43 protein-coding genes and 1 pseudogene are annotated in these 43202 nt (G+C 37.9%); 38 read left to right on the forward strand and 6 right to left on the reverse strand.

From position 1 onward, the window contains the following. Positions 1-241 precede the first annotated feature (241 nt). The 16 genes and pseudogenes from ACWOEC_RS09415 to ACWOEC_RS09490 all read left to right on the forward strand — a co-directional run bounded on the left by ACWOEC_RS09415 (position 242) and on the right by ACWOEC_RS09490 (position 15390). A complete protein-coding gene (locus ACWOEC_RS09415) occupies positions 242-433 on the forward strand; it encodes a helix-turn-helix domain-containing protein (protein ID WP_455307700.1) in 192 nt (63 codons plus the stop codon). Between the two features lie 34 nt (positions 434-467). Continuing rightward, positions 468-869, forward strand: coding sequence for a helix-turn-helix domain-containing protein (locus tag ACWOEC_RS09420; protein WP_455307702.1), 402 nt, complete (start codon positions 468-470; stop codon positions 867-869). A 90-nt stretch (positions 870-959) separates the two neighbouring features. Next, positions 960-1577, forward strand: coding sequence for a hypothetical protein (locus ACWOEC_RS09425; protein ID WP_455307704.1), 618 nt, complete (start codon positions 960-962; stop codon positions 1575-1577). Positions 1578-1760: 183 nt separating this feature from the next. Next, positions 1761-1994 (forward strand): helix-turn-helix domain-containing protein, encoded by a 234-nt coding sequence (locus ACWOEC_RS09430; protein WP_455307706.1) that lies wholly within the window; start codon positions 1761-1763, stop codon positions 1992-1994. A 12-nt stretch (positions 1995-2006) separates the two neighbouring features. Beyond that, positions 2007-2846: pseudogene (locus ACWOEC_RS09435) on the forward strand (helix-turn-helix domain-containing protein); the annotation flags it as partial. A 24-nt stretch (positions 2847-2870) separates the two neighbouring features. After that, a complete protein-coding gene (locus ACWOEC_RS09440) occupies positions 2871-3098 on the forward strand; it encodes a hypothetical protein (RefSeq protein ID WP_455307708.1) in 228 nt (75 codons plus the stop codon). Positions 3099-3490: 392 nt separating this feature from the next. Then, complete coding sequence (locus ACWOEC_RS09445) at positions 3491-6733, forward strand: VWA domain-containing protein (RefSeq protein ID WP_455307710.1); 3243 nt, start codon at positions 3491-3493, stop codon at positions 6731-6733. Further along, complete coding sequence (locus ACWOEC_RS09450; RefSeq protein ID WP_455307712.1) at positions 6730-7464, forward strand: pilin N-terminal domain-containing protein; 735 nt, start codon at positions 6730-6732, stop codon at positions 7462-7464. Before ACWOEC_RS09445 ends, ACWOEC_RS09450 begins: the two co-directional genes overlap by 4 nt. A gap of 22 nt (positions 7465-7486) precedes the next feature. Then, positions 7487-9139 (forward strand): LPXTG cell wall anchor domain-containing protein, encoded by a 1653-nt coding sequence (locus tag ACWOEC_RS09455; RefSeq protein ID WP_455307714.1) that lies wholly within the window; start codon positions 7487-7489, stop codon positions 9137-9139. 116 nt (positions 9140-9255) lie between these two features. Next, positions 9256-10458: a class C sortase gene (locus ACWOEC_RS09460; RefSeq protein WP_455307716.1), complete on the forward strand. Its 1203-nt coding sequence runs from the start codon at positions 9256-9258 to the stop codon at positions 10456-10458. A 14-nt stretch (positions 10459-10472) separates the two neighbouring features. Continuing rightward, positions 10473-11612 (forward strand): class C sortase, encoded by a 1140-nt coding sequence (locus ACWOEC_RS09465; protein WP_455307718.1) that lies wholly within the window; start codon positions 10473-10475, stop codon positions 11610-11612. Positions 11613-11747: 135 nt separating this feature from the next. After that, positions 11748-12224 carry a helix-turn-helix domain-containing protein gene (locus tag ACWOEC_RS09470; protein WP_455307720.1) on the forward strand — a complete coding sequence of 159 codons (477 nt, stop codon included), beginning with the start codon at positions 11748-11750 and terminating at the stop codon, positions 12222-12224. 102 nt (positions 12225-12326) lie between these two features. Beyond that, complete coding sequence (locus tag ACWOEC_RS09475) at positions 12327-13082, forward strand: hypothetical protein (RefSeq protein ID WP_455307722.1); 756 nt, start codon at positions 12327-12329, stop codon at positions 13080-13082. A gap of 484 nt (positions 13083-13566) precedes the next feature. Next, the gene (locus tag ACWOEC_RS09480) at positions 13567-13695 is read left to right on the forward strand and encodes a hypothetical protein (RefSeq protein ID WP_455307724.1); all 129 of its coding nucleotides are present in this window, start codon (positions 13567-13569) and stop codon (positions 13693-13695) included. Continuing rightward, a complete protein-coding gene (locus ACWOEC_RS09485; RefSeq protein WP_455307726.1) occupies positions 13676-15028 on the forward strand; it encodes a pilin N-terminal domain-containing protein in 1353 nt (450 codons plus the stop codon). Before ACWOEC_RS09480 ends, ACWOEC_RS09485 begins: the two co-directional genes overlap by 20 nt. Continuing rightward, positions 15013-15390 carry an LPXTG cell wall anchor domain-containing protein gene (locus ACWOEC_RS09490; RefSeq protein ID WP_455307728.1) on the forward strand — a complete coding sequence of 126 codons (378 nt, stop codon included), beginning with the start codon at positions 15013-15015 and terminating at the stop codon, positions 15388-15390. Before ACWOEC_RS09485 ends, ACWOEC_RS09490 begins: the two co-directional genes overlap by 16 nt. 48 nt (positions 15391-15438) lie before the next feature. Here the strand turns inward: ACWOEC_RS09490 and ACWOEC_RS09495 are convergent, their stop codons facing one another. Together ACWOEC_RS09495 and ACWOEC_RS09500 are read right to left on the reverse strand one after the other, a co-directional pair. Further along, positions 15439-16929: a LysM peptidoglycan-binding domain-containing protein gene (locus ACWOEC_RS09495; protein WP_455307730.1), complete on the reverse strand. Its 1491-nt coding sequence runs from the start codon at positions 16927-16929 to the stop codon at positions 15439-15441. A gap of 192 nt (positions 16930-17121) precedes the next feature. After that, positions 17122-17889, reverse strand: coding sequence for a competence protein ComK (locus tag ACWOEC_RS09500; RefSeq protein WP_455307732.1), 768 nt, complete (start codon positions 17887-17889; stop codon positions 17122-17124). 192 nt (positions 17890-18081) lie between these two features. Between ACWOEC_RS09500 and ACWOEC_RS09505 the strand changes: the two genes are divergently transcribed. From ACWOEC_RS09505 to ACWOEC_RS09550, 10 genes are all read left to right on the forward strand, one after another. After that, the gene (locus tag ACWOEC_RS09505; RefSeq protein WP_455307734.1) at positions 18082-18552 is read left to right on the forward strand and encodes a hypothetical protein; all 471 of its coding nucleotides are present in this window, start codon (positions 18082-18084) and stop codon (positions 18550-18552) included. Positions 18553-18634: 82 nt separating this feature from the next. After that, a complete protein-coding gene (locus tag ACWOEC_RS09510) occupies positions 18635-18853 on the forward strand; it encodes a hypothetical protein (protein ID WP_297077327.1) in 219 nt (72 codons plus the stop codon). A gap of 13 nt (positions 18854-18866) precedes the next feature. Beyond that, entirely contained in the window at positions 18867-19079 is a 213-nt protein-coding gene (locus ACWOEC_RS09515) for a DUF2922 domain-containing protein (protein WP_297077326.1), read from the forward strand. 52 nt (positions 19080-19131) lie between these two features. Then, positions 19132-19992: a glycoside hydrolase family 25 protein gene (locus ACWOEC_RS09520; protein WP_455307737.1), complete on the forward strand. Its 861-nt coding sequence runs from the start codon at positions 19132-19134 to the stop codon at positions 19990-19992. 154 nt (positions 19993-20146) lie between these two features. Then, positions 20147-21163 carry a lipoate--protein ligase gene (locus ACWOEC_RS09525; RefSeq protein WP_455307739.1) on the forward strand — a complete coding sequence of 339 codons (1017 nt, stop codon included), beginning with the start codon at positions 20147-20149 and terminating at the stop codon, positions 21161-21163. Positions 21164-21175: 12 nt separating this feature from the next. Next, positions 21176-21895: an ATP-binding cassette domain-containing protein gene (locus tag ACWOEC_RS09530; protein WP_455307741.1), complete on the forward strand. Its 720-nt coding sequence runs from the start codon at positions 21176-21178 to the stop codon at positions 21893-21895. Further along, positions 21895-22566, forward strand: a complete 672-nt coding sequence (locus ACWOEC_RS09535; RefSeq protein ID WP_455307743.1) for a methionine ABC transporter permease — start codon at positions 21895-21897, stop codon at positions 22564-22566. Before ACWOEC_RS09530 ends, ACWOEC_RS09535 begins: the two co-directional genes overlap by 1 nt. Before the next feature lie 12 nt (positions 22567-22578). After that, positions 22579-23397 (forward strand): MetQ/NlpA family ABC transporter substrate-binding protein, encoded by an 819-nt coding sequence (locus ACWOEC_RS09540; RefSeq protein WP_297077316.1) that lies wholly within the window; start codon positions 22579-22581, stop codon positions 23395-23397. Between the two features lie 110 nt (positions 23398-23507). Further along, a complete protein-coding gene (gene efp / locus ACWOEC_RS09545; protein ID WP_455307745.1) occupies positions 23508-24071 on the forward strand; it encodes an elongation factor P in 564 nt (187 codons plus the stop codon). Between the two features lie 65 nt (positions 24072-24136). Next, complete coding sequence (locus tag ACWOEC_RS09550; RefSeq protein WP_455307747.1) at positions 24137-25348, forward strand: chloride channel protein; 1212 nt, start codon at positions 24137-24139, stop codon at positions 25346-25348. A gap of 18 nt (positions 25349-25366) precedes the next feature. Here ACWOEC_RS09550 and ACWOEC_RS09555 read toward each other — a convergent pair whose 3' ends face one another. Then, positions 25367-25639 carry a GIY-YIG nuclease family protein gene (locus ACWOEC_RS09555; RefSeq protein WP_455307749.1) on the reverse strand — a complete coding sequence of 91 codons (273 nt, stop codon included), beginning with the start codon at positions 25637-25639 and terminating at the stop codon, positions 25367-25369. Beyond that, a complete protein-coding gene (locus tag ACWOEC_RS09560) occupies positions 25636-26382 on the reverse strand; it encodes a tRNA1(Val) (adenine(37)-N6)-methyltransferase (protein WP_455307751.1) in 747 nt (248 codons plus the stop codon). The genes ACWOEC_RS09555 and ACWOEC_RS09560 overlap by 4 nt, the downstream gene beginning before the upstream one ends. Before the next feature lie 128 nt (positions 26383-26510). Between ACWOEC_RS09560 and ACWOEC_RS09565 the strand changes: the two genes are divergently transcribed. The 7 genes from ACWOEC_RS09565 to pepF all read left to right on the forward strand — a co-directional run bounded on the left by ACWOEC_RS09565 (position 26511) and on the right by pepF (position 36819). Continuing rightward, positions 26511-27155 (forward strand): lysophospholipid acyltransferase family protein, encoded by a 645-nt coding sequence (locus tag ACWOEC_RS09565; RefSeq protein WP_455307753.1) that lies wholly within the window; start codon positions 26511-26513, stop codon positions 27153-27155. A gap of 95 nt (positions 27156-27250) precedes the next feature. Beyond that, complete coding sequence (locus tag ACWOEC_RS09570) at positions 27251-30412, forward strand: DEAD/DEAH box helicase (protein WP_455307755.1); 3162 nt, start codon at positions 27251-27253, stop codon at positions 30410-30412. Between the two features lie 49 nt (positions 30413-30461). Next, positions 30462-32183, forward strand: a complete 1722-nt coding sequence (locus ACWOEC_RS09575; protein WP_455307757.1) for an ABC transporter ATP-binding protein — start codon at positions 30462-30464, stop codon at positions 32181-32183. Positions 32184-32563: 380 nt separating this feature from the next. After that, on the forward strand, positions 32564-32962 hold the full coding sequence (spxA, locus tag ACWOEC_RS09580) for a transcriptional regulator SpxA (protein ID WP_455307759.1): 399 nt from the start codon (positions 32564-32566) through the stop codon (positions 32960-32962). 209 nt (positions 32963-33171) lie between these two features. Next, positions 33172-33903, forward strand: a complete 732-nt coding sequence (locus ACWOEC_RS09585) for an adaptor protein MecA (protein ID WP_455307761.1) — start codon at positions 33172-33174, stop codon at positions 33901-33903. A 69-nt stretch (positions 33904-33972) separates the two neighbouring features. Then, the gene (locus tag ACWOEC_RS09590) at positions 33973-34911 is read left to right on the forward strand and encodes a competence protein CoiA (RefSeq protein ID WP_455307763.1); all 939 of its coding nucleotides are present in this window, start codon (positions 33973-33975) and stop codon (positions 34909-34911) included. Positions 34912-35007: 96 nt separating this feature from the next. Then, on the forward strand, positions 35008-36819 hold the full coding sequence (gene pepF / locus ACWOEC_RS09595) for an oligoendopeptidase F (protein WP_455307765.1): 1812 nt from the start codon (positions 35008-35010) through the stop codon (positions 36817-36819). Positions 36820-36842: 23 nt separating this feature from the next. Here the strand turns inward: pepF and ACWOEC_RS09600 are convergent, their stop codons facing one another. Next, a complete protein-coding gene (locus ACWOEC_RS09600) occupies positions 36843-37424 on the reverse strand; it encodes a CYTH domain-containing protein (protein WP_455307766.1) in 582 nt (193 codons plus the stop codon). A gap of 149 nt (positions 37425-37573) precedes the next feature. Here ACWOEC_RS09600 and ACWOEC_RS09605 point away from each other — a divergent pair, with 149 nt between their 5' ends. From ACWOEC_RS09605 to mgtE, 4 genes are read left to right on the forward strand one after another with little or no spacing between them, the layout of a single operon-like run. After that, positions 37574-38275 carry a GTP pyrophosphokinase gene (locus ACWOEC_RS09605; RefSeq protein ID WP_455307768.1) on the forward strand — a complete coding sequence of 234 codons (702 nt, stop codon included), beginning with the start codon at positions 37574-37576 and terminating at the stop codon, positions 38273-38275. After that, entirely contained in the window at positions 38241-39047 is an 807-nt protein-coding gene (locus ACWOEC_RS09610) for an NAD kinase (protein WP_297076917.1), read from the forward strand. The genes ACWOEC_RS09605 and ACWOEC_RS09610 overlap by 35 nt, the downstream gene beginning before the upstream one ends. 2 nt (positions 39048-39049) lie before the next feature. Continuing rightward, a complete protein-coding gene (locus ACWOEC_RS09615; RefSeq protein WP_455307770.1) occupies positions 39050-39946 on the forward strand; it encodes an RluA family pseudouridine synthase in 897 nt (298 codons plus the stop codon). 15 nt (positions 39947-39961) lie between these two features. After that, positions 39962-41326, forward strand: a complete 1365-nt coding sequence (gene mgtE, locus ACWOEC_RS09620; RefSeq protein WP_455307772.1) for a magnesium transporter — start codon at positions 39962-39964, stop codon at positions 41324-41326. Between the two features lie 171 nt (positions 41327-41497). Here the strand turns inward: mgtE and ACWOEC_RS09625 are convergent, their stop codons facing one another. Beyond that, positions 41498-42127: a copper homeostasis protein CutC gene (locus ACWOEC_RS09625; RefSeq protein WP_455307774.1), complete on the reverse strand. Its 630-nt coding sequence runs from the start codon at positions 42125-42127 to the stop codon at positions 41498-41500. Between the two features lie 89 nt (positions 42128-42216). On the opposite strand from ACWOEC_RS09625, the gene ACWOEC_RS09630 reads away from it, so the two are divergent. Next, the gene (locus ACWOEC_RS09630; RefSeq protein WP_455307776.1) at positions 42217-43062 is read left to right on the forward strand and encodes a methyltransferase domain-containing protein; all 846 of its coding nucleotides are present in this window, start codon (positions 42217-42219) and stop codon (positions 43060-43062) included. Positions 43063-43202 lie beyond the last annotated feature (140 nt).

The following is a 43202-nucleotide window of genomic DNA, read 5'->3' on the forward strand; positions in this document are numbered from 1 at the left end:
ACTCCTTTCGTTTGTTTATTTTGTGGTGATTTAATCATACAGGAAGCGAGTATGTTTTTTAATACCTAAAATGACAAATGGACTGATGAATTGAATTCAATTCATCAGTCCATTAAATTATAGAGCCTAAAAAACGGGCTTTATTTTTAAAATAAATAAGCACTATACGATCACATAATAGTATAAAATAAACTATATTACATAATACCTGTTTCTGTTTTTGTTTATAGGAGGGATTCATATGCTACCATTTGTTGAACAATCCATTTCCAAAAAGATCCAAATCGCCGAATATTTTTACGTACACGAAGGAGAACTTGATCAAGAATTTTTACAACGTGATCTAAAGTTATCTACTTCGACTTTGAAACGGTATGTTGAAGAAATCGAAAAGATGTATACCGAGTATTATGTGCAGTGGCACACACTATAATGTGTATGCTTTAAATCAAATTATTCGTTTTTCAGTGAAGCAATCACTGAAATTAGCTTTACTAAAGGCATTAGTGTTATTTTCTGGTGAGTCTAGTGAATACTATCGTAAAAAAATATTAGCTGCACCCGCGACTTTTGCGCGAATCATAGGCCAAATAAAAGTCGATTTAAGAAAGTTTAATATGAAGATCATCCAAGAGAATGGATATTGGATTCGTGGGAAGAATGAAAAACAAGAAATCATGCTCTTTGCTTATCTAGCGAGTTCATTTGGGTTACCAATGACTGAAGTAAAAGAAATTTTAGTCAGCTCTGGTGTACAAGCGCAACTAGATGAATTTGCTAGATTTGATTTGATGTTTTACAAGTTTTCAAATTATCCGTTTGAAGAAAATTTCTTTGAGCATCTTTATCTATTCTCGCTATTACGCTAGTTTCAGTTTCAATGTAAGGAACACGTAGACAATACACCTAGTATAAAAGTTGTGACGGGTTTATTATGTACGGCATACGAGGAGAATGAGTTGGAAAACCACCAGCGCTTCTCACACGTTGTTCATACGATGTACCATGAGAGCGTTCCGTATGAAAAAAGAGAATTACTGGTCCAATTATTTATTAAAACGAGTTTTCACTTGAAATTATTTCCATACAAAATGAGAATCTTTGATTTGAAACAAGACTTTTTTGTCCGAAAAATGTATGATGCACATCCACATTGTCGGGCATTGATCGAACCGTTCATGAAACAAATGTCTCATTTATTAGGTATCGAAATCGGCCAACGTGAGATCACTATTGTATATTTCTTAGTTTCAGAGAATATTTTAACGTTTGAACAAGAACACTACTTCCATCTATATGTATACTCCACGCTAAGTGAAAAGCATACGACTTTCTTGATGGAAGAGCTTACGCCATTACGTCAATTTTTTGAAGAGCCATTTGTTATTCGTGAATTGACCGACCCAAGTATCTTAACAAAAAATGATGATATCATCTTGTTGACCAATGAAGTATTTGCTGATTATCTTGCTGATAAGCAGTATATGATCAGTGATTATCTAACGTTAAATGAGTTCTTACATTTTAGTAAATGGTTACGAGATCGAACAACTAAAATAATAAGTTATCCTGCTTAGATAAGTAAACGAATTTATTCTTTAATCACAATGTAAAGAATGAATTCGTTTTTTTCACATTCATTTTCCTAATAAAATAAGGTTTATTTATGAAGTGTAAATGAAAATTTCAGAAAATGAAATGTAAATCATTTGTAATAAAATAATGGTTGTTTTAAAATAAAGAGTCAGGAGGAAATCGGAATGCTGAAATTTATTGAACCATTTATTGAACAAAAGATCCAATTAGCAGAATATCTTTATATTAACCGAGGAGAAGTCGATACGACTTTTTTAACGAAAGAACTAGGATTATCTAATTCAACCTTGAAACGATATACCGAAGAAGTAAATGAACTCTATCAGGACTATTACTATAATGGAACGTATTTTAATGTCTATGCATTAAGCAAAATCATCCGTGTTTTCTTAAATTAATCTTCTAAATTAGCACTTCTTAAATTACTTGCCTTTTATCCCGGAAACCCTGCAGAATATTATAAAGACACGCTATTATTATCAGATGCAACGTTTGCACGATTGATTTCACAATTAAAAAAAGAATTGAAACCATTTCATATGTCGATCATTATCTCATCAGGATTTTGGATCGAAGGAGATGATGAGCGAGAAATCGTCTTTTTGTTTGCTTATCTAGCAAGTACTCCTAAAATCAACAAAGAAGATATCTATCAGGCGATCAGACACGTGGGTGGAGAGGAAACGATAGAGAAAGTTGGGATGATCGATTATTCACGATTTAAGTTTTCGAATTATCCTTTTGAACACGAACTGTTTGAAAATGTCCATTTGTTCGCGCTCCTTCGCCAATTTCAATGCCAGTATCGTGGAACTGGGCATCAAGTTGAGAAGATATCACCTAAAAAAATGATGGATTATCTAACCCGAGTGTATGAACAAAATGAGCAAGAAAATCGTGAACGTTTCGAACATGTCATCCATACGGTATTTTACGACCAAATACCAGAAGATCGACGAGTCGTTTTGATCGAATTGCTGATGAAGACTAACTTTCATTTTCAGCTATTTCCTTATGAAATGAAAATGCTCGATTTTAGACAAGACTTTTTTGTGCGGAAAATGTACTATGCGCATCCGCATCGCAAACCAGTTGTGGAAGCTTTCTTGGAACGAATGGCTTCATTGCTTAAAGTCGATTTATTTAAATGTTCGACTAGTATTATTTATTTTTTAGTTTCTGAAAATATTTTCGTGTTTGAAAAGCAAGAGTACTTTTACTTGATCGTTTATTCGACACTGGGAGCGTAACATACAAGTTTTTTAGTCGATCAGATGACACCATTACGTAAATTTTTCGATGATGGATTTATCGTACGGGCGTTAGAAGATAACGAAATTTTAGATAAAGATGAAAATATTATTTTATTGACGAATAAAGTTTTTGAGAAATTTCCAGCTGACAATCAATATATTATCAGTGATTTTTTGACATTAAATGAATTTTTGGCTTTTACCAAATGGTTGAAAGAACGAACGGTCACAAAACTCGACTATCAATAGAAAGAAGTACAAAAATGACGCTAGTTTTTTAAAGTTAGCGTCATTTTTTTGCGTTTTTTTTATGTGAGAAAACATTACAACTAACAATGTGATTAAAAACTATCAAAATTTCGTTTGATGATTGAAATTTTGATAGTTTTTAGAGAAACCGTTTTATTTTTAAATTTATTTATCTAAAAACCTTTATTTAACAATGTTTTTCATCGCTAACATATTTTTTCAAAATGTCAAAATAATTTGCTTTTTTGTACTGTGAATAATTAGGTTGTGGGCAATGTACTTTTCAAGTGACTATTTTCCTGGGTATACTAGCACTCGAGATATGAGAAATGAAACAGACACGATTATTCAGCTGCTCTTTTATTATTAACTCTTAGGTGAAAGGAGACGCTATGAAAAAGAAACAACAATTATTGGGGATCGTATTTTTGATTTATAGTATCGTATTTCCATTATTTCAAACGTATGAAGTTTTGGCCAATACGACCGACACTACAAAAACATCATTGCTTCAAACCGATAAAGTAGCTGTCGCTTATTCACTTAACGAAGTATCTAATCAGCAAAATTTAAATTTATCGATTTCTTATGATACGAAATCTGCAACAACGAAAGACAAAGTAAAATTCCGTTTTACGACAGCGGATAATCAAGTACTTTCATTTGAACAAAAATCAGGATGGACAAAGGACACAAGCAACAATACAGAATGGTATGTCGAAGATCAATTTAAACAGACGACCAATGAAACATTGACGCTACCTTTACCAACATCGATCAACCAACTTAAAATCGAGATTCAATTAGACGAAGAAACAACAGAAAAAACGCTAGCTACAGTGAAGAACAATATCTTAGAGGTCAAACAACAAGGACCCTATACGATTACGATCCCAACTGCAACGGCAACATCAAGTACAACAAGTAGCCAAGCGGCAATATCAAGTACGACTACAAGCACGACTAGTGATCCAGCTACGACATCAAGTACGCCAAATAGTCAAACAACTACGCCAAGTACGACTACAAGTAGTACAAGCACAACGAAGTCATCTGAAACAAGTAAAACAACAACAGCTTCTGAGTCGACAACAAGTACGACACAAGAAAGCACACCCGCGATGGCGGCTAGAACTTTTATGGCCGCTGAGACACAAAGTGCTAGCGATATAAATACAGATTATTATACTGAAGACGATCAAGGGATTTATCCTAAAAATGGAACAAACAAATATCTTGGTTCCAAACTTTCAGATTCTATCAAGAATGCTAACTATGGAAGTGATTTTGACACTGGATATCAAGAAGTAACCAATGCAAATGGGACGAAGACTTTGTTCAAGAAAACAATCGCCCCTACAGGAAATGATGGAGAGTTTTCAGTCCAACTGGATATGTTAGGACAGACACTTACGACAAAGCCCAAATTGGATGTAGTGATAGTTTTAGATAAATCAGGAAGTATGGCACGTACAAACGGTGTGTTGGACACTTCAAAATGGAACAATATTATAAGTTCGGTTACTAATTTTACCAATTCTTTTCTAGATGAGAGCAACTCAAATAATAGATTATCCATTTTATCATTTCAGTCAAGAAACGAATTACCAACTGTAGATATTGCGAAGTTTACTAATTCATATTTTACCAATAAAAAGTCTGATATTACGAATTCCAATATTTTACAAAAAATACCTGGTAATGATGGGACTCCAACATTTATCGGTGTGGATGCAGGATTAGAAATTTTAAAATCAGAGGGACGAACAGATGCAACGAAAATTATTATTACTGTGACAGATGGTTTCCCTACACAATTCCCGAATCCAAATAATTATAAAGCAACAACATATCAGAATAATCGTACATTAGTTGGTCCAAGGGAACTACAATCTAATTATAAAGTTGGTAATTATCAGTACTCTACTACGAATATTGAGAGTTATAAAATAAGCGATAGTTACTATTACAACGGTAATGGAAATGTAACTCAAAAATACAACACATACGACTTGAATACTGGTCTTCAAGAGACGATCAATTATCTCAATTCGAAACTAAAAGGAAGTCCTTATGCAGATTATTCTAGATTCGCCATTGACATAGGCAATCAAAATTCTGATACATTTATGAAGCTATTAGGAAAAGATGGCGTTTTTCGATCGGATGACAATAATATTTCTTCGCTTTTAGCTAAAATCAACAAAAAAGTAAATACGTATGATTCCTTGAATGATGGTAGTTTCGAAGATCCAATAAGTGATAGTTTCGAGTATGTCTCAAATAGTTTTGCGCAAAAAACTATTTCGAGAACTTCTGATTTAAAAGTGACTGAAGGAGCAAATAGTACTAATTTTAGTTTAGCGAACAATAAAATCACAGCAACGAATTTGACACTTTCTTCAACTGATCCAAATAAATTTATGGGATATCGCTTAACGTATAAACTGAGGATTAAGGATGGGTTTAAAGATGGTCGTTTCCAACAAGCAAACGGACAAACGACTTTGCGAGATTCAGCGGATACAGTAGCAGCTGATTATATCGTCCCTTCAGCGCGTTACCAAACGCGAACGATTACGGCTAGTTCCGTGGATGGCAATAAGGCTGCTGTCAATGGTGCCACGTATGTACTAGAGCGTAAGAAAGCTGATGGTACATGGGAAGTTGTTGAAACGAAAACTGCTTCTAATAGTACGAATACGGTAACTTTTACTACAGTTGCTGCTAGAGATATATCAGGAAATATATTCACTTATCGTGTGACGCAAAATAAGGTAGGCAATTATGCTATGCCAGAAAAGCAAACGGTGATTCAACCAAAAGATTGGCTTTCGGATAAACAAAATCTAACATTTGAAAATCCAGCACTCAAAGCAGATATTGCTTTTACTAAGGTAAACGAGCTAAAGACACCAATGGCTGGAGTAAGTTTTACACTTTCTGGTAACGGAATTACTGCAATCACCAAAGAGACTGATAAAGAAGGAAAGATTTCATTTGGTAGTTATCCAGTTGGAAAATATATATTAAAAGAAACGAAAACCAATGCTGGTTATCAACTACTAGCTGAAAAGACGATTGAAATCGTGGAAGAAAATGGTACTGCTAAAGCAAAACTAGAGGGACAGCCTTTAGATAAGATCCAAAATACTTTACTTGCGACTAATTTAGTTTTTGAAACGTTCGATTATAACGATAAAAAAACGCCGTTAGATGGCAAGTATACAGTTACAGTAAAAGATAGTGGTGGTGAGACAGTTACGGATCTAAGTAACTTGATGCCAGGACGCTATCAGTTCAATCAAACGCAAACAAGTACGGCGTATCAACTTCTAAAAGACACGATCTATTTTGAGATCACTAAAGATGGTCAGATAAGAGAAATCGATCAATCTAGTAATCCCGTTACTACTAAAAATTCTCAAGTAACATTTACGTATACATTAGCTACTGACGGCAAAAGTAAGAATCAGTTGAAAATTACGGTCTTGAACATCAAAAAAGGACAGTTACCTGAAACGGGTGGCTTCGGACATTTCTTTACAAATCGTCTAGCAGTGATTTTTGCTAGTCTAGGCTTACTGGTCGCATTACTTTATGTAGGCTTGCAAGTGAGGGGGCGTAAGCGATGAAAAAACGATATATCAGTTTACTTGTACCGTTATTCATGTTGACTATATATATGTCGCAGCCCGTTCAGGCAAGTACCTATGATCAAGTTACTGTGAACGTGCATAAGCAATTGTTTACAAGTCAACCAGAAGCTAAAGAACAAGATGGTCAGCTAGGATTTTCAATGACTGGAACACCTGAGGCAAACGATTCGTTTACTGTCTATGATGCTACAGCTATTTATCAAGATGCACAGAAGCGGTCTGACTTTGATACAAAGGCGTGGATCAAATCATTTGCAAAAATGAATGAACAAGAAATTCAAGCATTAGATTTGAAAAGCGTGACGCAGATCAAAACCAATGATCTAGGGATCGCTTCAGTCACCTTGCCGATAGTTAAACAAGCTGCATATCTATTTGTGGAAGAAACAAGTGAGCAAGTAACTGAACCTACTGCACCTGTGATGTTGATTTTACCGTTTTATGAACCAAGAACTGGACAGGAATTACAAACGGTCCAGCTTTATCTAAAAAATACTCAACCGGCTTTGGAAATCAAAGAACCAATCGAAACATTGCCAACGACTACTTCACCTTCAGTGGAAACTGAAACGAGTGAGAGTCCTTGGCACACCTTACCAAATACGGGGAGCACCAAAACAAAAGTTTCACTTATCGGAGTAGGGATACTCCTTCTGGCAACGGGATTTATTTATTTACAACATAAAAAAAACAAACAAAAACAATAGGGTTTTAATTGGAGGAAGAAACATGAAAAAACAAGCATTTGGAATTATTACAACAGCAATGTTGATCTTGCCATTAGTGGCAGGAACATTAGACGTACAAGCAGAAGAAACAACATCTTCAGCAGCAACAACAACTGTACCGGTTGGTGGAAATCATAGTTTAAAAGATTTCCAAGGAAAAACAGTTTCGATCGCATTAAATGCATATAAATATACTGAAAAACCAGAAAGTACACAAAATACTGGTTTAGGTACAGAACAAACAGCAAACAAAGGGATCTCTACTCCTGTAGAAGGCGTTGAATTTACGATCTACGATGTTTCTACAGCATATAACAATGGTGCTAAAACAGCCGATGAACTACAAAAAATGTCAGCAGATTTACAAAAAACGGCTCCAGTTGTTGGTAAGGCAATTACTGACGATAAAGGACTTGAGACTGTTCCAGACATTAAAGTGGCACATGATAAGGATTTATTTGGTGCATATTTGATCGTGCAAACTAAATTTGTAGGCAGTGTAAAAGAAGAAAATGTTGTAGCTGCACCAATGGTCGTGACGATGCCTGCTCAATATAAAGTAAATAATGAAGCAAAATACTTTGGGGATACAAATGCTGAGAACACAATCCAGCTTTATCCTAAATTGTTAGAAAAAGGTTCAGTTGGTGAGCCATCTAACCCTGTAGATCCGTCTAATCCAACAAACCCAACACCAACAGATCCAACAGATCCAAAAGATCCACATAATACAACTAAACCTGGCGATGTAACAGCAGAAAAAGTGATTCAATCAGTAGATTACAATGAGCCAATCTATTTTGGTCATGACGCAACTGTTCCATCTAATGTTTCAAAGGACAAACCATTTACATTGACATACACACCAGCTAAAGAATTGACTGTTAATACAAAACATGTTGCGATTAGCTATAAAGACGATGGAGGTAAACTTGTTGTCCTAACACCTGGTCAAGGATACGAAGTAACACCAAATACGGATGGAACATTTACGATCACCATTACAAATTCTGTGCTTAAGGGGAAAACAGTTACGGTAACGTATGAAGCAACTCTTGAAGAAGGAACTACTCCAGGGGTTAAATTAGACAGTTCAGTGACTACCAAAGATTCAGCAGAAAATACTGAAACATATCCTTTAAAATCAGTTTATACTGGTGGGAATAACTTTAAAGTAGTAGATTCAAATACTGGTGAAGACGTAAAAGGTGGTTCATTCTACTTACAAAAAACAGTTGATGGAAAAACAGAATACGCGAAATTAAATGGTTCGAATTTCAACGGTTGGTCAACTAACAAAGATGAAGCTACTATTATCAAATTGACAGATGAGCAATCAAAATTTACGATTCAAGGGCTTAAAGATGGAAACGGCTATGCTGTATTCCAAACAGCTGCAAATAAAGATTATGTAAATCCTAATGCACTTGTTTTAGAAAACGTAACAATTGTTGGTTTAAATAAAGCAGATCCAACTGATAAAGCAGGTAATACAATTGAAAAAGGTCACTTTGAAATCATCAAAAACGTGAAAAAAGGAATCTTGCCTTCAACTGGTGGTACAGGGATCGCATTGTTCTTAACAGTAGGTACATTATTGATGGGTGGATCATACTTATGGTTCCGTCGCTCTAAAGATTCAGCAGAAGTTTAATTTATTTAAAAAGAGCAGAAATTTCTGCTCTTTTTTCTTTACTATCCACGAGTATAATCAGTTAAGATGAAAGGAGTGTGGAAAGCCTGAAGAATAGATGGTCAAAAGAAGAAAAAATGAATGTTTCGTTGAAATTACTGATGGCTGTTTTGTTTTTTATGGGGGCATTGATTTTTATGTACCCATTTGTCGTCGATGCGATCAATAACTATGCTGATCAAAAACGAATCGCTTATTATTTGGACGAATCAAATAAAGAAAACCAAACAAAGATTAAAGCCGAAGCCAAAGAACGTGAAAAGGCCAATGAAGCCTTAAAAACAAAGGTAAGTGTACCTGGAGTCGGTAAAGTCGAAGACCCATTTGATCATGTGAATGAGTCAAGTGGTAACGTTTCTGAAGGCTATTACAAAGAACATCATATCGGAGCTATCTTTATCCCAGCGATCGAAGTCAGTCTTCCGGTATTTGATACGACGACCGATGCCTTGTTACAACAAGGTGCGACTGTCTTACAAGGTTCGTCTTTTCCTATTGGTGGCAAGGGAACACACTCTGTTTTGACTGGTCACACAGGACTTCCAGATAAGACGCTATTTACAGATTTGACGTCATTAAAAAAAGGAGACATGGTCTACTTACATATTTTAGATAAAAAACTAGCGTATAAAATCAATCAGTTTAAAGTCGTAAAACCGGATCAACTGGATGATTTAACGATCGAACCAAATGAGGATTTGATCACATTGGTCACATGTACGCCTTATATGGTGAATACCGATCGCTTACTTGTGCGTGCCAAACGCGTGCCGTATGTTGCAGATCAAGCGGATCAAGCGATCAAAAAGACACAAAATTACCAACGAAATCGTCTGTATGTGATGATCGGCGTAGTTGTACTGATCTTGGCAGTATTTGGTTATTATGTCGGACGGAAAGTACGCTTGATTTTAGCTGGGAAAAAATCGTATGTCATCGACTTTTACTTAGAAGATGAAAAAGGTCCTGTCGCAGATCAAGCAGTGACCTTGATGAAACGTAATGGACGCAAACCTTATCTTGTACATGGTCAACAACAAACTGTCATAAGTGATCAAAAGGGACGAGTGTATTTTGAGCATGTATCTGGAAATTATTATCGCTTACGTATCGAGGAATCAACAGTGACGTGGCCGGTCATCAAAGTCCGACTTAAGAAATTAAAAGACAAACAATTGGTTGTAACCACAAAAGAGTTACAACAACAAGAGAAACAACGCAAAAAAAGTAAGGAGGAATCACCATCGCACGTAATCATTGGACCAAAAACAAGAAAGTAAAACCTTTTAAACGCTTGATACAACGTGTGATCGTTGTATTAATCTTTTTTACTGGCGCGTTATTCTTCTTATACCCTTTTTATATCAATGCGTTAAATCATTTTATCGATGAACAACGTATGGAGCATTTGCAAAAAACGACAGAAATCGAAAGCAAACAGAAACAAGCGGAATTTGCTAAAAAAAATGCCGAGATCGCAAAAACAGGGTTAGCCCCAAATGGCGTGGATTTTGAACCAGTTGGCGTGACCAGTGATATCAAAGAATTGTATGAAAAGCACTCGATTGGATCGATCAGTATCCCAAGTATCAAGGTCAATATCCCATTATTTGATACGACGACAGCTGAATTGTTGCAGATCGGAGCAACCGTCGTACCAAGTACTTCTTATCCGACTGGTGGAGAGGGAACACATTCGATGATTGCTGCACACAGTGGGATCCCAGATCGTGAGTTGTTTACCGATCTAGAAAAGGTCAAGATCGGGGATCAGTTTGTATTGACCGTTTTAGATGAAAAACTAGCCTATGAAGTCGATAAGATCATAGTCGTCAAACCAGAGGAGACCGATAGTCTTCAAATCGAACCAGGCCGAGATATCGTTACGTTGATCACTTGTACGCCGTATATGGTCAATACAGATCGCTTATTAGTTACGGGACATCGTGTGCCATATACAGAAAAATTAAAAGAATCGATTACCAAAAGCAATCAAGATCAAAATATCAAACAACTGCTGATTATTGCCGGTTCGATCGTGGTCACTCTTATCGGAATCGGGTTGCTTTATCGTTCATGGTATTTCTTTATGCTACGTAAACGAAAAATGGATCTAGCACTTAAAGTAATCGATCAAGACAAAAATCCAGTTGAAGGTCTTGAACTTACATTGTTTGACCGTAAAGGAAAAAAACAGCAAAAACGAAATAAAGAACCCTTTATATTAAAAACTAATGAGAAGGGTGAAGTTTGTTTTGAACAAATCCCACATGATCGTTATACTGTTTTTCTTGTGAAACATAACGATGTATCGAAAGTTTCAATAGTAGGAATCAAGACATTGCATCAAAAAAATATTCGAAATTATTGGAAGAAAAGTCCATATACTCTAGAAATCAAAGAAAATCAATTGATTATTACTTATAAAAAATAACAAAGACCTTACATGTTGAGCATGTAAGGTCTTTGTTTTACCTGAAATTATGCGAATTCACATATTCATAAACTATTGTATTTAAGTAATCAGTGTTTTAGAATCTTAGTAAAGCATTCAGAGGAGGAAGTAAGGATGATGAAATTTATCGAACCATTTATTGACGTAAAATTACAACTAGCGCAATATCTATATATCAACCATGGTCAGTTGGATCAAAAGCGACTTTGCGAAGAATTAGAGATCTCACCATCTACATTTAAGCGCACGTTAGCTGAAGTTGAAGAATTGTACAAAGAGTTTTACTATAATGGAAGTTTTTATAATAGTCATTCACTTGTACGAATCGTCAAACGATATGTCAATGATTCCTCTCGTCTGTCTTTATTGAAGCTCTTGATTTTATATCCTGGTGAAGGAGCAGACTTTTATAAACAACATTTACTTTTATCTGATGCAACCTTCAGTCGGACGATCCAGCAATTAAAAAAAATACTAGTACCATATAATATTCAAATCAAAGTGTCCTCAGGTTACTGGATAAACGCCAATAATAAAATCGAATGGGTCATGTTTGCGACGCATGTTGCAAGCACTTACTTTTGGGATTAAAATGAATTAAGACAGATAATTATTGCTTACGGCGGAGAGTCATTCTTAGAAAACGAAAGTGCAGCAGAACTCGAACGATTTTCTTTTGCGGATCATCCATTTGTGCATATTTTTTATACCAATATCTATTATTTTTCATTGATCTATCAATACCAAAAAAATCAAGGAGGGAAACAAGAGGTAACTATCGATCATACTGTCGCATTGGTCCAGTTAAAAAAGGCGACAGAAGAAGTACATAAAAAATATCATGCCCGAATCGCCCATACGATCCATACAGTACTGTATGAATCATTAGATCCGATAAAACGCGAGCGATTGATCGATTTGCTTTTAGCAGTTGCTTTTCAATGGGAATTGTTTCCTTATGATGTGGACTTGGTTGATCTGCGTCAAGATTATTTTGTGCGTAAAATGATTTATCTGCATCCTAAACGAGAACAGATACTGACCGAATTTATCAATCGTATGACGCATTTAGTCCATGTACCATTTACTGGACGCCGTACGAGTTTGATGTACTTATTAATTTTTGAGAATATTTTTACATTTGAAAAACGAGAAGCGTTTACGGTGTTTGTGTATTCCTCTCTTGGGAAGAATCATCGCTCATTTTTACTAGAACATCTAGAACCATTACGTAATTTTTATCCGGAGCCTTTTCAAATCGTAGAGATTCAAAAACCAGAAGAGATCTTATCAGATAAACAAGCGATTGTCTTGACGAATCAAGCCTTTGACACCATTTCTAGTGACAATCAATATATCGTCAGTGATTATCTGACGATGCGTGATTTTTTACAGTTTAGTATATGGCTCAAAGATCGTACGAGCCATTCGTTAGACAATGTATTGTAATTTTTAATTTTCAGGTTGTTCGTAATTCATTAAACTATAAAAAATAATATAAATCATCAAAAATGATAAACTTGATATCATTTTTGATGATTTTTTTTATTACTAATGTATTTAATTTAATTTTTCATTGAAACGTTGAAGCAAGCAGCTTTTATATAGCTACCATAGTTCGTGAAAAAATCAAATTTTTCTTTTTTGATATTAAAGAGTGAGCATAAAAATTAAATAGTTGTGTACAATATAAAAAAATCCGTATAATCATTTTCGAAATAACGTTTTTCTGAATATAACTGTAAGTTAGTCACGATAGTTATTTAATTAAGAGGAGAGGGAGAGATGCAAAGGCAAGCATATATAAATTTTAACGTTTTATTGAGCTTTATTTGTAGTGTATTTTGTCTAGCATGTCGTGACCTTGTATTTTCACAAACTTAGAATACGCCACAACAAATCAAAACAGAATAAGTTACGTGGAGGAAGAAAAATGAAGAAGAGAATCTTGGGGATTTTAGTAATCGCGTTTATGGTGATTCCCTTATTGTTAAGTGGATTGTCTGTAAAAGCAGAAGAAACAGAAATGGAAAAATTAAAAAGTGGAAGTGTTAGTTGTTAGTTTAAATATTCATCCATTGCAATACAATCAAGTAGAATCTTTTTCAGGTACGGAACATAAACCTGGTGATATGGCTTATCCAGATAAACAAAATACAGGTGAAGAAGATGCGAACTTCACTGGAAATCAAGTCAAAGATGTTTCTTTCACGATATATGATATCACAGAATATTATAAGGAAGGCGAAGCAACTGATACAGCAGGGAATAAAATTACTGCAAAGAGTATTCAACGAGAATTTTACTATAATCCAGCTACTTTTTTAACGAATCATAACATTACAACATTGACAACTACTGATCCGTCGACAGAAAGCACGCCAGCCGTATCAAAAGAACTACCAATTTTTAATAGTGAGAAAAAGCTATATACAGCTTATCTGATTGTTCAAAATGAGTCAGGACAAGATACGCTAAATAAAGCGTATCCGATGGTCGTAACAATGCCTGTATATTTAGGTAATGATCAAGGGAATAATACAAGTGACGGTGAATTATTAACGAATATCCATTTATATCCTAAAATGGAAAAAGGAAGTATCTTCGCAGAACCAACAGATCCAAAGGTAACAACTGATCCAAAAGATCCCAAATATCCAAGTAATCCAAAAAATCCGATTGATGATCCAAATTATGTAGGAAACAAAGGCGTACGTCAATCGGTCGACTATAATCAAACGATTACTTATGGATTTAACTTAACCATTCCAAGAGGAACGTTGACAAATCCAGAAGTAAATGACTATAAAATTAGCTTTAATTCAACTGAATCAGCTGATTCAAAGAAATATTTTGAGAATAAAAACATCAAATTATATACAAAAGATGGTGAAGTTTCATCTACTCTATATACAGTATCTAATAGTTCGATTACTTTTCGCAAAAGTAAAACACCAGCAGAGATTTTAGAAGGAAAAGTGATTACAGTACTTTTTACTACGAGTTTGAAAGATAATACACCACCTGATGAAGATATTCCATTAAAAGTAAGCGGAACAACGAAAGACGGTGATCCTGTTTCTTTTGACTTAAAATCTGTCTACACAGGTGGATCTCACTTTAAAGTGATCGATTCAAATGCATCAAATGAAACAACCGATTATAAACAATTTATTACAAACAGTAGGTTTTATATTACAAAAAAAGTAGACGATCAAACATACTACGCTAAAGTAAAAACAATGCAGGAAACAGAAGCGAATACTGAACAAGATGAAACTGTAATGGCAGAACAATTCTCAAATCAAAATAATACTAAATCCTATACATTTGTTGGATGGGAAATATTAACGGATCAAACTCAGACACAAAAAACATCATGGATTTTACAGTAACAGACACAGACATTACCGGAAAAAATAAACGTTTAAGTACGACATTTTCAGTTGAAGGGTTAAAAAATGAAGAGTATCAAATCCAACAGGTCAAATCACATGATTTATATGTCAATCCAAAAGCGAAAGTGTTAGACTTTGACGTTGATGGTGGATCAGCTAAAGATATGCAAGCTAAGAAAACAACAACTTTTGCAAAAACCACAGAACTTGAAGACTACAATGCAATCAAAAACGTGAAAAAAGGATTCTTGCCGTCTACTGGTGGCACAGGGATCTTAGTCTTCTTAGTAGTTGGGATTGCTTTGATGGGCGGATCATATATCTGGTTCAAACGTTCAAAAGGTTCAGCTGAAGTTTAATCCATAAAAAAAGAACAATCCTTTCATAAAGGGATTGTTCTTTTTTGCTTATCTTGAATGTCCTACGATCGCATTACCGCTATAACCAAACCCGACACGTGTGATATTAGGGTTTAATTCCCAATCACGGTGACCAGTACCGCTCGCTGTGATCATATTTGTTTCATAATACCAGGCATTGATTACAGGAATTCCTGGTGCAAAGTAAAAGGCAATGACTTCGTCCGCACGACGCCAGTGGTCGTTTGGAATATTGTAGCCGTTATTTGCCATCGTGTATGCACGTGCAGTCGCAGTAGCTGCTAGATCAGCATCCCAAACAACGGGGTTCAACCCTTTTGATACGCGAAGGTCATTTAATGCATTTAGAGTCGCATCACTTGATACAACGGTATTTGTTGGTGTGCTTGTATTCGTATTTGTATCGATTACTACGGGTTTATCTTCACTAGGTGTAGATGGTGTTACGACTACAGTAGTTTCTTCTTTTGGAGTTGTCGTAGTTGTACCGACCACAGTTAGTTTTTGTCCAACGAAAATCATATTCACGTTACTTAGATTGTTCCAAGAAACGATATCGTCGACAGAGACACCATTTTTATCTGCAATCGTGCCAATTGTTTCACCTGATTGAACAGTATAAATTCCGTTAACTGCCACATTTTCTTGTTTAGGTGTTTCAACAGCCGGAGTTTCAACAGGAGCCGGAGTTTCCGCAACAGGAGTTTCAGTCGTTGTTTCCACAGGAGCTGGTGTTTCTACAACGGGCGTTTCAGTTGTTGTTTCTACAGGAGCTGGTGTTTCAGCAACGGGCGTTTCAGTCGTTGTTTCCACAGGAGCTGGTGTTTCTACAACCGGAGTTTCAGTCGTTGTTTCCACCGGAGCAGGCGTTTCTACAACCGGAGTTTCCACAGCAGGTGTTTCAACCGGAGTTGGCGTTTCCACAGTAGGTGTTTCAACAGGAGCCGGAGTTTCAGCAACAGGAGTTTCAGCAACAGGAGTTTCCACAGGAGCCGGAGTTTCCGCAACAGGTGTTTCAACAGCCGGTGTTTCCACAGGAGCTGGTGTTTCTGCATTTTGTTCGATCGTTAATGTTTGACCAATAAAAATCAAATGAACGTTTGCCAATTTATTCCATTGACCGATTTCATTGACACTAACGTTAAAACGATCTGCGATAGCACTAACCGTATCACCGGCTTGTACAGTATAAGAAATTTTTGTTTTTGCGGTCTCAGTAGGTGTACTCGTTTCAATCGTTTTTTGTGTCGTAGTACCTACTACTAGCTTTTGGCCCACAATAATTAAATTTTGATTTTGAATTGAATTTTGTTCAACTAGTGACGCGACAGTGGTGCTATAGGTTTGAGCAAGGTCACTTAGTGTATCACCTACTTGAACCGTATGTGTCAGGGTTTGAGTCGTAGCTGTCTGATTGGCATCAGTTGTTTCGTCAGCGCGGACAGTTTGATTCTCTAATGCGATGGTAATCCCGCCAAGTGTCGTAGCAGCCATTGTAGCAATCAATTGTTTTTTCATACCTGGTTTATCACTCCTTAAGTCAAGCTTTATAAGTTTTAAGATTTCTTAATCTTCACTCATTATAAGCCGAATTTATGGAATTTGCTAAAAAAAAATCCATTTGACTTTTATTTGTAACATTTCTAGCAAAAATGCAACGAACATTTCCGTAAGATATGACACAATTTAACAATAAAACGACAAAAAGACTTACTTTTGATATTTTTGCTCTAAAATACGTTGATATTCCTGTGTCATACCAAAGTAACTTAGACGAAAGGCATTTTCTTTTTTTGGATCTAGAGTAAAAGGGAGTGTACGGCTAATTTTTCTGGTGATCGTCGTTGAAGGGAGATTTAAATATTCAAGTAGATTGTTTGGTTGCGGAATCGTATGGCTAGATAAACTTTGGATCGGTGTAAAAAGTAGATGGCAATGAATCGCGCGGGTAATTTGTTGTTCTAATGAAGGAATTTGTTTAGTAACGTCAACTTGAAGACCATTATCTAAACAGATCCGTGTGTGATAGAGTTGCTTTTTGAGTTCAGCAATATGTCCTGGATTTAACCAGATCGTCGTTTGATGTTGGATATTTTCAAGTGGAAATAAACTGAATCGACCATTACTGACGGGGATCGTGTAATTTTTTTTCGTATATGCACTTAAGTAAAGTTCACGGTAATGATCATAATCTAGATTAAAAGAATGCAGCCAATCGTTGACGATCTCAAAACCTGTTTGATCGATAACTTGGATTTTTTCTTTAAAAAAGACGAAAGTGCAAGGATCTTTGGTAGTTGTAAAAGGGATAAGTGCAAGGATCTCTGAGCGAAAATCAAGTGAGGGTGTCAATTCGAGTAATGACAGACAATGCGTTAAAAGGGTATCCGTTAGTTGAAGTGAAGGGTGTGTTTCTTTTAAGATAGCATATGAAAGTGAAAAACTTAGATTTTGATTTTTTGAATAAAGATCGTACATAACTAAAATTCCTCCAGACACATTAAAATGTTATATTTTTGCTGTTATTTAATATTATTAGCATATTTTTTCTGTAAATGGAAGCGGTAACGATAAATTTGATCTAAAATATCGTGATTTGTCCATAATCGCGTAATAGCCATTTTTGTAAACTAAGACTACCTCGAGGAAATCTTATAAGGATGTGCCGATATGCTAAAGAATATGGACGAGATAGTGTTGGAAAAATATGAACGTTTGATCTATAAAGTGTTATCTGACAGTCGGATTTTACTCTTTAATCCTTCTTATGAAGACTGGGCTCAAGAATTACGGATATGCTTGGTTCAGCTAAGTACGACTGCCGTTACGCTTGATGAATTTGAGTCATGTTATCCATTGGCTTATTTATACCGTAAATTAAAATGGGCTTTAGTCGATTTAAGACGCAAAGAGCAACGTGAAGGACATGAGTTGATCGATCCGGCAGAGTGGAGTATGCAAATAAAATCAGAAATCACTAACAATGAAGATACCAAACTATTGATCGAAGCCTTTTACCAACAATTGGGTATAGCTGATCAAGAAAAACTACGTGCATTAGTAGAGGATCAGCCATTATCCAGACAACTTCGAGCTTACTACCGTAAGACATTACGAAAAAAATTTAATGAATTTAGATAATTCTTTTGACATTTTAGCAAGTTATTTCGTTTATAAGGGTGTAAGGCGCGCAACTTACAACAACTACTAAGGAGGAACAGATATGAAAGTGACAGAAAAAACAGGGGTACGTATTGAAATGACCGATCAAGACACACAAAAAACAGTCAAGCAAAATTTTAGCAATATTCGTGCAGATCAATCAGATGCTTCCTTATTAAAGTTAGCAGAAGTGGTAGGAGAATTAGCTAAAGAAAAAGCCGACGTGCAAGGCACTTATCAAGTTGTGGAATACCAAATCTTAAATGATACTAACCAATAGGAGGAATAAATAAATGAAAAAATTACATGTGACGTTCTCAAATGAATTAGGTAAAAAACACTCATTTAGTCCCACTATCGCTTCTGAAAATCTTAGTGCTCAAGAAGTGAAAGCAGCTGCAGACAAGTTAGCAAGTTTGAATGTTTTTGCAAAAGACGGCATCTTATTGTATCAAAAAACAGAGTCAGCGAAATATGTTGAAACGATCGAAACAGAGCTATTTTAAACAATCGATCCACGTGTCGTGTACACGTGGATTTTTTTGAAAGGAGAATTCAATGATTATCGACATTAGTGAATGGCAACGGCCCGACCAAATCGATATGGCGTTACTTGCTCCACAAGTAACGGGCGTCATTATACGTGTACAGTATGGATTTGCAAAAGAAGACGACTACTTTAAAGAACATTTGCGAGCATTTCAGCAATACAAGATCCCTTGTGCGGTATATGCTTGGGTGAGGGGAGATTCTGAAGCACAAATGATAAAAGAGGCGCGTGCTTTTTATGAACGTGCGAAAGCATTTGATCCTGTATTTTGGTGGTTAGATGTGGAAGAGCAGTCGATGTCAGATATGCGTAGAGGATGCGAGATCTATCGTCAAACATTGAAAGATTGTGGTGCCAAATATGTTGGTGCGTATATCGCCAATCATCTGTATGCACAATTAAATCTAGACACTACAGCATTTGATGCGATTTGGATCCCGACATATGGTCGTAACACAGGTATTTTTGAAGGCAGTACGCCAACAGCGACAACGCGATTCGACTTACATCAATTTACCTCAAATGGTCGCCTTAAAGGCTATAATGGACCATTAGATCTTAATCGCTTAAATCACGTAACGTTTGAACAATTGTTTCCATCTTCAGCTAAGGTAGATGCATCGAAAACACCAGTAAATGAGAAAGAAGGAATTAAGATGCGAACATTTCGCTTACAAGCACCGATTTATTTACGAACGGCTCCGACCATCACCTCTAAAGAGATTACGCTACTTCCTAAAGATGCTCTAGTCCGTATCCAAAATATCCATATCAAAGAAGGGTATCTATGGGGTGAGCAAGCTCGTACAGATGGTAGTAAGGGCTACTTGGCGCTAGGGACTTTTTCAAGTTACGGTCAATTGTTATAAATCAAAGCAACCACAGAATTGATGTGGTTGCTTTTTTTAGTGTGAAACGCTTGTTTTTTATAAGATAAGATGATACAGTTCTTATGAATAATAAGTACAGTTTGTCTGGATTGTCCATCAAATCAAAAAGAGGCAAACGAGAAAGTAGGAAGTTATGCGCTATTATATAATGCCTAGTCGTGATATTCGTCGGAATTTAGCCACTGAAGAATATGTCATGGATCATGCACCGTTAGATGAACCGTTGCTTCTGTTATATATACAGGAACCCTGTGTTATAATTGGGCGGAACCAAAATGTGTATGAAGAAATCGATTTGACATATTTGCGTGAGCAAAATATTACACTGACACGAAGAATCTCTGGTGGTGGGGCTGTTTATGATGATTTAGGGAACCTGAGCTTTAGTTTCGTAAGTCGAAAAGGTGACGTGACGTTTGGTGATTATGAAGGAGTGACGACACCGATTTTAGAAGCTTTGAAAGCCATGGGTGCCAAAAAGGTCTATGCTGGTGGACGCAATGATTTATATCATGACGGTCGTAAATTTTCTGGTAATGCGATGTATAGCAAACATGATCGTACATATTCTCATGGAACCTTGATGTATGATGTTGACCTAGACGTCTTGCAACAGATTTTGACCGTAAACAAAGAAAAAATCGCCTCAAAAGCCACCCCGTCGGTTCGTAAAAATGTAACGAACCTTAAACCGCTGCTTACTTCAGATTATCAGACTGCAACGACCGAAGCGTTTCGTGATCAGTTACTTTTACAATTGTATCAAGCCGATTCATTTTCACAAATCAAAGATAAAGAATTGCATCTATCAAGACAAGATGAGCAAGAGATCGAAAAACTGTTTCGCAGTAAATATGCGAATACCGATTGGATCTTCGGGAAGTCACCGGCATTTGAATTGAAAAATCGTGTACGTATTCCTAAAGTTGGGATCGTAGAAGTTCAAGTGGCGACAAGTGAAGGCCGTATCGCGCACATTCGTTTTTTAGGTGATTTCTTTGGGAGTTTACCAGTGTCTGAATTGGAAGAAAAACTACGTGGACAACCGTTTCGTTATCAAGCGATCTCAGACGTGTTAGCTACGTGTACATTGTCTGATTATATTTTACATTTGACGAATGAAGAATGCTTATCGTTATTGTTTGCGTAAAGGAGAATATACATGATCGAATTGATCGATATCAGTAAAACTTATCAAACGACGCAAGCTTTAGCCAATCTCTCTTTAACGATCTCAGATGATGAGATCGTAGGGATCGTTGGCAAAAGTGGTTCTGGAAAAAGTACCCTGCTTCGTTTGATCAACGGTGTAGAACATCCAACTACTGGTAGTATTCGCATCGACGGACAAGAAATGCAACAGTTGTCCAAAAAAGCGCTACGGATGCAAAAAGCGAATATGGGCGTGATCTTTCAACAGTTTGATTTATTGAATAATTTGACTGTAATTGAAAATATCGCCTTACCGCTGAAAATCCAACGGCAAAAAAATCCAGAGCTCGTAGCAGAATTACTGCATTTTGTTGGCTTGGCGGATAAAGCAAACATGTATCCGGCTTCGCTATCTGGTGGTGAAAAACAACGTGTAGCGATTGCGCGTGCATTAGTAAGACGACCTAAGTTCTTATTGTGCGACGAAGCAACAAGTGCACTTGATGAAACCAATACAAAAGAAATCATTATGTTGTTAAAGAAAGTCCATCAGCGATTTTCTCCCACGATCTTATTTGTCAGTCATGAACTTGAGACTGTCAAACAACTCTGTACCCGCGTACTTGTTTTTGAAAATAGTCAGTATTTAGGTGAAGTCCTCAATCATCCAGAGACCGTTGATCAGAATGAACTCAATTACTTTGAGACTGTGAAAGCGAGGTTTGTCTAATGGATACTTTTGATACTGTCTTGTTTTATTGGCCTGAATTAGTCGTTTCCTTAAAAGAAACTGCGATCATGATGAGCATTTCGTTAGTATTTTGCTTAGTTATTGGATTGCCTTTAGGCGTTTCTCTTTATTTAGTCAACCCCTCCCAAAAACACAATCATCCCTTTTTATATTACAGTTTAAATTTCATCATTACATTGATTCGTTCGTTCCCGTATTTATTACTTGTCGTTACATTGATTCCTGTAACTCGCGTACTTGTAGGGCGTGCATTTGGTCCGATACCAGCGGCTGTGCCATTGAGTATTGTGGCAATTGCGATCTTTGCGCGTTTAGTTGAACAAGTATTATTGGATCTACCTGAAGCGACCCATCAGTTGGCCGATTCTTTAGGTGTGACCCAGTGGCAATTGATTTGGCATTTTTTACTTGTCGAAGCAAGAAGTGGGATTGTATTAGCTTTTACGACAACGACAGTCAGTTTAGTCAGTTATTCTACCGTTATGGGTATCGTCGGAGGTGGCGGGATCGGTGATTTTGCGATCCGTTATGGGTATCAGCGTTATGAATATGGCATCATGTATGTGGCGATCGTCTTTATGATCGTTTGTGTGTTTGGAATTCAGCTAGGTGGAAACGCACTAGCTAGAAAAATAGATAAAAGAAAGTAGGAAGAAAGCAACATGAAAAAATGGGTATTAGGTGTAGTAGCATTCGCAACAATGATCGGATTAGGTGCTTGTGGGACAAGTGAGAAAACCGATAGCAAACAAGAAGATAAAGTCATTAAAGTAGCCGCACAGGCGCCTCCAATGACCGATATCGTAAAAGTAGCCGCAAAAGAAGCCAAAAAAGATGGTTGGGATATCCAATTGGTTCAAGTAAATGATAATGTCGCGTATAATGATATGGTTATGGGTGAAGAAGCCGATGCAAGTCTAGCACAACATAAACCATTCATGGAAAAATATAATCAAGAAAAGAATGCGACTTTAGTAGCGTTACAACCAATCTACGATGCCAAAGTAGGATTTTATTCAAAAGAGTATGATTCGATCGACGCATTACCTGAAAATAGTAAGATCGCACTACCAAGTGATGTGTCAAATGAAGGACGTGCCTTAGCTATTTTAAATGACTATGGTATCATCACGTTAAAAGATGGTGTGGGTGCTAACGGTACTGTCAAAGATATCGTCGAAAATCCGAAAAACTTTGAATTCATGTCTGTTGATCTGTTGAATTTAGCTGAAGCGTATAGCGAACCAGATGTCGCGATGGTTTATAACTATCCAACATATATCGCTAAAATCGGGTTAAAACCAAGTGATGCGCTCTTTTTAGAAAAAACACCAGATAGTCGTTTTTCGATCCAATTAGTCGCTCGTGAAGACAACCAAGATTCTGAAAAAATCAAAGCATTGAAAAAAGCTGTAACAAGTGATGCGGTGAAAAAATTCTTAGAAGATGAGCATAGCGATACATTGTTAGTTGCCTTTTAAGAAAAGTGTGATTATGGCTCTTTTGTGAAAAATAGCGAATGAAACTAGCGCAATACTGGACTTTTTGGTACAATGACTAAGGACTATTTAAACACAAAGGAGACGTTCATATGATATCAGCAAGCGATTTAAAAGCTGGAATGACATTTGTTCAAGACGGTAAATTAATTAAAGTATTAGACGCAAGTCACCACAAACCAGGTAAAGGAAATACAGTAATGCGTATGAAATTACGCGATGTGCGTTCTGGCGCGACTTACGATACAACATTCCGTCCAGAAGAAAAATTTGAAAAAGCACACATCGATACCAATACTGTACAATACTTATACACAACGGACGATACAGCATTCTTCATGGATCTAGGTACATATGATCAATACGAAATCCCAGTAAACACTGTGGAAAACGAAATGAAATATATCTTAGAAAACATGGAAGTGAAAATCCAATTCTTTGGTGATGAAGTGATCGGGATCCAATTGCCAACAACTGTCGTATTGACTGTTGCTGAAACACAACCTTCAATCAAAGGGGCAACAGTAACGGGTTCTGGTAAACCGGCTACAATGGAAACTGGTTTAGTTGTCAACGTACCAGATTTCGTAGAAGCTGGCGAAGCACTTGAAATCAATACCGCAGAAGGTACTTACGTAAAACGCGCAAGCAAATAATACGAAAGCTGACTGTACCGCTTGCGGCATAGTCAGCTTTTTTCGTTTAAGTTGGAGGAAATAGGATGCAAGAATTATTAAAAGACCGCATCGATCGTTGGGCGAGCTTGCTGTTTATTAGCATCGCTATCGGCGTGATCGTAAGTGGCTTAGATGTCTTATTTGGACGTGTATTATTATGGCTGATCGCAACTTCTCATGAATTGAGACCGTGGATTTTCTTATTACTAGGTCCTGCTGGTTTGATCTTTATGTTTTTCTTTTTGCGCTATGGAAAAGAAAGTGTGCAAGGAATGAATCTGGTATTCAAAGCTGGTCATGGCGAAGACGTTGAGATCCCGAAACGTTTGGTGATTTTTGTGACAGTCGGCACTTGGATCACGCATTTCTTTGGCGGAAGTGCTGGTCGTGAAGGCGTTGCGATCCAAATCGGTGGAACGATTGGTCAGTGGTTTGGTTCATTATCAAAACGTATCGATCATCGGGAATTTGTGGTCATCGGGATGGCTGCTGGATTTTCAGGACTGTTTCAGACACCGATCGCGGCGACTTTTTTTGCATTAGAAGTTTTAGTCGTGGGACGAATGCGTTATCAAGTCTTGATTCCTACACTTGTCGCGTCTTTTATATCGAGTAGCTTGTCTCACTTACTCAGGTTAGAAAAATTTCATTTTGAGATCGTACCGGATATTTCAATCACACCCATCGTATTTGTTAAGCTTGTAATCTGTGGGATTTTATTTGGACTATGTGGTGCATTATTTGCTTACTTATTAAAAAAAGGCAAGCAACTGACACAGCGAGTTATACCAAGTCCGATGTTACGTATTTTGATCGTCGGAGCGCTTGTGGGCTTATTGATCCTTTTATTTTTCAATGGACGTTATGCTAGTTTAGGGATGAATTTGATCGAAGGAACATTTAGTTCTGAAGCCATTTATCGCTATGATTGGTTGCTGAAACTACTACTGACAGTCATCACGTTGAGTGCCGGATTTCAAGGTGGGGAAGTCACACCACTGTTTGCGATCGGAACTACATTAGGTGTTGTATTGGCTTCAGTTTTAGGACTTCCAGTTTTACTCATCGCAGCGTTAGGGTATGCAAGTGTTTTTGGTAGTGCCACGAATACGATTTTAGCACCTATTTTTATTGGTGCAGAAGTATTTGGATATGAGACGTTACCATTTTTCTTTATCGCCTGTGCCTTTTCGTATGCTTTCAATTTTAATCAAAGTATTTATGGCCAACAAAAGATTGCTTGGTTAGAAAAATAAGTAAACACTCCGATCTGGCTAAGGTAATGGCAGAGTCGGAGTGTTTTTTAGATACTTTTCTTTTTGCTTACGGCTTAATTTTTTAAAGGCCGCTTCGGCTTTCATGGCAAGTGAACGGGTATCAAAAGATTCTAAGTGGATCATCTGAAGGGGTCGTCTTGAAGGCAGTCGGGTGTATTTAGCACCGCGACCGTCGTTATGTTCTGTTAAGCGCCGTTTTGGGTCGATCGTATAGCCTGCGTAAAAGCTATGGTCTTGGCATTCTAATACGTAGAAATAATGGATACTCATTGATCCTCACCATAAAGCATTGCGCGCATTTCAGTACTATACGATCCATTTTGATCGTGTGTAAAAAGTGGGGGGCTGACGATGAATCCTTCTTTTTTCCCGCCTTTAATCCCTTCGATCAATAGAATATTTGCATCTTTATCTGCTTTAGGATAGACAAATTGCAAGCGTTTAGGGATGATATTGTATTTTGTCATCGTCTCTAAAATCGCCAAAAAACGTTCAGGACGGTGGACGAGGGCGAGTCGACCAGTTGTTTTTAAGAGTTGACTACTGCTTTTGATGACTTGATCGAGTGTGGTTGTGATCTCGTGACGCGCAATTGCTAAATGTGGATTAGGATTTTTTTTGTGATCAGGTGCATCGACAAAATAAGGTGGATTACAGACCACAAGATCGACTGAGTCATGTTGCACAGCTGTTAGACTATCTTTTAAATCTAATGTATGGACAGTCATTTGCTGTTCTAATTCGTTTAATAAAATGCTACGTTTCGCCATATCTGCTAGACGCTCTTGTAATTCGATCTGAATAATCTCAGCAGATGTTCGTTGACTCAAAAATAAGCCGACTGCTCCATTACCGGCACAAAGATCCACGATTTTTCCTCGTTTTGGGATCCGTGGAAAATTGGCTAGTAAGACAGCATCAAGTGAGAACGAGAAGACCTCATCGCTTTGGATGATTTTTCGATCATTAGCGTATAATTGATCGATTCTCTCATTTGGATAAAGTTCTACCATGAATGGACTCCTTTCTAGTATACGCTAGTCATTATAACGTGTTTTTTCTAAATAAGAAACGGTAAAAGTACTTGTCAAGTAGTCGAATTTCTTGCATACTATTTGTAGAAACGAGAAAGGAAATGCCCATGTTTTTTACATTTATGCGTGGAGTCGTGCGCTTTGTGTTTTTTATCATCAATGGCAATGCTCATTATGAGAATAAAGAGGCGCTCCCAAAAGAAGAAAATTATATTTTAGTTGCCCCGCACCGTACATGGTGGGATCCGTTGTATTTGGCGATGGCTGGACGTCCGAAAAAATTCGCCTTTATGGCAAAAGTCGAATTGTTCAAAAATCCTGTTTTGGCCTTTATCCTACGTCATGCGAATGCTTTTCCAGTCGATCGTAAAAAACCAGGACCAAGTGCGATCAAAACACCAGTTAAAATTTTGAAAAATACTGATTTAAGTTTGATCATGTTTCCTAGTGGAACAAGACATTCTACCGAATTAAAAGGTGGAATGACCTTGATTGCTAAAATGGCAAAAGTACGCGTTGTCCCTTGTGTTTATCAAGGACCATTGACGTTTAAAGAGTTATTTTTACGTAAACGCGTCACGGTTCGTTTTGGTGAGCCGATTGATTTGAGTGATATCAAAAAAGTAGATGAGCAAGGTTTGATGGAAGTCGAACGCCGTATCCAGCAAGCATTTGACGGGCTTGATCAAGCAATTGATCCAAATTTTGTATACAAAATCGAAGCACAAGAAAATAAAAAAGAGGAAGCCTAGTGATTTTTCACTGGGCTTTTTCTGTTTCTTTTAGGAATAGATGGTATAATATCAAGAGAATCTTTTTTAGATGGTAGACGAAAGGAGTAGTATGAATGAAGTGGAGTATTCCAGAACGAATCATTGCCAAGGGCAGAAAATACCTCGAAAATGATCGTGTCCTTTCTGTGACCCCTGATCCAGCGCAACAAGTTTGGCATGCTCAAGTCCTTGGTAGTGAATTGTACCAAGTCGATTTAGATGCGACTGCAAAAGAAGAGGACTTTTGTCAATGTCCTTATTGGGAAGAACACCATTATTGCAAACATACGGTTGCTGTGGAATTGTATTTGCGACAAGAAGGTAAGACTAGGCAGTTGCCTAAAGATGCCGCTCCGGTGACATTTTCGACTTCAGATATGTTTACAAACGGCTTAAGCCGTTTGCAAATCGAGGCTCCACAACCGCATCCACAATTGTCGATCGAAGTGTTGATTGAAGGGCTTGAGACCAATCCGTATCATGATGAGCTTGATGTTTTAGGTGTCAGTCTGAAAGTCGGCCTAGTGAATGAACGTCAGTATGTAGTCAAAAATATATTTAAATTTTTACAAGTCTTTATGGAAGAAAAAAGCTATGTTGCCAATAAAAAACACACCTTTGTCTTGGCACACCATGTATTTGATGAAGCAACAAGAAAGGTCTTGGCTTATTTTAATGAGCTGACACAAACGCAACAGTTGCTTGGTCAGATGGGGATTCAAGTCAAAGGAAAACTAGATAAAAAATACTTTTTATTACCAGTAGAACAGTTGCGCACAGTTCTTGAAATTTGTGAACCGATTACTTGTCTATTTCAAACTAAAGAAGCGACCACGTATGTACCTAAATTGGTTACTGGTGGCCGTCCGTTAGCCTTTTTTGTGACTAAAGAAACTGATCAGTTCGTTTTAGGGCTACACGATCGTTTTGACCAATTGTTTCAACACTATAACTTAGCTATCAAAGAACGGACGTGGTACATATTGACCCCGCGCCAGGTAACGGTCTATTTAGCTATGGATCAGTTAAGAAAACGTTTGGACGATGCTAAAGTCGTCTACAGCAAAGAAAAACTATCGGAGATGTTTCGTCAGATCGTACCTTTATTAGAAGAGATTGCCGAGGTAACGATTGCTCCTGAGGTCCATGAAATCGTGGCTGAATTTCCGTTACGGATTACGTATTTATTGAAAAAACGCAGACAAATGATCGACGCGAAGATCCATTTTACGTATGAGGATCGTTTGTTTTCAACAGATGAAGCAGAAAATACAGCAGTTGATGGATCAAAAGAAGTCTTACGTGATCTAAAGCGGGAACAACAAGCGCGTGATCGTATGAAGACTTTAGGATTTACACCAACTGAGACAGGATTTGAAAAACCGATCCCTCAAAAAGAAGCGTTATTCCGCTTTTTTGCTTCAGAAATTCCGTACTTACGTGAGATGGGTGATGTTCGTATGGGAAAAAAACTACGAGAATTGTATTTAGACGGTCGTTTCGTGACACCAGAAATCTCGGTCGATGAAGAGTCTTCTTGGTTAGCGGTAAAATTTGATGTCAGTGGCATCGGCGAGCATGAAGTCGACGCGGTCTTGAGAAGTTTGTTGCAACAAGATCAATTTTATACTTTAGAAAATGGTCAGATCGTCTCATTTGAAACAGAAGCGTTTGAAGAAACGGCACAAGTCTTACAACAGTTGCGTCAAGGGTTCAAATTAGAAGATGGTGTCGTTAAAATTCCTAAAAATCAAGGATTGCTATTAGAAGAAACACTAGGAGAAAAAGTCCAGTATGGTTCGTCTTTTAAACAAATGACACAAGACTTATTGCATCCTGAAACCTATGAAGTCGCGCTACCTGAAGGGTTAAATGCGACATTACGCGACTATCAAGTAACGGGTTTTCGTTGGTTGAAGATGCTAAGTCACTATCAATTTGGTGGGATCTTAGCTGATGAGATGGGACTTGGAAAAACGTTGCAGACGATTTGTTATTTGCTATCTGAAAAACAAACAAACGGCATCTTGCATACCTTGATCGTGGCTCCAGCCAGTTTGACGTATAACTGGTCACAAGAAATCAAACAATTTGCGCCAGATCTTTCAGTCATGGTCGTCAGTGGAACTAAAGAAGAACGCGAGCAACAACTCGCACAAAAAGCAGATATCTATATCACGTCATATGCAAGTATGCGTAGCGATATCGATCACTATCAAGAGGCAGCTCTAGATTATTTGATTTTAGACGAAGCGCAAATGGTCAAAAATAGTGGGACCAAAACAGCACAAGCGTTGCGATCTTTAAAGGTAACGCATCGCTTTGCCTTGAGTGGGACACCAATCGAGAATAATTTAGATGAACTATGGTCACTATTTCAAATGATCATGCCAGGATTTTTCCCAAATCGTGGCACCTATCGTCAATTGGCGACATCGGAAATCGCGCAAATGATCCAACCTTTTATTTTACGTCGGGATAAAACAAATGTGTTAAAAGATCTTCCAGAAAAAATCGAAACCAACTACTATAGCGGGCTGACCAATGAGCAAAAAACCATCTACTTGGCCTACTTGCGTCAAATGCAAGATGAGATCAACCAGATGGATTCTGCGACCTTTAAGAAAAATCGCATCAGTATCTTAGCTGGGTTAACGCGTTTGCGTCAAATTTGTTGTGATCCACGACTATTTGTTGAGGATTATACTGGTGGATCTGGTAAACTAGAGCAAGTCAAAGATCTATTGTTAGCAGCCAAAGAAAACAATCGGCGGGTATTGCTGTTTTCACAGTTTACGAGTATGCTGACGTTGATCGAACAAGCTTTAGATGAGATCGGGTTGTCTCACTTTTATTTACGTGGAAGTACACCACCAAAAGAACGGATCGAAATGGTCGATTCCTTTAATGAAGGAGAAGGCGATGTCTTCTTGATTTCATTAAAAGCTGGTGGAACCGGGCTGAACTTGACCGGTGCGGATACGGTCATTTTATATGATCTATGGTGGAATCCAGCAGTTGAAGAACAAGCAGCAGGTCGCGCGCATCGTATGGGACAAGAAAAAGTAGTCGAAGTATGGCGCATGATCGCAGAAGGTACGATCGAAGAACGAATGAATACGTTACAAAATGAAAAACGTGAACTCTTCCAAAAAGTCATCCAAGGAAATGAAACGCAGCTTCAACAAATGACGGAAGAAGATATTCGCTTGATTTTAAGTATCGGAGAAGAATAAATAGACCGCAGCTGAATCTAGCTGCGGTTTTCATTATAGGAGGAAACTAGTGTTTAGACGTTTTTTTAATTATTACAAACCATATCGTAAGTTATTTCTATTGGATTTTGGCTGTGCTGTATTGGCAGGATTACTGGAATTGACGTTTCCAGTTGCGGTAAACGTGGTGATCGATCGGATCATGCCGATGAATAATTTTCGGTATATTTTATTGGCCTGTTTAGGCTTATTACTCTTTTATTTGATCAATACCGCTTTACAATACATCGTCGTCTATTTTGGCCATAAGCTTGGAGTCAATATTGAAACTGATATGCGAAAAGAGTTGTTTACGCATTTACAAATGCAGTCGTTTACGTATTACGACAATCAAAAAACTGGAAAATTGATCAGTCGTTTGACAACGGATTTATTTGAAATATCAGAAGTTGCCCATCATGGACCTGAAGACATCTTTATCACGATTATGACAATGACTGGTGCGTTTTTCTTGATGTATCAAATGCATGCCGCACTTGCGATCGCGACGATCATTTTAGTTCCATTTATTATTTTTGCGCTCTATTTTTTCAATCAAAAAATGACACAAGTCAACACCGATATCTATGATACGATTGGTGAATTTAATTCTGGAGTAGAAGCGGCTGTAAGCGGTGTTCGAGTGACGCAATCATTTGCCAACGAACGCTTTGAAAATACACGATTCCAAGGATTGAGCGAACGCTATCGTCAAGCGAAAATCCGATTTTACCAAGTCATGGCCGTTAGTTCATCGTATAATTACTTATTTATTCGTTTGATCAACTTGTTTGCTTTACTTTTTGGTTCCTATTATACAATCAAAGGGGAATTGTTGACTGGACAATTTGTCAGCTTTATCTTACTAGCTAATGTATTTGTCCGTCCAATCGAAAAAATCAATACAATGATCGAAAGTTATCCAAAAGGGATCGCCGGATTTAAACGCTTCACTGAAGAGCTCGATCGTCCGATTGAAATCAAAGATCATCAGGATGCCAAACACTTAACGCACGTTATCGGAGATATCGTATATGATGACGTTCCATTTGCTTATGGAAATGCCCATCAAGTATTGAGTCATCTTTCACTAGAAATCAAAGCAGGAGAAACAGTTGCCTTTGTTGGACAAAGTGGATCAGGCAAAACCACATTATGTAATCTATTGCCGCGCTTTTACGAAGCGACTACTGGCCAGATCACCATCGATGGTCAAAATATCCAGTCGTTTACATTGGCTTCGTTACGCCAACATATCGGCACAGTCCAACAAGATGTCTTTTTATTTCCCGGAACGATTCGTGAGAATATCGCGTATGGAAAATTAGACGCAACAGAAGCGGAGATCTTAACAGCAGTGCGCCTTGCGCATTTAGAGCAAGTTATCGCACAAATGGATCAAGGCTTAGATACGATCATTGGTGAACGCGGTGTGAAACTATCTGGTGGGCAAAAGCAACGAGTGGCAATCGCACGGATGTTTTTAAAAAATCCACCGATCTTGATTTTAGACGAAGCAACTTCAGCGCTCGATACAGAAACCGAGCAAGTCATCCAAGAGTCACTTGATACTTTAGCCAAAGGCAGAACGACGATGATCATTGCCCATCGTTTGGCAACGGTCCAACATGCAGACCGAATCATCGTGGTTAGTCCAAATGGGATCATCGAACAAGGCAGCCATGAAGAATTGCTAGCAAATAAAGGTGCATATCAAAAATTATACGATGCGCAGTTTCGTTCGTTGGCCTAGACAACTTGTTTGACAGAATGGTTTAAAACATACTATTATAGAACACATATTCTAATTAGAATAAAATGAGCTCGTGAGAAATGTTACGAACTATTTCAAATTTTTTGGACTGAGCATAAAGGTAACGCTTTCTAAATGTATTTAAGTACACAAGTTATTTATGGATCTGTAAAAAAATTAAAAAATAATTTTGGTTCTTAACAAACTCTTAACCTTTGATTAAACCCGATACAATAACGTTTGCAGATAATTTTTATGTTCGTTATTTCCGAGTGTTCAAAAAAAATAGGTAGTATTCTATTGATTAATCTTGTATAATAAAACAATAAAGTGAAATGGCGAACTACTTCGTCATTTCCCAAAATAAAGGAGTGATTACGTTGTTGACACTTTATACTTCCCCAAGTTGTACGTCATGCAGAAAAGCTCGGGCTTGGTTGCAAGAACACGAAATTCCTTTTGTTGAACGGAACATTTTTTCTGAACCGTTAACGAGTCATGAATTGCAAGCGATTTTGCAAATGACTGAAGACGGAACTGAAGAGATCATCTCTACTCGTTCGAAGGTCTTTCAAAAATTGAACATGGATCTTGATGAGCTTCCATTAAACGAGCTTCTAACACTAGTCCAAGAAAATCCAGGATTGCTTAGAAGACCGATTATGGTCGATGAGAAACGTTTGCAAGTAGGATTCAATGAAGATGAAATTCGTCGTTTCTTGCCGCGTGATGTACGCCAATTGGAATTGCGTCAAGCGCAATTGATGGCAGGTTTGTAAAAGTTGAAAATGGGCAAGTGACTCGTCACTTGCCTTTTTCGTACCCTAATGACAAAGACGAATAACAATTGTCAAGAAATTAAAACAAAACCACAATTCGTACTCGAAATATGAGAGGAATTACTTTACATTTGTGGTGGTTTCGGTAGAATAAAGTTAACGATACGCGTGTATCAAAGAAGGAATACGTAAAGTGAGGTGTGGCTAACATGGAAATGGAGCATATTAACGAAAATACCATACGGGTATTGATTAAAAGCGAAGATTTAGCTGCTAGAGGATTCACTTTTTTAGATTTGTTAGGCAATCAAAAAGAAATTGAAAGTTTTTTCTATAGTATTTTAGAAGAAGTCGATATTGATGATGAGTTTAAAGGAAGCGAAGCCGTAACGTTCCAAGTCTTACCTAAAGGTGATGGCTTAGAATTGTTCATTAGTAAAAGTCTCCCACAAGACGCAGTAGAAGGATTTGAAGATTTCTCAAAAGAAGACGCAGAAGCTGAATGGTGGGAAAGCGATGATAATATCGATACGACCAAAGCGTTTGAAGAATTATCAGATGATGAAATCAAAAAAATCTTTAGCGAAAAATTAGATAACGAAGAAGGCAAGGTGGACAAAAGTAAATTGCCTAAAGAACATAAACCAGTTGTAATCGAGTTTGCAAATTTTGAACTTGCGATTTGGCTTGCCAATGAAGTAGCGATTGATGATATTTCGTCGACATTGTATTTGATGGATCATGTTTATTATCTTGTAGTAAAATTTGAAGATGAAGATCTATCCGAAAAAGCGATTCGCAACTACACAGCTCATTTAGGTGAGTTTGGTCGCAAAGTATCCATTACAAGTGATGTTTTAGCAGAACATGGTGAATTGATCATTGAAAATGATGCCATCGAAACATTGCGTACGCATTTTGCACCTGAAACAAAAAAATAACTCATAAAGACCGAATCTTTTTTGATTCGGTCTTTTTTTTGCGTATTTTTTTAGAAAAGGAGACTGCATATGTTACTTGCTCAAGTGGGAACGACATTATATTTGGCCAATCAAACATTAGATCGGACACTTTCCTATCATTGTCCGGTCTGTCAGACTAAAGTCATCTTAAAATTAGGGACGAAAATGATTCCACATTTTGCACATCAAACAAAAGCGACTTGTCCAGCTAGCGAGGGAGAGACTTACGAGCATTTGGCAGGGAAGTTATTATTGCAAACTTTTTTTCAACAATTTACTCTAGAGGTCTATTTACCTGATTTAAAACAACGACCGGATTTACTGTGGGAAGATCAAGTCATTGAATTTCAGTGTAGTCCGCTTAGCCACAAACGGTTTTTAGAACGTACGCATAATTATCTACTTCATGGGTATCAGCCGATTTGGATATTAGGCCAAGGACTGCACCCGACAAAAAGGTTGAGTCAACTACAACAGGCTTGTTTACGGTTTGATCCAAAATATGGCTTCTTCTTGTACGGGCTAGACGTCGCTTGTAAACAGTTTCTCATTTTTCGTTATCTTCATTGGTCCTATGAACAAGGACTGGCGTATCAACTAAATCAAATCAACTTAATTAGAAAAAAAGAACGAGCGTCAATAATCACTCATCAAACAAGACTAGTCACTTATCAAATATGGATCCAGCAACAATTAGCCTTTAAGCGCCGTGATCTAGTTTTATTACAACAAAAGTGCTATGCATATGGTAGCCATTTAGCTTATTTAGAGTCTTGGATGTATAACGCTAGTGAATTTGGTATTTTATTTAGTCATCGTTTGCTTTATTATCGGTTGTTATTTAGGATGAGTGATTCATTTTTAGCGTTTCGTCAAAAAATGATGGACGAACTCGCGCTGTGGCCCTATCCGTTTTTAGATCGAGAGAATATCGTGCATGCACTGTTTGATGAGTGTGTGCAGTTGGCTAAAAAGACTTTTCCATGACGTCTGTTCTTTCTTGTGCTAAAATGAGAGTATTCTGTTATTGATGAGAGTATCTATCATTTTACAGAACAAGAGCGAAAAAAAGGAGTGGACTAGATGTCAGAAACAACACAATTACCAACGAGAGAAAGTGTACCAGAACATGCAACGTGGGATTTGACTTCGATTTTTGCGGATGATCAAGCATTTGAAGAGGCCTATGCGGTCGTTCAAGAAGAAGTGAAGGCTGCAGACTCTTATAAAGGAACTTTAGGCGATGGCGCCACTGCTTTTTTAGACGCCTTGACATATGTATTAACGATTTCTAGGAAACTAGAAACATTATATGTGTACAGCCATTTAAAAAATGACCAAGATACGACAAACACGACGTATCAGGCATTATACGCTCGCGCGAGCAGTTTAGCTTCACAAGTTTCAGCAAGCTTATCTTGGTTTGAACCGGAAGTCTTGTCCTTGTCAGATGAGACACTAGAGCGTTATTTTACTGAAGAAACACAACTTGTGCATTATCGCCATTACATCGAAACCTTGGTTGCTGCGCGCGCGCATGTATTGCCAGCTGATCAAGAGGCACTATTAGCAGGTGCGGGTGAGATTTTTGGTTCTCCAGGAACGATTTTTTCAGTATTAAATAATGCTGATTTAGAATTTCCAACGATCAAAGATGAAAATGGTCAGGAGATCCAACTCTCACATGGTGTTTATGGTCAGTTGATGGAAAATACTAACCGTCAAGTACGTGAAGATGCATTTAAAGGACTATATGAAGTCTACGGTCAATTTAAACACACGTTTGCTTCAACCCTTAGCACCAATATCAAAGCACATAATTTCAAAGCACAAGCACGTCACTATGAAAGTGCACGTCAAGCGGCATTGAGCAACAATCATGTGCCAGAAGCGGTATATGACACATTAGTCGATGTCGTCAATCAAAACTTGCCGTTGTTGCATCGTTATATGGAATTACGCAAACGCTTATTAGCGGTCGATGAATTGCATATGTATGATGTCTATACGCCTTTATTAGGTGAAGCGCCGATCACGTATACGTACGAACAAGCTGTTGAAAAAGCGATCGAAGCGTTAGCACCGATGGGTGAAGAGTATCTAGCGGTCGTAAAAGAAGCGTTCTCTTCTCGTTGGATCGACGTGATCGAAAACAAAGGCAAGCGCAGTGGGGCTTATTCTTCTGGCGCTTACGATACAAAACCTTATATTTTGATGAATTGGCATGATACACTAGATCAACTATTTACCTTAGTTCATGAAATGGGGCACAGTGTGCATAGCTATTTCACTCGTACGAATCAAGAGTATGTCTATGGGGATTATCCGATTTTCCTAGCCGAGATCGCTTCCACTACAAACGAGAATCTGTTGACAGAGTACTTGTTAAAAACGGAAACAGATCCAAAGGTCCGTGCATATGTATTAAACCATTATCTAGATGGTTTTAAAGGGACCGTTTTCCGTCAAACGCAATTTGCGGAATTCGAGCATTTTATGCACCAAGAAGATGCAAAAGGAACACCACTAACGGCTGACTTTTTAAGTGAAAGTTATGGTGAATTAAACCATAAATATTATGGTGATGCATTAGCACACGATCCAGAGATCCGTTTAGAGTGGTCGCGTATTCCACATTTTTACTATAATTATTATGTCTTCCAATATGCAACTGGTTTTTCAGCTGCTGCGACGCTAGCAGAAAAAATCTTGCATGATGGACCACAAGCCTTAAAAAATTATTTAACCTATCTAAAAGCAGGTTCAAGTGATTATCCAGTCGATGTTATGAAAAAAGCGGGTGTGGATATGACACAAGCAGCTTATATCGAAAATGCCTTTACGGTATTTGAAAAACGATTAGATGAATTAGAAGCATTGATCGAAACATTATAAAAAAGAGATGTGACAGAAGTCTGTCACATCTCTTTTTGGCGTTCGGCTAAGGCACGTTTGATCTTGTTTTGTACGGGGTGATACGAAAGATTTAACGTAGCTAAAAAGTTTTGGAAATACTCTGTTGTGGCTTGTGAAGGAGTAACTTCTAATTCCAATTCGTAGTCGTGGCCTGTTTTTCCATAGGTACTTTCATCTAGTGCAAGCAATCCTTCAGGTAGTTTTAGTTCATGTCTAGTAGTATTTAGGTCAGCAAAGCACGTTACACTTGCAGGATCGATGCCAAATTCACTAATCTTTTGAGCTACTTTGCCGTCTAGTTTGATTCGATCATCTTTAAGTAATGCTTTGGCTTCAGCTAGTTGCAGGGTATCGGTCGTTTCTAGTAAGCCTAGTGGCTGAGGTGACTTTAACGTCAGTTCAGCGTATGTAGTAAATAGGCGAATCCTTAGACCGCATTCTTGCTCTTTTAATTGGAAATCCGGCGTGTCAAAGTAATAGTTGGTTTGTTGGTAGACCTTAGCGTTAACAAAGTGTTCCAGTAGACGTTCAAAGTCGGATTTCGTCAATAATGTTTTGAATTCGATTTCAAGTTGTTCACTCATCTTCTTCACTCCTCTTTCCTTAGTTTTACTGTATCTGAGTAAACGTGTCAATCGCTAAAAAAACTGAAAATTAGACTCTGAATGCTAAAGGTTTATTAAAAACTGTGATAAGATAAGCTTGTATGTTATTTTAGAAATGAGGGATACTGATGCAACCGGATTGGGAAGAATTCTTAGCACCGTATGAACAAACGGTTTCTGAATTAAAAGTAAAACTACGTGGGATCAGAAAACAATTTCGTGAACAAAAGCGCCACGTACCGATTGAATTTGTGACTGGAAGAGTAAAACCAGTAGATAGTATCTTAGGGAAAAGTCGCTTGCGTAATATTCCACTCGATCGTTTGGAAACGGAAATGTCTGATATTGCGGGTCTTAGAATCATGTGTCAGTTTGTAGAAGATATCCATCAAGTAGTCCAACTGATTCGTAACCGTAAAGACATGACTGTCGTAATCGAGCGTGATTATATTACCAATCAAAAAGCTAGTGGTTATCGTTCTTACCATTTGGTGATCGAATATCCAGTACAGTTAGTCACTGGAGAAAAACGGATTTATGCGGAAATCCAGATTCGAACATTAGCGATGAATTTTTGGGCAACGATCGAGCACTCATTAAACTATAAATATCAAGGCGTTTTTCCAGAAGAGATTGGTGAACGACTGCGCCGAGCAGCGGAAGCGGCGTATCAATTAGATGAAGAAATGTCGAATATTAGAGAAGAGATTCAAGAAGCACAACATTTATTTACTAGAGGGAAAGGGTCTAAAGAACAGCATGCGCGTGCTTTAGACCAAGGAAAGGAAGAACACGATGGAGAAAGTGAAGATCGCGATCATCCACAATAAAACACCATTATCATTAAAAGTAATGAGTGAATTGAGTCAAAAACTGATTGCCTCAGGACATGAGATCAATCAAAATGAACCAGAGCTAGTGATCTCAGTTGGTGGAGATGGAACGCTTCTTTCAGCCTTTCATTTATTCAATCATAAATTAGATCAAGTCCGTTTTTTAGGCGTACACACAGGGCATTTAGGATTTTATACAGATTGGCGCGATTATGAATTAGATGAACTCGTTGCGTCATTGAACACCAAACAAGAAGCAAGTGTTCGATATCCGTTACTTGATGTGCGTATTACATATCGTAACGGCAAGGAACCCAAGCACTTTTTATCGTTAAATGAGTCGACGATCAAGCGGAATGATTCAACGATGGTGGCAGATATTTATATCAAAGATGAATTTTTCGAACGTTTTCGTGGAGATGGGTTGTCGATTGCCACGCCAACTGGTTCGACAGCGTATAACAAAAGTATCGGTGGCGCAGTCTTGCACCCTCGCATCAATGCCATCCAATTAACAGAGATCGCCTCACTAAATAACCGCGTGTTTCGTACACTCGGCTCGCCAATGGTTATTGGTAGTCATGAGTGGATCGAAGTTCGGTTGCAAGAAAGTGATGAATGTGTGATTACGATCGATCAGTTTCGTTTGCAACAAGATGAGATCGATTCGATTTATTATAAAATCGCTGATGAGCATATTCAATTTGCTTCTTATCGTCATACGCATTTTTGGCGCCGTGTGCGTGATGCGTTTATTGGGGAGTCGTAATCATGCGTTTTGAGTATGTATTTAAAAAAAGCGAACCACAGCAAATCAAATATTTTTTAAAAGAGCAAGGAATCTCCAAAGGACTACTTGCGAAAATCAAATTTCAAGGTGGTCAGATTCTAGTCAATGATCATATCGAAAATGTCTTGTATTTTCTTCAAGAACACGATATAGTGACGGTTGTTATCCCTGATGAAAAAGAACACGAGACATTACTCGCAGACGATACTCCTTTAGATATCGTATTTGAAGATGAGCACCTTTTGATCGTCAATAAGCCAAGTAATGTGTCGTCGATACCAGCGCAATACCATCCAAATCAAACAATGGCCAATCGCGTGAAAGGATACTATAAGCGAAAAGGGTATCGCAACCAAGTCGTTCATGTCGTGACACGTTTAGATCGAGACACGACGGGGCTGATGTTGTTTGCTAAGCATGGTTTTGCCCATGCGAAACTGGATGTTCAATTGCGTGAAAAAACATTAAATAAGCATTATCAAGCGCTCGTTTGTGGGAATCTGGCGCGTTTAAAAGAACATGAACAAATCATAGCGCCGATCGGACGAGATATGCGTTCGATTTTAAAGCGTGAAGTAAGAGAAGATGGCCAGTATGCCTTTACCGAATACTGGCGCCAACAACAGACGTCTAGTTGTGCATTGGTCGATATTAAATTGCACACCGGGCGCACCCACCAGATTCGAGTGCACTTCGAATCGATCGGCTGTCCTTTGGTGGGGGATGATATGTATGGGGGACGTATGGATTTAAGTGTGAAGCGACAAGCATTGCATTGTTACCATTTAGCATTTACACACCCTTTCACACACGAGCCGCTGTCTTTTTATCAGACACTTCCTGAGGACATGAATACATTGATTCAGGCGACTTTTTAAGCGAGGTGAGAGAGATTGGATGAAACACAAGAATTAGAAGAACGTTTTGCACAATTAAGAGAGGATTTAGCACATAATCGTCTGCAGGAATTTCGGGAACAATTTTTGGAGCTGCATATTTATGAACAAAGCCAGTTTTATCTGTCTCTTGACGATGCTGAACGTGCCTTAGTCTATGCCTATTTGTCTCCTAAAGAACTAGCAGATATGTTTGATGTTCTAGAAGAAGATAAAGATGAAATGAAAGAATTCTTAGCCGAGATGCGTCCAAGCTACGCAGCGGAGATGTTGGCTGATATGTATACCGATAACGCTGTCGATCTATTAAATACGTTATCCAAACAGCAAAAAGCACAATATTTAACTTTAATGGAAACCGAAGCGGCTACTGAAATCAAAGACTTACTTCATTATGAAGACGACACTGCTGGATCGATTATGACGACAGAGTATGTGTCGATCGTAGCCAATCAAACAGTACGTTCTGCGATGTATGTGTTAAAATCAGAAGCTGCTGTAGCGGAGACGATCTATTATATCTATGTGATCGACCAAGAAGAACGTTTGGTCGGCGTAATTTCCTTACGTGATTTGATCATTCATGATGATGATCAAATGATCGAAGAGATCATGAGCGAGCGTGTGATATCTGTCCATGTCGGTGACGATCAAGAAGACGTTGCGCAAACATTCCGAGATTACGATTTTCTAGCGTTACCTGTAACGGATTACGACGATCATTTATTAGGGATCGTTACAGTCGATGATATTATTGACGTTATTGATGACGAAGCTGCCAGTGACTATTCTGGTTTAGCTGGGGTCAATGTGGAAGAAATTAGCGAAAATCCTATCAAATCAGCCAATCGCCGCTTGCCATGGTTGATTACGCTGTTATTTTTAGGAATGGCGACGGCAACATTGATCAGCCATTATGAACAACTAGTTAGTAAAGCAAGTATTTTAGCTGTGTTTATCTCATTGATCACTGGAACTGCAGGAAATGCCGGTACACAGTCACTGGCCGTGGCGGTACGCCGCTTGGCGATGAGTGACAATAAAGATGTCGGGATCATGAAAACGATCATTGGGGAATTGATTACGGGCTTATTTACCGGTTTGATCACCGGTGTGACGATTTTTTTGATCGTGGCGATTTGGAAGGGCAATCCGATTTTAGGATTTGTGATCGGTATGGCGATGATGTGTGCCATTATGGTTGCGAATCTGGCAGGAAGTTTGATTCCGATGTTAATGGATAAATTAGGATTTGATCCGGCCGTTGCCAGTGGGCCATTTATTACGACGCTTAGTGATTTGACGAGCGTATTGATCTATTTTAATATTGCGAGTATTTTTATGAGTTATTTTTTAAATTAAAGCCAAAGAATCTGTACTAAAAAAACAGCCCTAAAAATAAGCCGAATCATTCCGATAATAGTTGCGTCTATTTCGGTAATGACTCGGCTTGTTTTTGAAAGTGGCTATTTTTTACATGTTATTTAATCGCTTGCTAGTGGGTGAGGTAGAAGTCTATCACACCCACTTTTTTTAAACGATTCTGGTACCGTGGACTTCTGTCGCACCAGTTTTTGTGCAAACTGCTTGGGCATTAGTGCTACGAACGCCACCACCGACGACAAAAGTAATACGTCCATCGGCATAAGCGATCCACTCGCTGATCTTAGTTAAATGCTCTTCGATCGGCGTATCTAATGGACCGCCATGCACTAAGATGCGGTCAACTTGATGGGCGACGAGCCAATCGATCGCTGCTTTTTTACGAGTTTCTTCGATTGCATCAAACGCCATATGAAAGGTCACTTGTAGGCCATCAGCAACGTCTAATAATAATTCCATCGCTTCTTCATCGATCCAATTGCTAGGTGTTAAGCAACCAAATACCACGCCATCAACCCCTAGTTTTTTGGCTTCAATCAAATCAGTATGCATGATTTTTAATTCTGTATCGTTATAGATAAAATCACCACCGCGAGGTCGGATCATGACCATCAATGGAATCGATTTTTCAGAAGTATAGGCAAAAGACTCTTCTAAGACCCCTGTACTAGGTGTTGTCCCACCTACTGCGAGATTATCGCATAGTTCGATACGATTGGCTCCATTGTGGATGGCTTGTGGGATATTGGTAAAATTTTCGGCACAAAATTCTTTGATCATAAAAGATCCTCCTTAAAGTTAGTCTTCCGTCTAGCATTTTAGCACAATTTTATGCTAAAGTAGTCAAAGAAGAAAGCCGAGGGAAGTCTATGTTAAAAAAAATTGATCGCGCGAAATTATTTTTACAACGTGAAGCCGCACGTTTTCGTTGTCCGCATTGTCATGAGTGCATGAAAACTAGTGAGAGCGGTCTTGTCTGTCAAAATGGGCATCGTTATGATGTTTCGAAAAAAGGGACGATGCATTTTTTGATGCGTCCGATCGTTAGCGACTATGACCAACAGCTATTTGAAGCAAGAGGACGGATGATTCGCTGTGGGATGTATCAACCTTTACTGACATATTTGACACAAAAATTAGACCAAACTGCGGTATTGGATATCGGATGTGGTGAGGGAAGTTTTCTTTCTTTATTGACACAACAAGCAGATATTCAAGTAGGGATTGGTTTTGATATCGCCAAAGAGGGAGTAAATCTGGCAACGAATCAAGCAAGTGATACTTTTTGGTGTACAGCGGATTTAACCAATCTACCGTTTGCAGATCATAGTTTTACCACGTTACTCAACATTTTTTCACCGTCCAATTATCAAGAATTTGACCGTGTGCTGCAAACTGGGGGACAATTGATCAAGGTCGTGCCAGGTGCTGATTATCTAAAAGAATTGCGTCGTGCTTTTTATCCCGAAGATCAAAAAAAGCAACAGTATTCAAACGAACGCGTTGTCGAAAAGTTCAGCGAAGCCTTTCAGACATATGAAAAGCAACAGTTGACCTATATATTTGAGATTCCTAAAGCACAACAGCTAGATCTATTAGAGATGTCGCCATTGGAGTGGGGAGCATCCTCAGAGCGCAAAAAAGCCTTGATGAATCAACCCTTAACACGGATTACGGTTGATTTAGAAATTTTAATTGGAAAAAAGAGCAAATAATTTCTATTTTTTTGGCTCTTTGTCAAATGATGTTGGTGAAGAGAAATCTTAGAATTATTGGAGATCAAGAGGATTATTTCCTCTTGATCTTTTTTAGTTTAAAAGCAATGCACTACCGTGACGAATCATGATACGCAACT

It is taken from the genome of Enterococcus bulliens (assembly GCF_053761865.1).

Excerpts from the sequence above, each read along its gene's own strand:
- ACWOEC_RS09625 (WP_455307774.1), bottom strand. The coding sequence starts at position 42,127 with ATGATCAAAGAATTTTGTGCCGAAAATTTTACCAATATCCCACAAGCC.
- ACWOEC_RS09450 (WP_455307712.1), top strand. The coding sequence starts at position 6,730 with ATGAAAAAACGATATATCAGTTTACTTGTACCGTTATTCATGTTGACT.
- ACWOEC_RS09510 (WP_297077327.1), top strand. The coding sequence starts at position 18,635 with ATGAAAGTGACAGAAAAAACAGGGGTACGTATTGAAATGACCGATCAA.
- ACWOEC_RS09630 (WP_455307776.1), top strand. The coding sequence starts at position 42,217 with ATGTTAAAAAAAATTGATCGCGCGAAATTATTTTTACAACGTGAAGCC.
- ACWOEC_RS09455 (WP_455307714.1), top strand. The coding sequence starts at position 7,487 with ATGAAAAAACAAGCATTTGGAATTATTACAACAGCAATGTTGATCTTG.
- ACWOEC_RS09570 (WP_455307755.1), top strand. The coding sequence starts at position 27,251 with ATGAAGTGGAGTATTCCAGAACGAATCATTGCCAAGGGCAGAAAATAC.
- efp (WP_455307745.1), top strand. The coding sequence starts at position 23,508 with ATGATATCAGCAAGCGATTTAAAAGCTGGAATGACATTTGTTCAAGAC.
- ACWOEC_RS09460 (WP_455307716.1), top strand. The coding sequence starts at position 9,256 with ATGAATGTTTCGTTGAAATTACTGATGGCTGTTTTGTTTTTTATGGGG.
- ACWOEC_RS09615 (WP_455307770.1), top strand. The coding sequence starts at position 39,050 with ATGCGTTTTGAGTATGTATTTAAAAAAAGCGAACCACAGCAAATCAAA.
- ACWOEC_RS09505 (WP_455307734.1), top strand. The coding sequence starts at position 18,082 with ATGCTAAAGAATATGGACGAGATAGTGTTGGAAAAATATGAACGTTTG.
- ACWOEC_RS09490 (WP_455307728.1), top strand. The coding sequence starts at position 15,013 with ATGGATTTTACAGTAACAGACACAGACATTACCGGAAAAAATAAACGT.
- ACWOEC_RS09550 (WP_455307747.1), top strand. The coding sequence starts at position 24,137 with ATGCAAGAATTATTAAAAGACCGCATCGATCGTTGGGCGAGCTTGCTG.
- ACWOEC_RS09415 (WP_455307700.1), top strand. The coding sequence starts at position 242 with ATGCTACCATTTGTTGAACAATCCATTTCCAAAAAGATCCAAATCGCC.
- ACWOEC_RS09500 (WP_455307732.1), bottom strand. The coding sequence starts at position 17,889 with ATGTACGATCTTTATTCAAAAAATCAAAATCTAAGTTTTTCACTTTCA.
- ACWOEC_RS09470 (WP_455307720.1), top strand. The coding sequence starts at position 11,748 with ATGATGAAATTTATCGAACCATTTATTGACGTAAAATTACAACTAGCG.
- ACWOEC_RS09430 (WP_455307706.1), top strand. The coding sequence starts at position 1,761 with ATGCTGAAATTTATTGAACCATTTATTGAACAAAAGATCCAATTAGCA.
- ACWOEC_RS09560 (WP_455307751.1), bottom strand. The coding sequence starts at position 26,382 with ATGGTAGAACTTTATCCAAATGAGAGAATCGATCAATTATACGCTAAT.
- ACWOEC_RS09605 (WP_455307768.1), top strand. The coding sequence starts at position 37,574 with ATGCAACCGGATTGGGAAGAATTCTTAGCACCGTATGAACAAACGGTT.
- ACWOEC_RS09515 (WP_297077326.1), top strand. The coding sequence starts at position 18,867 with ATGAAAAAATTACATGTGACGTTCTCAAATGAATTAGGTAAAAAACAC.
- ACWOEC_RS09540 (WP_297077316.1), top strand. The coding sequence starts at position 22,579 with ATGAAAAAATGGGTATTAGGTGTAGTAGCATTCGCAACAATGATCGGA.
- ACWOEC_RS09600 (WP_455307766.1), bottom strand. The coding sequence starts at position 37,424 with ATGAGTGAACAACTTGAAATCGAATTCAAAACATTATTGACGAAATCC.
- ACWOEC_RS09445 (WP_455307710.1), top strand. The coding sequence starts at position 3,491 with ATGAAAAAGAAACAACAATTATTGGGGATCGTATTTTTGATTTATAGT.
- ACWOEC_RS09495 (WP_455307730.1), bottom strand. The coding sequence starts at position 16,929 with ATGAAAAAACAATTGATTGCTACAATGGCTGCTACGACACTTGGCGGG.
- pepF (WP_455307765.1), top strand. The coding sequence starts at position 35,008 with ATGTCAGAAACAACACAATTACCAACGAGAGAAAGTGTACCAGAACAT.
- ACWOEC_RS09565 (WP_455307753.1), top strand. The coding sequence starts at position 26,511 with ATGTTTTTTACATTTATGCGTGGAGTCGTGCGCTTTGTGTTTTTTATC.
- ACWOEC_RS09440 (WP_455307708.1), top strand. The coding sequence starts at position 2,871 with ATGACACCATTACGTAAATTTTTCGATGATGGATTTATCGTACGGGCG.
- ACWOEC_RS09585 (WP_455307761.1), top strand. The coding sequence starts at position 33,172 with ATGGAAATGGAGCATATTAACGAAAATACCATACGGGTATTGATTAAA.
- ACWOEC_RS09610 (WP_297076917.1), top strand. The coding sequence starts at position 38,241 with ATGGAGAAAGTGAAGATCGCGATCATCCACAATAAAACACCATTATCA.
- ACWOEC_RS09535 (WP_455307743.1), top strand. The coding sequence starts at position 21,895 with ATGGATACTTTTGATACTGTCTTGTTTTATTGGCCTGAATTAGTCGTT.
- ACWOEC_RS09520 (WP_455307737.1), top strand. The coding sequence starts at position 19,132 with ATGATTATCGACATTAGTGAATGGCAACGGCCCGACCAAATCGATATG.
- ACWOEC_RS09480 (WP_455307724.1), top strand. The coding sequence starts at position 13,567 with ATGAAGAAGAGAATCTTGGGGATTTTAGTAATCGCGTTTATGGTGATT.
- ACWOEC_RS09590 (WP_455307763.1), top strand. The coding sequence starts at position 33,973 with ATGTTACTTGCTCAAGTGGGAACGACATTATATTTGGCCAATCAAACA.
- ACWOEC_RS09530 (WP_455307741.1), top strand. The coding sequence starts at position 21,176 with ATGATCGAATTGATCGATATCAGTAAAACTTATCAAACGACGCAAGCT.
- ACWOEC_RS09525 (WP_455307739.1), top strand. The coding sequence starts at position 20,147 with ATGCGCTATTATATAATGCCTAGTCGTGATATTCGTCGGAATTTAGCC.
- ACWOEC_RS09555 (WP_455307749.1), bottom strand. The coding sequence starts at position 25,639 with ATGAGTATCCATTATTTCTACGTATTAGAATGCCAAGACCATAGCTTT.